This is a genomic window from Rhizobium sp. Root1334, assembly GCF_001426665.1.
In the GTDB taxonomy this organism is placed as follows: domain Bacteria; phylum Pseudomonadota; class Alphaproteobacteria; order Rhizobiales; family Rhizobiaceae; genus Pararhizobium.
The window spans coordinates 55310-111744 of sequence record NZ_LMEY01000032.1 but is presented as its reverse complement, the minus strand read 5'-3'; the positions used below and the strand labels follow the sequence as shown (position 1 = coordinate 111744).

Sequence of the window (56435 nt, the reverse complement as noted above, 5' to 3'; positions counted from 1 at the left end):
CCACCCTTCTTCAGGACCGAGCGCAGGCCCGGTTCGAAGTAGGTGAGGGCCTTCGAGATGCCGTGACGAACGGCACCGGCCTGGCCGGAAAGACCGCCGCCTGCAACCGTTGCATCGATGTCGAACTGGCCGTCACGGGCAGCAGCAACGATCGGCTGGCGCAGGATCATCTGCAGAACCGGACGTGCGAAGTAGTGAGCGAACTCCTTGCCGTTGACGGTGATCTTGCCGGAGCCCGGCTTGACCCAGACGCGGGCGACGGCGTTCTTGCGCTTGCCGGTCGCATAGGAGCGGCCCTGAGCGTCAACTTTCTTGACATGAACCGGAGCCGAAGCTTCCGAAGCCGTGCCGAGGTCTTTCAGAGAAGAGAGATCAGCCACGATTAGGCGCTCCTTACGTTCTTGCTGTTCAGCTTGGCGACGTCGAGGACGGTCGGCTGCTGTGCTTCATGCGGATGGTTTGTGCCTGCGTAGACGCGCAGGTTCTTCATCTGGCGACGGCCAAGCGGACCACGCGGAACCATACGCTCGACAGCCTTCTCGAGAACGCGCTCCGGGAAGCGGCCTTCGATGATCTGGCGCGCGGTGCGCTCCTTGATGCCGCCCGGGTAACCGGTGTGCCAGTAGTACTTCTTGTCGGTGTACTTCTTGCCGGTCAGGACTGCCTTCTCGGCGTTGATCACGATGACATTGTCACCATCGTCAACGTGAGGAGTGTAAGTTGCCTTGTGCTTGCCACGCAGGATGTTGGCGATGATAGTGGCGACGCGGCCAACAACGAGGCCTTCGGCGTCGATGATGATCCACTTCTTCTCCACCTCTGCAGGCTTCTGAACGAAGGTTGACATGTTAAAACTCTTTCGTTGGAACCCGATACGTTGCCGCCGGGCGTTTCTTGTTGCTTGAATTTGGCAGGCTTTCAGCCAGCCAAAAATGAAAGCGGCCCCAAGGGACCGCGATCTGGTTCGGCTTATACGCAAACCGTGAAATGCGGTCAAGATTGCCGTTTGGGCCAGTTTGAAAAAATGTCTTTATAAAACAAATGGTTATGATTGTGGTATTTTTATACCACAAATTATCTCGGTGGAATCGAATAGGTGGCAGTAGCGTGAGCGACTAATTCAACGCCATCAAGTTCTGAAATTGCGGCATCGAGCACCGCCAGCCGTTTGCCGAGCTTCAGGATGCGGCAGGTGCATTGTAGCGGCCCGAGCCTGGGTTTTCTGAGGAAATTGATATTGAGATTGGTGGTGACAGCGAGCGCCACCGGGCCGATATGGGCAAGCAGCGTAATGTAGGCTGTGACATCGGCTAGAGCGAAAAGCGTCGGTCCGGAGACGGTGCCGCCGGGGCGCAGGTGCTTTTCCTGCGGATCGAGTCGCATCGTCGCGAAACCGGAGCCGGTAGCGATGACCTCGAAGATCTTGCCATCGGTATGCACCTCGGAAAAATCCGTTTCGAGAAAACGGTTGAGATCGGCAACGGTGAGGATGGGTTCCAGCGGCATGGTCACTCCTGATATATAAACGTTTTAGAAGGCGAGGGATCGTGGGAGCAAGCCGGACGAAAGTCCTATCGAGTTCAGGGTGCTTGAAACGGCGCCTGCGGCAGCGTACCAGACGCTGACCCGGCAAGCGCAATGGCAGAGCTTACAAAGGAGAAGAGAGATGGCGGATATCGTTCCCCTGCACAAGGAAGAACCCAAAGGCCCGGTGCTGCGCGAGCTTTCTGGCAATGTGCTCCGGCTGACACTCAACAATCCTCCTGCCAACGTCCTGTCGATTGCGCTCCTCGAAGCGCTGAGCGCGGAACTGGACGCTGCCTCTCAATCCGATGACGTTAGCGTTGTGATCCTTGCCGCCTCTGGCTTACTCTTTTCGGCCGGTCACGACCTGAAGGAATTGACCGCGCATCGCACTGACGCAGACGAGGGCAGGGCCTTCTTTGAAAAGTCGCTGCGGCTCTGCGCCGATCTGATGCTGAAGATCAACCGGCTGCCGCAGCCGGTGATCGCCGAGATCGATGGCCTGGCAACGGCGGCCGGCTGCCAGCTCGTTGCAAGCTGCGACCTGGCGATCTGCACCGACAGTTCGACCTTCTGCACGCCCGGCGTCAATATCGGCCTGTTCTGCTCGACGCCGATGGTGGCGGTCTCACGTGCGGCTCATCCCAAGCAGGCGATGGAAATGCTCCTGACCGGTGAAACCATCGACGCCTCGACCGCCAAGGATTTCGGCCTCGTCAACCGCATCGTGCCAAAACAGTACCTGCAGCAGGTGGTCAACAAATACGCCGCCGTCATCGCCTCGAAATCACCGCAGGCTCTGCGGATCGGCAAGCGGGCGTTCTACCGGCAGGCCGAGATGAGCATCACCGAGGCCTATGACTTTGCCACCGGGGTGATGGTGGAGAATATGCTGAAGTCAGATGCGAAGGAGGGGATCGAGGCGGTTCTCGGCAAGCGGACGCCGGAGTGGAAGGGAGATCAGGAATAGTGGCTTCGGCAAGCCGCGATTTCAAGCGTCTGGTTTTCGGTGGGGCCTGAAACCCGGTAGACAATCCGATGTTCCTGCGTCATCCGGCGAGACCACCAGCCCTTAAGCTCATTTCGTAGAGGTTCAGGCTTTCCTGTGCCGGAAAATGGGGTCCGCTGGCACTCTTTCAGTAGGTTCAGAATCTTCTGCAGGGTTTTGCTGTCAGTCGCGATCCAGTATTGCAGGTCTTCCCACGCATCCTGCGAGAACTGGATTTTCATTTGCCGGACAAAAGTGCGTCGAAATCGACTTCGATGCCTTTGCCCTCGTCAAGCTCGGCAATGGATCGCAGTAGCCGTTCTTTGTTGACGGGGTTCGATGTGAGATACATCGTTTCCTTCCAGCTTTCGAAATCGCTGAGCGACATGACGACCATCGGCTCGCGGTTTTGCCGCGTCACGATCAGTTCGTCATGATCTTCTTCGACGCGGTCGAAGTGCTTGGCCATGTTGGCGCGGAGTTCGGAAAAGCTGATGACTTTCATGACCGGTCCTCTGTACGTGATCTTGTACATATGCCGTTTCGACGTTTTTCAAGCCAGCTTCAGCATAAGCGCGCCCAGCGCGATCAGGCAAGCAGCGGTGATGCGGAAGATGCTGACACGCTCCTTCAGGAACACGATCGAGATGACGATGGCAAACAGGATCGAAGTCTCGCGCAGCGCTGCGACCGTCGCGACTGGCGCCTTCGTCATCGCCCAAAGCGCCAGGCCATAGGCGCCGATCGAGCCGCCGCCGCCGATCAGCCCCCGCCACCATTGATGGCGGACGTGGAACAGCACCGGCGCAAAGCCACGTTTGGCAAAAGCCCAGGAAAACAACAGCACTGGGGGCAAAAGCGCCATCCACAGCGTGTAGGAAATCGGGTTGAGAGCCAGCCGCGCGCCGATGCCGTCGACATAGGTATAGCTGGCGATGACGACGGCATTGGCGAGGGCCAGCAGGATGGCGCGTGTGCCGCCTTTGCGGGCTTCGAAGGCGAGGGTGAGCACACCGGTCGAGATCGTCAGTACGCCGGCGAGCGCGCCGCTGGAGAGGTTTTCGCCGATGATCGCGCCGCTGCTTGCCGCGACCAGCAACGGAGCAACGCCGCGCATCAGCGGATAGACGAGACCGATATCACCAGCGCGATAGGCTGCGGCGACAAGCTGGAAATAGGCAAACTGGAACAGCGCCGAGACGAGAATGAACGGCCATGCATCCGGATGCGGCAAGGGCATGAAAGGCAGGAACGGCAGGGCAACGACGGCTGCTCCCAGCGCGATCATCGCGGCATCGAGCGATTTCTCCGTTCCGGCCTTGACCAGTGCATTCCAGGTTGCATGCAGGAGCGCTCCGAACAGAACGAGAGCGATGACGTCGAGAGGCACGGGAAACCTTCAGAAATGCGAGAAGACGGAGACAGACGAGAGAAAGGTGTAGTCGCCGAGTTTTGCGGCGGCGAACCTTGAAAAGCAATGTGATTTTGACCACACAGCCAGATTTGGCCACCCGGCAGCCGTTGCCTCCCGCGCATTTACGTGCAATCGCGAATGTGATCGGTTGACACCGTGAAATGCTGTTCCAATTATCGACCCAAAGATTGCAACCGCGGAATTCGACGATGAATCATGACGTGTATCCGGACTACTATCTGACCGACATTCTGCGCTCGACGAAAACCATCGCCCTGGTTGGCGCGTCGCCTAATGCCGAGCGGCCAAGCTATCGCGTCATGGCATTCTTGCTGCGCAAGGGCTACACGGTGTTTCCGGTCAATCCGGGGCAGGCGGACAAGGAAATCCACGGCCAAAGGGTCTATGCCCGGCTCGCGGATATTCCTCAGCCGGTCGATATGATCGACGTTTTTCGTGCTGCAGATGCACTTCCGGCCCTGGTTGACGAAATTCTTGCCCTGGAAAACCGGCCCAAATTCATCTGGACGCAGCTGGCCGTGCGTGATGACCAAGCTGCCGCAAAAGCTGAAGAAAATGGCATTCAGGTGGTGATGGACCGTTGCCCGGCGATCGAATATCCACGGCTGGTCGGGTGATTTTCGAGGCATCACAACGCCGTTTTGGAATTCCTTGGTCGCCCGGCGTGCAAATCGGGCAAAACAGTCTTTGACCGCACGGTATCGCCTCTGAAATAGTGCGCCGAACTTGATTCAAGGGAGGACACATCCATGACGAATAAACCCGGTTTCAACACGCTTGCGGTTCACGCGGGCGCCGCACCGGACCCGACCACGGGCGCGCGGGCAACGCCGATCTACCAGACGACCAGCTTCGTCTTCAATGATACCGATCATGCCGCCTCGCTGTTTGGCCTGCAGGCTTTCGGTAATATCTACACGCGAATCATGAACCCGACTCAGGCCGTGCTTGAAGAGCGCGTGGCGGCCCTTGAAGGCGGCACGGCAGCGCTGGCTGTCGCCTCCGGCCACGCGGCGCAGCTTCTGGTGTTTCATGCGATCATGAGCCCCGGGGACAATTTCCTGGCGGCCCGCCAGCTCTACGGTGGTTCGGTCAACCAGTTCGGCAATGCCTTCAAGTCGTTCGACTGGCAGGTGCGTTGGGTCGATACCAACAATATCGCCTCGTTTGAAAGCCAGATCGATGATCGCACCAAGGCGATTTTCATCGAGAGCCTTGCCAATCCGGGCGGTACCTTCGTCGATATCGCGGCCATCTCCGCTGTTGCCAAGAAACACGGCCTGCCGCTGATCGTCGACAATACGATGGCCACGCCTTACCTGATCCAGCCGATCGAGCACGGCGCCGATATCGTCGTGCATTCGCTGACGAAGTTCATGGGCGGGCACGGCAATTCGATGGGCGGCGTCATCGTCGATGGCGGCACGTTTGACTGGTCGAAATCCGGCAAATACCCGATCCTGTCGGAACCGCGTCCGGAATATGCCGGCATGGTGCTGCATGCGACCTTTGGTAACTTCGCCTTTGCCATCGCCTGCCGGGTGCTCGGCCTGCGCGACTTCGGACCGGCGATTTCGCCGTTCAACGCCTTCCTGCTGTTGACCGGCATCGAGACGCTGCCGCTCAGAATGCAGCGCCATTGCGACAATGCGCTGGCCGTCGCCAAATGGCTGAGCAGCCATGACAAGGTTGCGTGGGTGAAATATGCGGGCCTTGAGAGCGACGCCAATTACGCGCTGCAGCAGAAATATTCCAAGCGCGGTGCCGGCGCCGTCTTCACCTTCGGCCTGAAGGACGGTTACGAGGCCGGCAAGCGTTTTGTCGAAGGCCTGGAAATGGTCTCGCATCTTGCCAATATCGGCGACACCCGCTCGCTGGTCATCCATCCTGCCTCGACCACGCACCGGCAGTTGACGCCGGAGCAGCAGACGGCAGCCGGCGCTGGCCCGGAAGTCGTTCGCCTGTCGGTCGGTATCGAGGATGTCGCCGATATCATCGCCGATCTCGAGCAGTCGCTGGCGAAAGCCTGATCCATCCGGAGGTGGCCGGTTCGCCGGCCACCTCTTTGTCCATTGCGGAGCATTCATGACCCACGCACTGACATTCGACCCGGCGTCCATTGAACCCGAAGCAGGCGCCCCGGCACCGGACAGGCTGATCTCCGGCACGCCCACGTTTCGCACCTGGAATTTCGAGGAAGCCGAAGGCGGCATCTATGCCGGTATCTGGGAAGCGACCCCCGGAAAGTGGCGGATCGCCTATGACGAATGGGAGTATTTCCACATCCTGTCCGGGGTTTCGATCGTGACCGAAGACGGCGGTGCCGCAACGCATCTGAAGGCCGGCGACAGCATGATTCTCCGACCCGGCTTCAAGGGAACCTGGGAAGTGATTGAAACGACTCGCAAGGACTATGTCATTCGGATTTAGCTCTCCTATATCCGATGGAGGTTATCCCGGGACGGTGCTCACCGTCTCTTCCATCGTCAGGAGAAAATCCAATGCCTCAAGCCGACAAACCTGTCTGGTTCATCACCGGATGCTCAACCGGTTTTGGCCGGGAACTCGCCCAGCAAACGCTGTCACTGGGCTATCCGACGGTTGTGACTGCGCGCAATCCGGCGCAGGTTGAAGACCTCGTCAAAGGCCATGAAGACAAGGCGCTTGCCTTGAAGCTCGATGTCACCAAGCCTGAAGAAGTCGAAGCCGCGACGAAGGCGGCGCTTGCCCGTTTCGGCCGCATCGACGTGCTCGTCAACAATGCCGGGATCGGCTATTTTGGGTCGATCGAGGAAAGTGAGCTGGACGAAGTCCGCCGCATGTTCGAGATCAATGTCTGGGGCCTCGCTGCAATGACGAGAGCGGTCTTGCCCGCCATGCGCAAGCAGCGCTCCGGCACCGTCGTCAACATATCGTCCATCGGCGGCATTCGAGGTGGCCCCGCCGTCGGTTTCTACAATGCTACGAAGTTTGCCGTCGAAGGCCTGTCCGAAGCCTTGTCCCTTGAGGTGGCACCACTCGGCATCAAGGTTCTTCTGGTCGAGCCCAGCGGTTTTCGAACCGACTGGGCCGGGCGCTCGGCCAATGAGGCGCCGCAATCGATTGATGATTACCGCGATACCGCGGGCAGGAATGCCTCGGTCATCCGTGAACGCAGTGGCAAGCAGGCAGGCGATCCCGAGCGCGCCGTCAAAGCCATCATCAGGGCCGTGGAGGCAAAAGATCCACCGCTGCGCCTGCTCTTGGGCAAGGGGGCGCTGGCCGGTGGCCGGGCCAAGATCGAGACGTTGCGCCGCGATTTTGAAGCGTGGGCCGATGTGACCGAAGGGGCTGATTTTCCGGAGTAGAGAGAGGGAATGGCGCGGCGTGACAGCCGCGCCCTATCGTCTACCATTCCAGATGCAGCTTTTCCAAGCCGTGGAAATGATAGCTGTCCTTGATCTGCGCTTCGCCTGTCATTCGAAGGCCGGGCAGCCGTTCGAACAGGATCGGCAGCGATAGCTTCAACTCCAGCCGTGCCAATGGCGCACCGATGCAGAAATGCAGGCCGGCGCCGAACGATACATGGGCGCCCTCGTTCCTGTCAGGACGGAAGGCGAGGGGATCGGTAAATTTCTGCGGGTCGACGTTTGCGGCACCCAAAAGCAGACCGATCTTGTCGCCCTTTTTCAGGCTGATGCCGTCTTCGAGTTCGATATCGGAGAGCGCATAGCGCTGAAAAATGTGCAGGGGGGCAGCATAGCGCATTGTTTCTTCGATGGTGCGTTCGGTGGCCGTATCGCTGGAAAACACGTCTTTTGCTGATGTTCCTGTCTCAAGCAGGGTCCGCACCGCGTTGCCAAGCTGGTGCACGGTGGCCTCGTGCCCGGCATTGAGCAGCAGCACCGCCGTTGAGATCAGCTCGTCGTCAGACAGCCGTTCGCCGTCCTTCTCCGTGGTGATCATATGGGTCAGGAGATCGTCGGCCGGGTTCTGGCGCTTCCAGTCGATGATGCCCTTCAGGTAATCGGCAAACTCGGCCGAAGCGGCGTTGGCATCGTGTTCGGTCTCCAATGATGGATTGAACACATACATCTTCACCATCCGGTGCGACCAGTCGAGCAGTTTTGGCGCCATCTCCACCGGCACGCCGAGCATGCGGGCAATCACCGTGACCGGCACGATCTCGGCATAGGCTTTCAAAAGCTCGACCTGACCGTCCTTCTCGAACCCGTCGATGAGGGAATGGGAAAGGGCTGCGATTTCAGGCTTCAGCTGCTCGATCTGGCGCGAGACGAAGGCGCGGTTGATCAGCGTGCGCAGCCGCGTATGGGCCGGCGGCTCAAGCTCAAGCAGGGAGTTGGCCTCCAGCCGGTCGAAATCCGCCAGATGCGGCTTGGGTTCCGGCAGGCCCAGTTCCTCGCGCGTTGCCACATGCAGGATCTGCCGGCCGAAACGGCGGTCACGCAACAGGCTGTTCACCTGGTCGTAGCCCGCAAAATACCATTGTTGCTGCTCTTCCCAGAAGAACGACGGACATTGCGCATGCAGCTGCGCATACGCTGCGAGCGGGTTCTTGTAAAATTGCGGATCGCGGACGTCGATGCTAGCGGAGCGGGTCGAGGGCGTGATGGAAATGGCGGAAGGTGTGGGCATTTGCATTCTCACTGGATGTCATGGCGTGCTACGCTCTGATCTATGGCCAGGATGGTGGGGCGACAAGGAGATTGTCACGCCACTGCCAGATTTCCCCACGCGGAAAATCACCGGCCGGATGGCGAAAAACGCGCTCGCGCCGGATATCGTCTTGCCTTGCTGAGCGACATGTCTATGTCTTGGATGATGAACGGCAACGACCAGAGAGAGACTATGGCTTCGTCGCATACCAGCCTTTCAGGGGGCATTCTGGCCGCCATCCGCGGAAAGCGCGTGTCGCTGGCGGGCAGGGATCCGGCAGGCGAGCGTGGCGATACGGTGATCGCCTCCTACAACATCCATAAATGCGTTGGCACCGACAATCGCTTCGACCCCGGCCGCACCACCGACGTGATCAGCGAAATCGGCGCCGATATCATTGCGCTTCAGGAAGCCGATCAGCGGTTTGGCGAGCGGGCAGGGCTGCTTGATCTGGAGCGGCTGCATCGCGATTGCCACCTGATTGCGGTGCCGATTGCCGCTTTCTCCGCCAAGGGGCACGGCTGGCACGGTAATGTGCTGCTGCTTCGGGAGGGTGCCGTTGCCAAGGTCAATCAGTTGAAGCTGCCCGGCGTCGAGCCGCGCGGTGCGCTGGTTGTCGATCTTGATCTGAAGGCCGGTCCGCTGCGCATCGTTGCTGCCCATTTCGGTCTGCTGCGGCATTCCCGCGCCCGCCAAGCGGAAGCGATCATTGCCGCGATCAGCGAGGCGGACGAGCGGCCGACGCTGTTGATCGGCGATCTCAACGAGTGGCGCATGGGCCGCCGCTCGGCGCTGAGTTCGCTCAGCCCAATCTTCGATCATGCGGCAACGGCGGTGCCGAGTTTCCCGTCACGCTTTCCTCTCTTGGCGCTCGACCGGGTGATGGGCAGCCCGCACAATCTGGTCACCGCTGTCGAGGTCCACAACACGCCGCTGTCACGCGTCGCCTCCGATCATCTGCCGATCAAGGCCTATATCGATCTCAAGGCGGCGCTGGGCAAGGGAAATCGGGCCGAAGCGGTTTCCGCCGCTCAGCCATGATCGACAGGCCGTAGTCACATGCGCGCCCATATCGTCGCTCTGTCCGCTTCTGTGTTCGGTTTTTTGGCGCTGGTTGCCGTCTATACTTATGGCCGTTTCGGGCGGCGGCTCCAGGGACCGGCTTCGTCCGCGCTGCAGCCGCAAGGCGTTGAAACGGAACTCGATCGGCTGGCAGAGCCTCTTTTGGAGGAACATGCCGGCCTTAACGGAATTGCGCTGATCTCTGACAATGTCGCTGCCTTTGCATTGAGGGCCGCCTCGGCGCGCCGGGCCGGGCGCAGCCTGGACCTGCAATATTATTACTGGAAGAACGATCTGACCGGGCGGATGCTGATCCGCGAAGTTTTGGCCGCTGCCGATCGGGGCGTCCGAGTGCGGCTCTTGCTTGATGATATCAATGCCGGCCTGCATGACCGCATGTGCCTGGCGCTGGATGGTCACGACAATATCGAGGTGCGGCTCTTCAATCCAAGCCGTGCGCGCACCGATCGCTTCAAGCGCGGGCTCGAAATGATGATGCGGCCTTTTCGCGCCACGCGGCGGATGCACAACAAGCAATGGATTGCCGATGGGCGGCTGGTGATCGCTGGTGGCCGCAATATCGGCGACGCTTATTTCGACGCGGACGAACAGTCGAATTTCCGCGATCTCGATGTCTGGATGCTGGGGCCGGTCGCCGACGATGCGGCTGTGGTCTTCGACCGCTACTGGAACAGTCCCGTGGTCGTGCCGATCGGCTCGCTGCGCACCCCGCGCGCGCACTATCTGCCAGCCTTCAGAACCAAGCTGGAAACAGTCGCGGCGACGCCGGGCGGCCGGCATTATCTCGCCCATGTCGAGGCCGTGATACCGGACGGGGTCTTGTTGCCTGGCAATACGGCGCTGCATTGGACGAGCGCTGCCATGCTGGTATCGGACCCGCCGGAAAAGGCATTTCTGCAGAAGCGCAACAACTGGGTCATGCGGGAGCTGATGCCGGTCCTGACATCGGCGCAGCATGGGGTCCGGGTGATTTCGCCCTATTTCATTCCCGGCGTGCAGGGGATCGCCGAAATCACGCGGATGGTTGCGCGGCAGGTCCGGGTCGAGGTTCTGACCAATTCGCTGGCCGCCACCGATGTCGCTGCAGTTCATGGTGCCTATGCCAATTACCGCAAGGCCCTCCTGAGGAGCGGGGCGGTCCTGTTCGAATTGAAAGCCACGCACGAATTCGGCGATCCGCAGCGGATGTCGCTGTTCGGGTCGCGCGGCGCCAGCCTTCATACCAAGGCGTTTACCGTCGATGGAAAGTCCGGGTTCGTCGGGTCAATGAATTTCGATCCGCGTTCGGCGTCGCTGAACACGGAAATGGGAGTGCTCTTTACCCACCCTGCTTTGGTCAAGGAGGTCGAGGCAATTTTCGATGCCGAAACCAGCCCGGAAAACAGCTTTCGTCTGTCGCTTGAAAAGGGACGTCTGCGCTGGCACGATCGCGAAGGCGATGAGGTGCGTGTCCTTCGCCGCGAGCCGGAAGCTGGCTTCTGGCGGCGCCTGATTGCCGGCGTCATTGGCATTCTGCCGATCGAATCGCAACTTTGATCCGCATTTACCGATTTTTCACTCAGAATGCGCCAAAGCCTGTGTGGAAAAGCGGAAATGGCGGCCTGCACTCTATCCTGATCGTTAGAACTCGCTAAACCATCCTCTAGGCGCTTGGCGTGCAACGTTGCGGTTCGGGGCGTGTATTAACGTTATGAAGACTTCGCGACTTGAAGTCGGGTACTTGGACACTCTATGTATGGACAAGAGATATTCCCGATGATTCCCGGCGTGCAAAAGGGTTTGCGCGCCAGATTGACAAAGGTTTGACATGAGAAATCCCGTTGATACCGCTATGGCTCTGGTGCCGATGGTCGTTGAACAGACCAATCGCGGCGAGCGCTCCTACGATATCTTTTCGCGTCTCCTGAAAGAACGCATCATCTTTTTGACGGGGCCTGTCGAAGATCACATGGCGACGCTGATCTGCGCCCAGCTGCTGTTCCTCGAGGCGGAAAACCCGAAGAAGGAAATCGCCCTTTACATCAATTCGCCGGGTGGCGTCGTTACCGCCGGCATGGCGATCTACGACACGATGCAGTTCATCAAACCGGCTGTTTCGACGCTGTGCATTGGCCAGGCCGCATCGATGGGCTCGCTGCTTCTGGCCGCCGGCCACAAGGACATGCGTTTTGCCACGCCGAACGCCCGCATCATGGTTCACCAGCCGTCCGGCGGCTTCCAGGGGCAGGCTTCCGACATCGAACGGCATGCCCGCGATATCCTGAAGATGAAGCGCCGCCTCAACGAAGTCTACGTCAAGCACACGGGCCGGACCTATGAAGAGGTTGAACAGACGCTTGATCGTGACCACTTCATGACGGCGGACGAAGCCCTGAGCTGGGGTGTTGTCGACAAGGTCATCACGTCGCGTGAGGCCATGGAATCAACGCCGGACGCATAAATTCAAGCTTTTGTGTGCGGATAGATGCATTTGTGACACAATTGTAACTCTCATAGGGCTTTATCCGCAGGCCAAAGCCGTTAATATCGACCGTTAATGCTATGTTGAAGTTTGAAGTCCTAGCATTCGGTATTCGGTGGGAGATTCGTTGCTGCCGGACATCAAACATGGTTGTTTGAAGCCGGTTCGTACTCCCGAAAGCGCCGTCATTTTGCGCATGAAGGCGGAAAATGTGCGGAGCGGGTTGAGTAGTCCGTTTCACCTTGCCAGAGGTGTCCGGCGTGCTGGAAGGAAAGTGATATGAGCAAAGTCAGCGGTAGCAACGGCGGTGACTCCAAGAATACCCTATACTGCTCCTTCTGCGGAAAGAGCCAGCACGAGGTCCGCAAGCTGATTGCTGGACCGACGGTGTTCATCTGCGATGAATGCGTCGAACTCTGCATGGACATCATCCGCGAAGAGAACAAGACTTCGATGGTCAAGTCCCGCGATGGCGTTCCGACGCCGCAGGAGATCATCAAGGTTCTCGACGAATACGTCATCGGCCAGCAGCAGGCCAAGCGCATCCTGTCGGTTGCCGTCCACAATCATTACAAGCGTCTGGCGCATTCCGCGAAGGGAAGCGACATCGAGCTTGCAAAGTCGAACATCATGCTCGTTGGCCCGACCGGTTGCGGCAAGACCTACCTTGCCCAGACACTGGCCCGCATCATCGATGTCCCGTTCACGATGGCTGACGCCACGACACTGACCGAAGCCGGTTATGTCGGCGAAGACGTCGAGAACATCATCCTGAAGCTGCTCCAGGCTGCTGACTACAATGTCGAGCGGGCGCAGCGCGGTATCGTCTATATCGACGAAGTCGACAAGATTTCGCGCAAGTCCGACAATCCATCGATCACCCGTGACGTTTCGGGCGAAGGCGTGCAGCAGGCACTGTTGAAGATCATGGAAGGCACGGTCGCTTCCGTTCCGCCGCAGGGTGGCCGCAAGCATCCGCAGCAGGAATTCCTGCAGGTTGACACGACCAACATCCTGTTCATCTGCGGTGGCGCTTTTGCTGGTCTCGACAAGATCATCTCGGCGCGTGGCGAAAAGACCTCGATCGGCTTTGGCGCTTCGGTGAAGTCTCCGGAAGACCGCCGCGTCGGCGAAGTCTTGCGCGAACTGGAGCCGGAAGATCTGGTCAAGTTCGGCCTCATCCCGGAATTCATCGGCCGTCTGCCGGTTCTGGCAACGCTCGAGGATCTCGACGAGCCGGCACTGATCCAGATCCTGTCTGAGCCGAAGAACGCCCTGATCAAGCAGTACCAGCGCCTGTTCGAAATGGAAGACGTCGAACTGACCTTCCACGAGGATGCCCTGCGCGAAATCGCCCGCAAGGCGATCATCCGCAAGACCGGTGCGCGCGGCCTGCGCTCGATCATGGAAAAGATCCTGCTCGATACGATGTTCGAACTGCCGACCCTGGAAGGCGTTCGCGAAGTGGTCATCTCCGACGAGGTGGTCAAGGGATCTGCCCGTCCGCTCTACATCTACTCGGAGCGTTCCGAGGAAAAGGCCAACGTTTCGGCCTGACCGGATCGGAAGTTTTTTTAAAAGGCCCGCCATGTGCGGGCCTTTTTCATGCGTAGAGTTTCCGGTACGGCGTACACCGTGCCTGCCGGTCAGCGCGCCTAAGCAATAAGTGCAGGTCAGCCCTGCATATTCTGCGGATATCCATCGGTCGAAAGCTTGACCGCTGGATGTCACTGCGGGAGGAATATTCGCGAGAATCAGCGATTGCTAAAAGCGGATAACAACGCGATTATGTAACGATTCTGTGTCGATGTGTCCGGCACGAAGCGTGTGCGTTAACTCCTGCGGCAAGGCCCGCAACAGTCAGATGCCGTTTACTATCCGGCTACGCCGCCTCCCAGGTCGGTAGTCGGCGAAAGGGTTGAAAACAGACGTCACACACTCCACTTGACAGTGGAAAGAATGAGGACCGGAAGCGCCCTTGAACGCTTCGGGTAACGGGCCCGGAAACGGGACGGAAAGGAAATGACATGACGAGCAAAACGTCTCCGGCAATCGAGAGCGCGACCTATCCGGTGCTGCCGCTGCGCGACATCGTGGTATTCCCGCACATGATCGTGCCGCTGTTTGTTGGCCGTGAAAAATCGATCCGTGCGCTGGAAGAAGTCATGGGCACGGACAAGCAGATCATGCTTGCCACCCAGATCAACGCCAGCGACGACGATCCGGAACCAGGTGCGATCTATCAGATCGGCACTATCGCCAATGTGCTGCAGTTGTTGAAGCTGCCTGACGGCACCGTCAAGGTTCTGGTCGAAGGTCGCGCGCGCGCCGAGATCGACGGCTATACAGGCCGTGAAGAATTCTATGAGGCAATGGCACATCCGCTTTCCGAGCCGGAAGAAGATCCGGTCGAGATCGAAGCGCTGAGCCGTTCCGTGGTGTCGGAATTCGAGAGCTATGTGAAGCTCAACAAGAAGATTTCCCCGGAAGTCGTCGGTGCCGCCAGTCAGATCGAGGACTATTCGAAGCTGGCCGATACCGTCGCATCGCATCTCTCCATCAAGATCGTCGAAAAGCAGGAAATGCTTGAGACGACCAGCGTCAAGCTGCGCCTTGAAAAGGCGCTCGGCTTCATGGAAGGTGAGATTTCGGTTCTGCAGGTCGAAAAGCGCATCCGCTCGCGCGTCAAGCGCCAGATGGAAAAGACCCAACGCGAATACTACCTGAACGAACAGATGAAGGCGATCCAGAAGGAGCTTGGCGACGGCGAGGAAGGCCGCGACGAGATGGCCGAACTGGAAGACCGTATCTCCAAGACCAAGCTGTCCAAGGAGGCCCGTGAAAAGGCCGATGCGGAAGTCAAGAAGCTGCGCCAGATGAGCCCGATGTCGGCGGAAGCCACCGTCGTGCGCAACTATCTGGATTGGTTGCTGGGCATTCCGTGGTCGAAGAAGTCCAAGGTCAAGACCGATCTCAACCATGCTGAGCAGGTTCTCGATCTCGATCACTTCGGTCTCGACAAGGTCAAGGAACGGATCGTCGAGTATCTGGCGGTGCAGGCGCGCTCGCAGAAGATCAAGGGGCCGATCCTGTGCCTCGTCGGTCCTCCGGGTGTCGGCAAGACCTCGCTTGCCAAGTCGATCGCCAAGGCGACCGGCCGCGAATATATCCGCATGGCACTCGGTGGCGTTCGTGACGAAGCCGAAATCCGCGGTCATCGCCGCACCTATATCGGTTCGATGCCCGGCAAGGTCATCCAGTCGATGAAGAAGGCCAAGAAGTCCAACCCGCTCTTCCTGCTCGATGAAATCGACAAGATGGGCCAGGATTTCCGCGGCGATCCGTCGTCGGCGCTCCTGGAGGTGCTGGATCCGGAACAGAACTCGACGTTCATGGACCACTATCTGGAGGTCGAATATGACCTCTCGAACGTGATGTTCATCACCACGGCGAACACGCTGAACATTCCGGCGCCCCTGATGGACCGCATGGAAGTGATCCGGATTGCCGGTTACACGGAAGAGGAAAAGCTGGAGATCGCCAAGCGGCACCTGTTGCCCAAGGCAATCGCCGACCACGCTCTGCAGCCGAAGGAATTCTCGGTGACGGATGGTGCGTTGTCTGCGGTGATCCAGACCTATACCCGCGAAGCTGGCGTTCGCAGCCTGGAGCGTGAGCTGATGAAGCTCGCCCGCAAGGCTGTGACCGAGATCCTCAAGGGCAAGACCAGCAAGGTCGAAGTCACTGCCGAGAACATCAACGACTATCTCGGTGTTCCGCGCTATCGTCACGGCGAAGCCGAGCGTACCGATCAGGTCGGTGTCGTCACCGGTCTCGCCTGGACGGAAGTCGGCGGCGAGCTTCTGACGATCGAAGGCGTGATGATGCCCGGCAAGGGCCGCATGACGGTGACCGGCAACCTGCGCGACGTGATGAAGGAATCGATTTCGGCGGCGGCATCCTATGTCCGCTCGCGTGCGATCGACTTCGGCATCGAGCCGCCATTGTTCGACAAGAGCGACATCCATGTGCACGTGCCGGAAGGTGCTACACCGAAGGACGGTCCGTCCGCCGGTGTGGCCATGGCAACGGCGATCGTGTCGATCATGACCGGGATTGCCGTTAACAAGGACGTGGCGATGACGGGTGAAATCACCCTGCGCGGCCGTGTCCTGCCGATCGGCGGCCTGAAGGAAAAGCTGCTTGCAGCGCTTCGCGGCGGCATCAAGAAGGTGCTGATCCCGGAAGAAAACGCCAAGGATTTGGCGGATATTCCGGACAACGTGAAGAACCTCATGGAGATCATTCCGGTCTCCCATATCGGCGAGGTGTTGAGCCACGCGCTGGTACGGGTTCCGGTTGCGATCGAATGGGATCCTTCCAAGCAGGCGGCACCGATTGCAACGGCCGATCCGGCCGATGACGCCGGCGTGTCGATTGCCCACTAAGGGCTTGACTTGAACTTCAAGCAGTGCCTGCCGCAGGTTGCGTACTGATTTGGAGCAGAAACAGTGGAAGACCGGCATTTTTGCCGGTCTTTTTTATGTAAAACTCCGCGCAAAGCCTTGCATTCCATGGGATTCGGAGCGATTGGGTTTGCCAAGGCGGGGGGCGCGCGTATGCTTCCCTCGGCTTGAAAATTGAGTCGTTTCGAACCAGTATTGAAAGGGGTGGAAACATGAACAAGAATGAGCTCGTGTCCGCAGTTGCCGAGAAGGCCGGACTCTCGAAGACAGATGCATCTTCTGCAGTTGATGCAATCTTCGACGTTATCCAGGCAGAACTGAAGAACGGCGGCGACGTTCGCCTCGTTGGCTTCGGCAACTTCTCGGTCAGCCGCCGCGAAGCATCGAAGGGTCGCAACCCGTCCACCGGCGCAGAAGTCGATATCCCTGCCCGCAACGTGCCGAAGTTCTCGGCCGGCAAGGGTCTCAAGGACGCCGTGAACTAAGTTTCATGTTTCGTCTGCAGCACCGTGGTGAAAACGCCAACGGTTCGATAGCAGGTTGATTTGAGGCCCGGGTTTTTCCTGGGCCTCTTTTCATTTGCGGACGCGTTTCGCCATCGGTTCGTGCCCAATGTCTAATCTGTTCATCCTGTCATGCGCCTGTTACAGAGCGCGATCAAAACCCCCCGGTATCCGATTTACCAAGGGGGTTTATCATGAAGAGATTTTCGTTGACTGCGGCACTCGCCGCAGCGCTGGCCGCCTCGACGGCATCCGTGGCTCTCGCCGAGCCGGTCTTCAACCGTATCGCGTCCTTCGCGGTCGCCGACAACCTGCCTGAGGGCAAGGACAAGGCGACGCCGACTTCGGCCGAAATCATCGCCGCTTCCGAAGACGGCAATACGCTTGTTTACTCCGACAGCCCGAACAAGGCGATCGGCATCATCGACATCACCGACGCCAAGGCTCCGAAGGCAGCCGGTTCTGTCACCTTCGAAGGCGAGCCGACGTCAGTCGCGGTTGCCTCGGGCAAGGCGCTTGTCGCCGTCAACACGCGCGAAAGCTTCGTCAAGCCGTCGGGCCTCATCGCCCAGGTCGACCTCGCTTCGAAAAAGATCGACACGACCTGCGATCTCGGTGGTCAGCCGGACTCGATCGCGCTGAACAAGGACAGGACGATCGCTGCCATCGCCATCGAGAACGAGCGCGATGAAGAGGTCAATGACGGCGACCTGCCGCAGATGCCGGCCGGTGATCTTGTTCTCCTGTCGCTCAAGGATGGCATGGTCGATTGCGGTTCGATCAAGCATGTCACGCTGACCGGTCTCGCCGACGTGGCTGGCGAAGATCCGGAACCGGAATTCGTTTCCTTCAACAACCTCGACGAAGTTGCCCTCACGCTGCAGGAAAACAACTATGTCGTCATCATCGACGGCAAGACCGGTACGGTGAAGTCGCACTTCTCCGCCGGAACCGTCAGCCTCGAAGGTGTCGACACCAAGAAGGACGGTGCGCTGAAGTTCACCGGCGAGATGAAGGACGTTGCCCGCGAGCCTGACGCCGTGAAGTGGCTGGATGACAACCGCCTCGTCGTTGCCAATGAAGGTGACTGGAAGGGTGGCGCGCGCGGCTTCACCATTTTCAGCAAGGACGGCAAGGTTCTCTATGAGAACGGCGCGGGCTTTGAGCGCGAGATCGCCAAGATCGGCCATTACCCGGACAAGCGCAACAAGAAGGGTGTCGAGCCGGAGGGCTTGGAAGTCGCCAAGTTCGGTGACGACAACCTGTTCTTCGTTCTGGCAGAGCGCGCCTCCATCGTCGGGGTCTACAAGGACACCGGCGCAGAGCCTGAACTTCTCCAGCTTCTGCCGTCCGGCGTAAGCCCGGAAGGTGCCGTGGCCATCCCGGGCCGCAATCTTCTGGCGACCGCCAACGAAGTTGACCTCGTCGAAGACGGCGGCGCACGCTCGCATGTGATGCTTTATGAGCGCGCGGAAGGCGAGGCGGCCTATCCGCAGATCGTCTCCACCGAAAAGGACGGAGAGCTGATCGGTTTTGGCGCGCTTTCGGGCCTCGCACCGGTCAAGGACAAGCCGGGCATGCTCCTTGCCGTCAACGATTCTTTCTACGCTTCGCAGCCGACCATCTTCACGATCGACGCGACCGCCAAGCCGGCGAAGATCGTCGATGCACTGCGCATCACCCGCAACGGTGCTGCAGCTCAGAAGCTCGATAGCGAAGGTGTGACGCCCGATGGCGAAGGCGGCTATTGGCTGGCCAACGAAGGCGATGCCGACAAGCTCTACTCGCATGCCATCATTCATGTGACGGCGAAGGGCGAGATCGATAAGGAAATCGCCATTCCTGCCGAACTGCGCGCTCACGAAAAGCGCTTTGGCTTCGAAGGCATCACCAGCGTCGGTGAAGGCGACGACATGACGCTGTGGATGGCCGTGCAGCGCGAATGGGGCGATGACGAGAAGGGTTTTGTGAAGCTGGTTTCCTACAAGCCTTCGTCGAAGGAATGGGGCGCTGTGCGCTACCCGCTCGAAAAGACGGAAAGCGGTTGGGTCGGCCTGTCCGAAATCACGGCTCATGGCGACTATGCCTATATCATCGAGCGCGACAACCTGATCGGCCAGGCTGCCAAGCTGAAGAAGCTGTACCGCGTGGCTCTTGCAGATCTGAAGCCAGCCAAGCTCGGCGGCGACCTGCCGGTCGTCAAGAAGGAAGAGGTTCGCGACTTCATCCCTGACCTGAAGGCCACCAACGGTTACGTCGTCGACAAGGTCGAAGGCTTTACCGTCGATGCGGCCGGCAACGGTTTCGTGGTCACCGACAATGACGGTGTCGATGATTCCTCGGGCGAAACCCTGTTCTTCTCGATCGGTACGATGAACGCGATGTAATCGCTTAAGTCCTGGAAACGGAAAAGGCCGGAGCATGATGCTCCGGCCTTTTCTATTTGGTCTGTTCGCAGGCAAAAGGCTGTGGCGAGCGGGACGTTTATTCGGCGGCCTTGCTGCCAGCCTCTTCGGTTTCCTTGCGTTTGCGAATCTCTTCCGCCTTGACCACAAGCCGGCTGACGATGTCGTGCATCTGGTCGAGCTGCTGATCGTCAAGCGCCGAGAAGATTTCCTCGATCAGTTGCTTGCGCGGATGTTCGGCGGCTTCCAGAACGACGCGTCCGACATCGGTGATCGACACGATCTTTGCCCGGCGGTCTTCCGGATCCGGTTTGCGCACCACCAGCTTGTCGCGTTCCAACCCGTCGATGGCTTCCGTCACCGTCCGCGGCGCAAAATTCAGCGCGCCGGCGATATCAGTCGACCGGCAGGGACCAAGCTTGCTGAGGAAAAACAGGAATTTGCTGCGCGCCAACGACACGCCTTCCTCCGTCATCGATTCGTTGATGAGGCGGTGAACGCGATGGTAAAGCTCAAAGAGCTTGTCGGAGACTTCGAATGTGGATTTCATGATGTTTCATATGGATATTGTGAGGGGCCATGTCAAATGACGGTATTGTTAGCGTTATAGTCAAGTCTAATTCGGGACCCTTGCGCCAAGGTCCCGCATTTCCCCAATAATGTTGCTGTGTTGAAAGCGCTGAATAGACCCTGCGGCGAGGCATGTGTGGCATTGACGCAAGGCCGGACGGCAGGCCATGGTCCGCCATGCCCTTTCGTTTTGTCCATACCGCCGATCTTCATCTCGATTCACCCTTGCGCAGTCTTGCGTTGAAAAATCCGGAACTTGCGGCACTGGTACGCGGTGCGACCCGCACCGCCCTTGCAAGGATCGTAGACCTGTGCCTGGCAGAGAGTGTCGATGCCCTGCTGATCGCTGGCGATCTCTACGACGGATCCCAGACATCGATGAACACGGCGCTCTATTTGTCGAGCGAACTGCGCCGGTTGGAGGCGGCGGGGATCAGCGTGTTCCTCATTCGCGGCAACCACGATTCGCAGTCGGCAATGACCCGCGAGCTGACCTTTCCGTCCAATGTGCATGTGTTCGCTGGCCGGGCAAAGCCGGTGCTTGCCAAATCTCTCGGCGATGGCCGTGGCGTCCATATCCACGGCATCAGTTTTGCCAATCCGCATGCGCCTGACAGCCTCTTGCCATCCTTCCAGCCGCCGGTTGCCGATGCCGTCAATATCGGCATGCTGCACACCAGCCTTGCCGGTACGCCGGGCCATGATCCCTATGCGCCGACAAACGTGGCCGAACTGGCGCGACACGGTTTTGATTATTGGGCGCTCGGCCATGTCCACATGCGGCAGGTTCACTGTGAGAACCCGTTGGTCGTCATGCCTGGCATGCCGCAGGGGCGTGACATCAACGAGGCGGGGCCGAAGACAGTGACACTGGTTACCATCGGTGATGATGGTGTACTGGGGTACCGCGAGCATCCAATCGGACAGGCGGTATTCGAGCGTGTTGCGATCGACCTGACCGGCGTACAGGACTGGCGGCAAATGCTGGAGAGGGTAGGCGAAACTCTGCCGTCGCTCCGGAACGGGGCCGATGCTGACCATCTCATCCTCAGAATCTCACTGACCGGTACAACGCCGCTGGTCTGGAAGCTCAGGCGTGATCCCGATTTCCTCTTGGCCGAAATCACCAATCTTGGCGCCGGTCTCAATGGGTGCTGGATTGAGAAAGTCGATATCGATTGCCGGGGCATGGACGCAGAAACGACCTTGACCGGCCCTGACCCGGTGGAGGAACTGGCCAGCCTGATCCGCACCGACGTACTGACGTCCCACGCCTTTCGCCAGGAAGCCAGCGCAGTGCTCGATGAACTGTTGCTGCAGTTGCCGCGCGAATTGCGCGAAAGCCTGGCCGGGGACGAGAAGGCGGCCGTGCGGTTGGCCGAAACTGTCGCTCTTGCCGGCAGTGATGATGTGCTTGCCTATCTGCATGGCAGTGATGCGGGGGCCGATCTCTGATGCGTCTTAACCGTCTCGATCTGCTTCGCTATGGAAAATTCACCGGCCGCAGTCTGAATTTCGGCGACGCACGCCCCGGACATGCAGATTTTCATCTCGTCTACGGCCCGAACGAGGCGGGAAAATCAACGCTGTTTTCCGCTTTCCTCGATCTGCTGTTCGGCATCGAGCGGCTGAGCGGCTACGGTTTTCTGCATCCCTATGCGACCATGCGGGTCGGCGGCGTCATCGAGACCGGGGGCAGGGTGCATTCCGTCTCGCGGGTAAAGCGCAATCAGAACTCTCTGTTGGGGCCTGACGACCAGCCGCTGCCGGACAACCTGTTTTCAGCGGCCCTGGGTTCGATCGACCGGGCGACCTATCAGATGATGTTTTCGCTCGATGACGACAGCATCGAAAAGGGCGGCGAAAGTATCCTGAAAAGTGAAGGGGAGCTTGGCGCCCTGTTGTTTTCGGCCAGCTCCGGCTTGCCGGACAGCAGCGCCATCTTATCCGGGTTGAAAGCTCAGGCGGATGCTTTCTACAAGCCGCAGGGCCGGAAACATAAGCTGGCGGAGTTGAAAGCTGAGCTTGAGGCACTGAAGGACGAGAAAGCCGCCATCGATATCAACGCCCGCGAATTTGCCGCTTTGCGCAAGGTGCGCGACGCAGCTGCCGAGCGGCATGATGCCTCCGCAAAGGCACGGGCTGAACTGCGCGTGTCTCTCGATCACGCCCGCGACCGCATCGAAGCGCTGCCGATTCTCGCCCGATTGCGCGGCCAGCGTTCCGAGCTTGCTGCTTTCGCCGACCTGCCGGAGCCACCAGCCGCCTGGCATGCCCTTTTGCCGCAATTGCAGCGTGAGGAAACCACAATCGACGCCCGGTTGGTGCAGCTGGACGCCGATATCGACCGCAGAGCCGCTGAAGTCATTGCCATCGAGCGGGATGAGGCGGTGCTGGCGCTGGCTGGGGATATCCGCGATCTGGAAAATTCAGGTCTGGAAGCCCGCCACCGGACGGCTGCCAGCGATATGCCGAATCGGCTTGACGAGCGTGCCAAGATCGCCGCCGACATTGCTGTCCGTGTCGGTCGCCTCGAGCGGGCTGACATGCCTGATGCCGCTGCACTCATCCTGCCCGCCGCGATCGCCGGCCGGCTGCAAGATCTGGCACAGAAGCATGCCGCGCTGAACGAGCGGCTGGATGCTGCCCTGCGGGAAAAGACGCTTTCCGAGGCGGAAAATGCGGAAGCGCTCAAGGTTCAGGCGGCACTTGTGTCCGGCGGCTCTTCGCAGGGCGGGGAACCCGCTGCTTTGACTGACATGTTACGGACTCTGCGTCAGAATGATTGCCTGCTGCGGCAGCAGACGGCCAACCGTCAGATCGCAGCGCTGGAAGACCTCCTGGCTGACAAGCTTGCAACGCTGTCGCCCGCTTCGTTCGACGCTGATAGCCTGACGGTCATTTCCGTCCCCGAGGAAACCGACCTTGCCGAATGGACGGAGCGGCGGGCAACGCTGACGGAACAGCTGAAGCGGCTTGACGACCGTATTGCCGAAGAGGCGGCGCTGACGGCTGGCGATGAAGCCAAGCTTCACGAATTGACACGGACAGGCGGCTTTACTGCCGACGATGCCGCCTTGACGCTGCGCCAGGAGCGCGACCGTGCCTGGCAGGCGCATGCGGCACAACTGGACGCTGACAGCGCCCGCGTTTTCGAAAACGTGCTCAAGAAGGACGACGAGGCAGCGGCCCTCAGGCTGGCGCATTCGCAGGACCTTGCGCAGGCAAGGGGACTTTCGCTCTCCGTCGCCGAGCGTAACGGCAAGCTTTTGGCGTTCCGTCAGCAACATGAGGCGGCGCATGCCGCGATTGCCGCGCTAAGGTCGGAGATTTCGGCTGCAGCTGTTGAATGTGGATTGCCCGAGAATACCAAGCTGAACCAGCTGGTGGCGTGGCTTGGGCGGCGGGTGGCGGCGCTTGAGGTGCGTAACCAGCTGCGCACAGCCCAGCAGGACGCGCGGCTTGCCGTGGCGGATGAAGCCAAGGCCATGCAGCGACTGACAGAGGTGCTGGAGCACGGCGGTGTGGTGAAGGGCATGCCGGCGCGGTTGGAGGATGCGATTGCTTTTGCCGAGCATATTATCCACGATCTGCAATCCGCCCACCGGGCGCATGTCACGGCTGCGGAAACGGTGGAGCGGGCCGGGGCTGCGCTGCGCTTGCGCACGGCCGCATGGTCGGCCGCTTCCGAGGACATGGCGGAGTGGAGCACGCGTTGGCAGGAGGCTATTGGTGCCACGTGGCTCGCCGAGGCAACAACGCCCTTGTCGCCACAGGAGATTACGCCTGTCCTGACAATCCTTCAGGATCTGGACAAACTGATCCAGCGCAAGGCTGATCTCGATCATCGAATCGATGGCATGCGAAAAGATCAACTGGCCTTCGCAACCATTGTCCGGACGCTGGCTGAAAAACTTGCCATCGCAGTATCGGATGAACCGCTCCTCGTTGTTCAGACGATTCGCGACCGGTTGGCCGGTGCCGAGCGGCAGGAAACGTTGTTCCGGCGTCTTTCGGACGAGAATGATGCTCGCATCGCGGAAAGGCGGGCGCTGGGCGAATCGCGCGAACGCCACGACGCACAGAAGCGCGGCATGCTGGATCTGTTCGACAGCAGCTCGCTGCTGGAAGTCGGCGCCCATCTGGAAACGGTCAAGGCGCGTCAGCGACTGCGCGAGCGGATTGCCGAGGCTGAGGCCGATCTGGCCGCCCGGCTTGGTGTTGGACGTGCCGATGAAGCGGAAATGCTGCTGAGTGCCGTCGACGCAGACGGCCTACGGCTGGAAATGGCGGCCTTGCAGGCCCGGTTTGAACAGGCCGAGCGCGACGGTGCCGAATTGCATGCTGAACGGCGCGATGCCGAAAGGGCGCTGGCGGCCATCGGTGGCGGCGATGCAGCGGCCCATATCGAGGAAAAGCGCCGCACGGTGCTGGCGGAGATCGAGGAGCGCGCGACCGCCTATCTGCGGCTGCGCATGGGCATTCTGGCTGGTGAAACGGCGCTCAGGCTCTACCGCGAGCGTCATCGCAGCGCGATGATGCGCCGGGCGTCAACGGCGTTCAGCGTCATCAGCGGCGGTGACTATGTAGGGCTGACGACACAGGCCGAGAAGGGCGAGGAATTCTTGATCGCCAATGCTGCCGGTGGTGGATCGAAACTGGCGCGCGATCTTTCCAAGGGCACCCGCTTCCAGCTCTATCTGGCGCTGCGCATGGCCGGCTATCACGAGATCGCCACGACACGCGAATCGCTGCCTTTCATCGCCGATGACATCATGGAGACCTTCGACGATGGACGTGCCGGGCACGCCTTTTCCTTGATGGCGGAAATGGCAGGGGTTGGGCAGGTGATTTATCTGACCCATCATCAGCATCTCTGCGACATCGCCCGCACGGCCTGCCCGGACGTAACGATCCATACGCTGTGATTGTGGAGTTTGCTGAAGCGTGGTCTCGGATGTGACGGGGAGACATTGGGCCGGAACGCGCTATGTTCCGCCTATTAGTGACGTCCGCCGGATGGCGGCAAATATCAGGGAGCCTATCGCCATGGAGATCAAAGCTTGCGGATCGCGCCCATCCGTTCGCCCACCGGCAGATTATTTTACCGGCAACGTTCGGCAGGACCCGATACATGATGCGCCGGAGCCGGCCCGCATGCGCTGCGTGTCCGTCACCTTCGAGCCGGGAGCAAGAACGGCCTGGCACACTCATCCGCTCGGTCAGACGCTGTTCGTTACATCCGGTAGTGGCCTTGCCCAGACCTGGGGTGAGCCGGTTCGCGCAATCAAGGCGGGGGATACCGTCTGGTTTCCGCCGGGTGAAAAGCACTGGCACGGCGCCACTGCCACGACCGGCATGACCCATATCGCCATCCAGGAAGCGCTTGACGGCAAGGCGGTCGACTGGATGGAACTGGTGAGCGAAGAACAATACCAATCGGCGTGATGCGTCCCGGCACGCGCAGAACAAAACCAGGCCGACGATTCTTGCCGTTTCCGCGTTGCAATAGGCGGGAGAACACAGCTATCTGAAGACGAAGGTTTACGTCGCGGGAGCATGCGCCCGCAGACTGCCGCTGAAGGGTTCCGCCGATGTACAATTTTCATGTTGGGCAAAAGGTCGTCTGCATCGACGACAAGTTCAAGAACGTCTCGATCGATCAGGGCATCCGCAAAGGCCAAATCTATACGATTCGCTGGGTCGGGCCTTACAAGCATTACATCGATGGGGAATTCATCGGTGTGAAACTGGCCGAAATCCACCGGGGCAATGACGACGGGCCGGAAGGGTATGGCGCCGCCGACATGCCCTATCGCGCGACGCGGTTTCGGCCCTTGCTCAGGGACCGTCTGTCGGCGCTGAAAAACCTCCTGGCGCCGACGCCGAAGGGCGAAAAGCCCTATTTGCCGGACGCTCCGGAAGAACCCAAGCGCAAGGCGCCGGTCCGGAAAAAGGAAGAGGTTTAGCCAGCGACAGCGTCGCGCCTTGGATTTCAGGCCGTGAAATTCGTCCGCGAAGGCGGGCGGATTTAGTTGGGGTCGACGATTTGCTCCCTGCGCACGAGCCTCAGAGAGCGGTCAGGCTGGATGATGTAGGTTTCCTCGGCGCGCTTGCCATATTGGTCGTTCAGCTGGTGATGAAGGACGCTGCCGACCGGGGCTTTGGTCAACTTGGTTGCCGGCTGGCCGCCATAGGTGATGCTGCCAGGGATAGGGCTTATTTCGGGCATGGCGTTACAGGCAGTAAGGCCTGCAGCAAGCGTCGCTGCCAGAATTGCTTTCCTCATGTGATATTTCCCTCTTAACGCCTCGATACCCAGTCCCGGCTGTCCAGTCCGTGGAGGGGCAGGCTCCTTAATTTTGCTCGCCACAGATGGCAACGCCTCTGCCATATGGCAAGAGGCTCTGATGCTGCTGTTTAAGGAAACGCGCAAAAACACCCGGATGGAGGGATGCTGTCAAATTTAGATGAAAAGAAAATGGTGGGCGATGAGAGACTCGAACTCCCGACATCCTCGGTGTAAACGAGGCGCTCTACCAACTGAGCTAATCGCCCTTCGCGAAGCAGAAGCAGTGTCTGCCGCGTCGGTGGCCGTGATCTATGCGTATCGGCGGAAAACCGCAAGAGCGGATTGGAAGATTTTTTCGTTTTTTTTTCAAAGTCCCGGTATCGCTGGCTGTCGCCTGACAAATCGGATGTGGAAAACCGGCATTGCTACTGTGGAGACAAAAAGGGGAAGGGCGGCGGGACAAATTATGATCGAAACGGAGGTGCGTTGGTTGCTCCTGTGAAATTTTGAAGGACGCTTTTTCGAGCCTGTGGAAACAATTCGATGGCTGTCACTGTTTTGTCTCCAAACCTGCTTGACACCCAAAGACGAACCTCGTAGTTAGCCGCTCATCGAAACGGCCTAGCCGCTTCGAGCGGATGCAAAAGCATCTGGACGACTTGAAATGAAATGCGCGGGTGTAGCTCAGTTGGTTAGAGTGCCGGCCTGTCACGCCGGAGGTCGCGGGTTCGAGCCCCGTCACTCGCGCCATTTCAAGAATAGCAGTTTCTGCTTATGTCCGGGTGGTTTGTACTATAATGCGCGGGTGTAGCTCAGTTGGTTAGAGTGCCGGCCTGTCACGCCGGAGGTCGCGGGTTCGAGCCCCGTCACTCGCGCCATTTTCCGCTAAGATTTCAAATGCAAGTGTGATTTGAAAGCCGACGGGACCTCAGGTCCCGGTCGGTTCTTGCCGTCTTTTGACATGCGCGGGCGGCCGCATGAAGCTCGCATTTCCGCATGACGGCGGGGGAAGGGGCAGCCCACGATTCCTTCACGGTACGCAAATCTTCCGCTGCACCTTTGCGGGTAATGACGAAATTTGCGGCGGATGCCTATCGGGCAGGCCGGCCTCCCGCTATGCTAATGACGGGCCATCGTGATCAGGTGTTGATAGAGCGCGGCTTCACATAGATATGCGCTTCGATCGCCGCGGCGATCAGATCCTGCCGGACAAGTTCGGGCGGTTGTTTCCCTCGAAACGAATCGAGGCAGGTCATAACCGCCAGCTTGTAGCTGGGTCCACGCTTCTTCGGCCACTTGTTGAGCAGAAGGTCTGCGGCTTCCAGCGAGCTGGAGACGGTGATCACGTCTTGACGGTCGTTCAATTCGAATAAAACACTCTCATGCCAGGGAATATCGTCCATGAGCCGTCCCTCTATTAGGGTGATGTTGCCTATACAAGCTTGCGTGAAGGTTGTGTTTGTTCTTCAGGGTTGCGAAATGCGCTAAAGACAGCCTTCGGTGTTGCGCGGTCAGCCGTGGATTTTCGGGCGGAAGTGGGGCGGGCTCCATCGCCACCCATGCAAAACGCGGATAGGGGCCATGCAGTCTTGTTGCAGCTCCCGTTGGTCCGCCAGGTACGCTTTCATTGCTCCCGTCCGGGGTTTCTGCCTTCTGATTTCAATCGATTTTAGCGAGCGCGACCATATGTCCCCGGCGTTGCGGCGCAAGGGCTTGGCGCTCTGTCTTGCAAAGGGCTGCCGCGATTCCCCGGTATTTGCGCCTGCCCACCGGAGATGCTAGCTTTTGGCCGGTCTTCATTCCCGCGACACAAGGGGGTGAAAACCGTTCTCAAGGCTTGCACAGCGGCGCTGGCTGCGCTAACCACTTTGGCGTTGCAACATATTTTTCGGCCTGTGAGCCTTTGTTTTGCGCTTCTCCAGCGCGCCTCGCAGGCAGGGACGGATACAATGACAGATCTTCTCGGCTCCTACATTCCGATCGCGATTTTCATCGGTATATCGCTGGTTATCGGGCTGGCGCTGCTGATCGCGCCGTTCGCCGTCGCCTACAAGGCGCCTGACGACGAAAAGCTTTCGGCCTACGAATGCGGCTTTAATGCCTTCGATGACGCCCGCATGAAATTCGATATCCGATTCTATCTCGTGTCGATTCTCTTCATCATCTTCGATCTTGAAGTGGCGTTCCTGTTTCCCTGGGCGGTATCGTTCAAGGATATGGGCTGGTTCGGCTTCTTCTCGATGATGTCGTTCCTCGGGGTGCTGACCATCGGCTTTATCTATGAATGGAAGAAGGGAGCGCTGGAATGGAACTGACATCCAGCACGACGCTCGTTGCGCCAAAGCCGAAGGGGATCGTGGATCCCTCAACCGGCCAGCTGATCGGTAGCAACGACAAGTATTTCGGCGAGATCAACAATGAGCTTGCCGACAAGGGCTTTCTGGTCACGTCGACCGACGAACTGATCAACTGGGCCCGGACCGGCTCGCTGATGTGGATGACCTTCGGTCTGGCCTGCTGCGCTGTCGAAATGATGCAGATGTCGATGCCGCGTTACGATGCGGAGCGCTTTGGCTTTGCACCGCGCGCTTCACCGCGTCAGTCTGACGTGATGATCGTCGCCGGTACGCTGACCAACAAGATGGCTCCGGCTCTGCGCAAGGTCTATGACCAGATGCCTGAGCCGCGTTACGTCATCTCGATGGGGTCCTGCGCCAACGGTGGCGGGTACTATCACTATTCCTATTCGGTAGTGCGCGGCTGTGACCGCGTTGTGCCGGTCGATATTTATGTGCCGGGCTGTCCTCCCACGGCAGAAGCGCTCCTTTATGGTGTGCTCCTGCTGCAGAAGAAGATCCGCCGCACAGGCACGATCGAACGGTAAGGGCAGGGGACTTGAACATGAGTGAAGCCCTGAATGGACTTGCTACTTACATTCGCGAAACACGCGGTGCGTTGATTTCGGATGCCGTCATCAGCTATGGCGAACTGACGCTGACATCCACGGCCGACAACCTGATCGCGCTTCTGACGTTCCTGCGTGACGATGCCCGCTGTGGCTTCGTTAACTTTACGGATATTTGCGGCGTCGATTGGCCGCAGCGTCCGGACCGGTTCGACGTTGTCTATCACATGCTGTCGCCGAAGCAGAACCTGCGCATCCGCGTCAAGGTTGCGACCGGAGAAGATCAGCCGGTGCCCTCGGCCTGCGCCGTTTACCCCGGCGCTGACTGGTTCGAGCGGGAAGCCTACGATATGTACGGCATCCTCTTTACCGGCCATCCGGACCTGCGCCGTATCCTGACCGACTACGGTTTTGAAGGCTATCCGCTGCGCAAGGACTTCCCGACGACCGGTTTCGTCGAGGTTCGTTATAATGATGAAGTCAAGCGCGTCGTCTATGAGCCCGTCGAACTGAAGCAGGAATTCCGCAATTTCGATTTCATGTCGCCCTGGGAGGGAACGGATTACGTTCTGCCTGGCGATGAAAAAGCAAACGCGAAGTGAAATGAAGGCCGAGGGCTCGCGAACATGCGGGCTTGTCAGGCTTGGAGCAAGCGGCAATGAACGAACATAACGTCCGCAATTTTAACATCAATTTCGGACCACAGCACCCTGCGGCGCACGGCGTTTTGCGGCTTGTTCTCGAGCTTGACGGCGAAATCGTCGAGCGTGTCGATCCGCATATCGGTCTTCTGCATCGCGGTACCGAAAAGCTGATCGAGACCAAGACCTATCTGCAGGCTGTGCCCTATTTCGACCGACTCGACTATGTCGCGCCGATGAACCAGGAACACGCCTATGCGCTGGCGGTCGAGAAGCTGACGGCGACGGAAGTGCCGATCCGCGGCCAGCTGATCCGTGTTCTCTACTCGGAAATCGGCCGTATCCTGTCGCATCTCTTGAACGTTACGACACAGGCCATGGACGTCGGCGCGTTGACGCCGCCGCTCTGGGGCTTTGAAGAGCGTGAAAAGCTGATGGTGTTTTACGAGCGTGCCTGCGGCGCACGCATGCACTCGGCCTATTTCCGTCCGGGCGGCGTCCACCAGGACCTGCCGCACGAGCTGGTCGAAGATATCGGCAAGTGGATCGATCCGTTCCTGAAGACCGTTGACGATATCGACGAACTTCTGACGGGCAACCGCATCTTCAAGCAGCGCAACGTCGATATCGGCGTCGTGACGTTGGATGATGCCTGGGCCTGGGGTTTTTCCGGCGTTATGGTTCGTGGATCCGGCGCCGCTTGGGACCTGCGTAAGTCGCAGCCCTATGAATGCTACGCTGACATGGATTTCGACATTCCGATCGGCAAGAATGGCGACTGCTTCGACCGCTACCTGATCCGCATGATCGAAATGCGCGAATCGGCCAAGATCATGCGCCAGTGCGTCAACCGTCTTCTGGGCGATGCCAAGGTCGGACCGGTGTCGTCGCTTGACGGCAAGATCGTGCCGCCGAAGCGTGGCGAGATGAAGCGGTCGATGGAAGCGTTGATCCACCATTTCAAGCTCTACACCGAAGGCTATCACGTGCCGGAGGGCGAGGTTTATGCGGCCGTCGAAGCGCCGAAGGGCGAATTCGGCGTCTACCTGATCTCCGACGGCACCAACAAGCCGTATCGCTGCAAGATCCGCGCCCCGGGCTACGCCCATCTTCAGGCCATGGATTACATCTGTCGCGGCCACCAGCTGGCGGACGTTTCCGCCATTCTCGGCTCGCTCGATATCGTGTTCGGCGAGGTTGATCGTTGATGCGCAGGATGGTCCTGACAGTTTTGGCCTCGATGCTTGCTGCGGCGCCTGCATTTGCGCAGGAAACCGCGCCGAAGTCCGGCGAACCTGCGATGAGCGGTTCGTCGGGTAGCGGCATGGGCAGGCTTCTGAGCCAGGGCTACGAGATCAGGGCCGCAGTGCCGAACGGCACGCGCTACATCGTATTTTTACAAAAAGACCAGTCAGCCTATGCCTGCGAATTCGTCACCCTGACGACATCGCGGTGCGGTTCGATTAACTGATAAGGTGCGGGAAGAATGTCCGTTCGTCGACTAGCCGAAGAAAACGTCCAGCCAGCGGCCTTTGCGTTCAGCAAGGAAAACGCGGTCTGGGCCAAGGCCACGATCAAGAAATATCCGAAGGGCCGCGAGCAATCTGCGGTCATTCCGCTTTTGATGCGGGCGCAGGAGCAGGATGGCTGGGTCACCAAGGCGGCGATCGAAAGCATCGCCGACATGCTGACCATGCCCTATATCCGTGTACTTGAAGTCGCGACCTTCTACACCCAGTTCCAGCTGAAGCCGGTCGGCACGCGCGCGCACGTCCAGGTGTGCGGAACGACGCCGTGCATGCTGCGCGGCTCGGAAGACCTGATCAGCCTGTGCAAGAAGCGCATTCACCCCAATCCGCTGACGCCGAACGAATCCGGCACGCTGTCCTGGGAAGAAGTCGAATGTCAGGGGACCTGCGTCAACGCCCCGATGGTGATGATCTTCAAGGACACCTATGAAGACCTGACGGTTCCGCAGCTGGAATACATCATCGACCGTTTCGACGCAGGCAAGGGCGCCGACGTCAAGCCGGGCCCGCAGATCGACCGTATCTTCTCGGCTCCCGTCGGTGGACTGACCACGTTGCTCACCCCGGAAAAGAAGCCGGCAGCGCCGCGCGCCAAGAAGGCCAGCGATGACGCCGCCGTCAGCGTGCCGCCATCGAACGCCGCCCGCCCGAAAACGGATGCTCCGGAAACCGATCCAGCATTGAAGACGCCGGCGACGGCAAAGTCCGAATCCGCTGCGAATGACAAGGTTTCCGGCGAGACCAAGGCTGAAGGCGGCGCTTCTGCAAAGCCGTCGCTCGAGGACAAGAATCGTCCTGCAGGCATTGCCAAGCCGGATGCTCCGGATGACCTGAAACTGATCTCCGGCGTTGGCCCGAAGATCGAAGGTACGCTCCACGAACTCGGCATCTTCACCTTCACGCAGGTTGCGGGCTGGAAGAAGGCCGAACGCGAATGGGTGGACGGCTATCTGAATTTTAAGGGCCGTATCGAACGGGACGATTGGGTCAAGCAGGCCGAGGCGCTGGCCAAGGGCGGCGAAGCCGAATACATCAAAGTTTTCGGCAAGAAGCCGCGATAAGTTAGGTGAACCATGCTCGACGATAAAGATCGCATTTTTACCAATATCTACGGCCTTCATGACAAATCGCTCAAGGGCGCCATGAGCCGTGGCCACTGGGATGGCACCAAGCAGATCCTGGAAAAGGGACGTGACTGGATCATCAACGAGATGAAGGCTTCCGGCCTTCGTGGCCGTGGTGGTGCTGGCTTCCCGACAGGCCTGAAGTGGTCCTTCATGCCGAAGGAAAGCGACGGCCGCCCGCATTATCTCGTCGTCAACGCCGACGAATCCGAGCCCGGTACCTGCAAGGACCGTGACATCATGCGCCACGATCCGCATACGCTGATCGAAGGCTGCGTGATCGCGAGCTTCGCCATGGGTGCGCATGTCGCCTATATCTATGTGCGCGGCGAATATATCCGCGAGCGTGAAGCGCTGCAGGCGGCGATCGACGAATGCTATGATGCCGGTCTTCTCGGCATCAACAACAAGCTTGGCTGGGACATGGACATCTACGTCCATCACGGCGCCGGCGCCTATATCTGCGGCGAGGAAACGGCACTGCTCGAAAGCCTCGAAGGCAAGAAGGGGCAGCCGCGCCTGAAGCCGCCGTTCCCGGCCAACATGGGCCTCTATGGCTGCCCGACGACGGTCAACAACGTCGAGTCGATCGCCGTTGCCCCGACCATCCTGCGCCGTGGTGCGTCGTGGTTCTCGGCGATCGGCCGTCCGAACAATGTCGGCACCAAGCTGTTCATGGTGTCGGGCCACGTCAACAAGCCTTGCACGTTCGAAGACGCGATGGGCACGCCGTTCCGCGAAATGATCGAGCGTCATTGTGGCGGTATCCGTGGCGGCTGGGACAATCTTCTCGGCGTCATCCCGGGCGGCTCGTCCTGTCCGGTGGTCAAGGGCGAGGACATCATCGACGCGCCGATGGATTTCGACGGTATGCGCGATGTGAAATCGTCGTTCGGGACCGCCGCCATCATCGTGATGGATCGCTCTACCGACATCATCAAGGCTATCTGGCGTCTCGCTGCCTTCTACAAGCATGAGAGCTGCGGCCAGTGCACGCCGTGCCGTGAAGGTACCGGCTGGATGATGCGCGTCATGGAACGCATGGTTCAGGGCCGCGCCCAGAAGCGTGAAATCGACATGCTGTTCGACGTGACCAAGCAGGTCGAAGGTCACACCATCTGCGCGCTCGGCGATGCGGCCGCATGGCCGATCCAGGGTCTGATCCGCAACTTCCGTCCCGAGATGGAAGCGCGCATCGACGAATACACCCGCAACGCCTCGTCGCATGGCGCGGTGCTGGCGGCAGCGGAGTAAGCGGCATGGCCGGGCCGGGGAACGAAACGGGGAGGGGGACGCAGACAGGTTCTGCCGCAACCTCATCCGGCTCTCCGGTTGGCAACGAGCCATTTGGCATGGCTGAGTGGCTGAAGAACGTGCCGATGGGGCAGCTGCATCCGCTGATGCAGCACCCGGCGGCGGCAATGGCGGCGGTAACGGCGATCGGCTTCGGTATGACCAGCCAGATTGCCGGCTTCATGCTGGGTGCGATGCAGGGGCTGGCCGAAACGGCGCAGAAGACCGGCGTTGCGGCGGATGAAATGCCGGTAGCAAAGGTGGCCAAGCTAGCGGAAGCGCCGGTGGTTGCCGTGAAGGCTGCGCCGGTTGTGAAGCCGAAGGTGGTTGCCAAGGCTCCGGGCAAGGCTCGGCCGGTAAAGGCCAAGCCCGTTGCTGCGGAGCCGGTTGCGGTTGTTGCGGCCAAGGCCGAGAAGCCGAAGCGGCAGACGGTTGCCCGCGTTGCCGAAACGCAGACGGACGACTTGAAGCGGATTTCCGGCATCGGTCCGAAGCTGGAGCAGGTTTTGAATGGAATGGGCGTGCGGCGTTATGCCGATGTCGCTTTGTGGAGTGATAAGGACGTGCAGCGCATCGACGACCAGCTTGGTTTTGCTGGCCGGATCGCGCGGGACGGCTGGGTCACGCAGGCAAAGGCCCTGATAAAGGGTTGAGATTGAGTTTCGGGCGGAAACCGGTGGTTTTAGCTCAAAGATTGGCGTGCCTAATAATATCTGTTCGCCGCTGACGCTGGTGAACGAAAGACAGGATTGAGACTAAGATGGCAAAGCTGAAAGTCGACGGAAAAGAGATCGAGGTCCCGGATCATTTCACGCTGCTGCAGGCGTGCGAAGAGGCGGGCGCTGAAGTTCCGCGCTTCTGTTTCCACGAGCGGCTGTCGGTCGCCGGAAACTGCCGCATGTGTCTGATCGAGGTGAAGGGAGGGCCGCCGAAACCGGCAGCCTCCTGCGCCATGGGCGTGCGCGACCTGCGTCCCGGCCCGAATGGCGAAGCGCCGGAAGTCTTCACGACCACGCCGATGGTCAAGAAGGCCCGCGAAGGCGTGATGGAATTCCTGCTCATCAACCATCCGCTCGATTGCCCGATCTGCGATCAGGGCGGTGAATGCGACCTGCAGGACCAGGCTATGGCCTTCGGCGTCGATTCGACCCGCTACAACGAAAACAAGCGCGCCGTCGAAGACAAGTATATCGGTCCGCTGGTCAAGACTGTGATGAACCGCTGCATTCACTGCACGCGCTGCGTCCGCTTCACCACGGAAGTCGCTGGCATTGCAGAGCTTGGCCTGATCGGCCGCGGCGAAGATGCCGAGATCACCACCTATCTGGAACAGGCGATGACGTCCGAATTGCAGGGCAACGTCGTTGATCTCTGCCCTGTCGGCGCTCTGACCTCCAAGCCCTACGCCTTCAACGCCCGCCCGTGGGAACTCGGCAAGACCGAATCGATCGACGTCATGGACGCTGTCGGCTCCGCGATCCGCGTCGATACCCGTGGCCGCGAAGTCATGCGCGTCATGCCGCGTGTCAACGAAGAGATCAACGAAGAGTGGATTTCCGACAAGACCCGCTTCATCTGGGATGGCCTGAAGACGCAGCGTCTTGACCGCCCTTACGTGAAGAAGGATGGCCGCCTGCAGCCCGCCAGCTGGAACGAAGCCTTCGCCGCCATTAAGGGCGCGGTTGCCAAGACCAGCGGCGACAAGATCGGCGCGATTGCCGGCGATCTGGCGTCTGTTGAAGAAATGTATGCGCTGAAGGCGCTTATCACCTCGCTCGGTTCGGAGAATATTGACTGCCGCCAGGATGGTGCTGCGCTCGATCCTTCGTTTGGCCGCGCAAGCTACCTGTTCAACCCGACGATCCAGGGCATCGAAAGCGCCGACGCGCTCCTGATCATCGGATCGAACCCACGCTTTGAAGCCTCGGTTCTCAATGCCCGTATCCGCAAGCGGTTCCGGATGGCCAATTTCCCGATCGGCGTGATCGGCGAGCCGGCCGAGCTGCGTTACTCCTATGAGTATCTCGGCGCGGGCACGGAATCGCTGGCCGAACTGGTGAGCGGCAAGGGCAAGTTCCTGAGCGTGCTGAAGAAGGCAGAGCGTCCGATGATCATCATCGGTCAGGGCGCTATCTCCGGCGGTAATGGGGCTTCGGTTCTGGCCGCAGCCGCCAAGCTCGCAGGCGCCGTTGGCGCCGTCACTGCAGACTGGAACGGTTTTGCCGTTCTGCACACCGCCGCCTCGCGCGTCGGTGGTCTCGATCTCGGCTTCGTGCCGGGTGAGGGGGGCAAGAGCGCCGCCGAGATGCTTGATGGCACGGACGTTCTGTTCCTGCTTGGCGCCGACGAAATGGATTTCTCCGGCAAGACCGCAGGCTTCACCGTCTATATCGGCTCGCATGGCGACGAAGGTGCTCATGGCGCCGACGTCATCCTGCCGGGTGCGACCTATACCGAAAAGTCCGGCCTCTGGGTCAACACCGAAGGCCGCGTTCAGATGGGCAACCGCGCCGGTTTCGCACCGGGCGACGCCCGCGAAGACTGGGCGATCATTCGGGCGCTGTCCGACGTGCTCGGCAAGAAGCTTCCGTTTGATTCGCTTGGCGAATTGCGCGGGAAACTCTATGCGGCGCACCCGCATTTCGCTGCGATCGACATGATCGAGACGGGTGCAAGCGGTGAAATTGCCGCACTTGCACAAAAAGCCGGTGAGATGGGCAAATCGGTGTTTGCGTCTCCGGTCAAAGACTTCTATTTGACGAACCCAATAGCACGAGCTTCCGCCGTCATGGCCGAATGCTCGGCTTTGGCACGCAACAACTTCAAAGCTGCGGCGGAATGAGCGCGAAGGAATAAGACGAAAATGGACGCTTTCATTTCGACCTATGTCTGGCCAACGGCCATCATGATCGGCCAGTCGCTGCTGCTTCTGGTCGCGCTTCTGGTCTTTATCGCCTACATCCTTTTGGCTGACCGCAAGATCTGGGCGGCGGTGCAGATGCGCCGTGGACCGAATGTGGTAGGCCCGTGGGGACTTTTCCAGTCCTTCGCCGATCTTTTGAAGTTCGTCTTCAAGGAGCCGGTCATCCCGGCCGGCTCGAACAAAATCCTGTTCCTGCTGGCGCCGCTGGTTTCCGTGACCCTGGCGCTCGCTGCCTGGGCGGTCATTCCGCTGAATGACAACTGGGTGATGGCCAATATCAATGTCGGCATCCTCTATGTTTTCGCCATTTCCTCGCTTGAGGTTTACGGCGTCATCATCGGCGGCTGGGCATCGAACTCCAAGTATCCGTTCCTTTCGGCGCTGCGCTCGGCCGCCCAGATGGTGTCCTACGAAGTCTCGATCGGCTTCGTCATCGTTACCGTTCTTTTGTGCGCCGGTTCGCTGAACCTGACGGATATCGTTGATTCACAGCGTGATGGTCTGGGCACGATGATGGGTCTGCCGGGATCCTTCCTGGATTGGTACTGGCTGCCGCTGTTCCCGATGTTCATCATCTTCTTCATCTCGGCGCTCGCTGAAACCAACCGTCCTCCCTTCGATCTGGTCGAAGCGGAATCGGAACTGGTTGCCGGCTTCATGGTCGAATACGGCTCGACCCCGTACATGATGTTCATGCTCGGCGAATATGCCGCCATCTGCCTGATGTGCGCGCTGACGACGATCCTTTTCCTCGGCGGCTGGCTGCCTCCGGTCGATGTATGGTTCCTCAACTGGGTTCCGGGCATCGTCTGGTTCATCCTGAAGTCCTCGATGGTGTTCTTCATGTTCGCCATGGTGAAAGCCTTCGTGCCGCGTTATCGCTACGACCAGCTGATGCGTCTCGGCTGGAAGGTCTTCCTTCCACTGTCACTCGCCATGGTCTTCATTGTTGCAGTTGTGCTGAAACTGGTGGTGTGGGCCTGATGTTTACTCACCGTTTCGCAAAATCAGCCGGCGCCTCCCAGGCCGGCACGTTTGGAGGTTGATGATGGCAAGTTTGTCGCAAGCCGTCAGTTCGCTGTTCCTCAAGGAATTCGTCAACGCGTTTTTCCTGTCGATGCGCTATTTCTTCGCACCGAAGTCGACGCTGAACTATCCGTTTGAAAAAGGCCCGGTCAGCCCGCGCTTCCGTGGTGAACATGCGCTGCGCCGTTATCCGAACGGCGAAGAACGCTGCATCGCCTGCAAGCTGTGCGAAGCGATCTGTCCTGCCCAGGCGATCACCATCGAGGCTGGCCCGCGCCGCAACGATGGCACGCGCCGCACGGTCCGTTACGACATCGACATGGTGAAGTGCATCTATTGCGGTTTCTGCCAGGAAGCCTGTCCAGTCGACGCGATCGTCGAAGGCCCGAACTTCGAGTTCGCCACCGAGACGCGCGAAGAGCTTTACTATGACAAGGACCGGCTGCTTTCCAACGGCGACCGTTGGGAGCGTGAAATCGCCCGCAACATTGCAATAGACTCGCCGTACCGCTGAGACTTTGCATAGGGACTGCGCCAGCCGGTTGAGGCTGGCGTTACACTGATCTTGGGCGTGGCCGGCATGAACCGGTGCGCCAGTGGGAAGGATGGCCTGGTTGCCATGCCTGCCCGGGGAAGACGAAAAAGGCACCGATCATGGGTCTGCAGGCTCTTTTTTTCTATCTTTTTTCATTCGTCGCGGTTGCGTCGGCGTTCATGGTGATTTCTTCGCGGAACCCTGTTTATTCCGTGCTGTTCCTGATCCTGACGTTCTTCAACGCCGCCGGCCTGTTTCTTTTGACGGGCGCCGAGTTCCTGGCGATGATCCTGCTGGTTGTTTATATCGGCGCCGTCGCGGTTCTCTTCCTCTTCGTGGTGATGATGCTCGACATCGACTTCACCCAGCTGAGGTCGGGCGTGCTTGAATATGCGCCGGTCGGCGCGCTGATCGGCCTGGTGCTGGCAGCCGAGCTGATCATCGTGGTCGGCGGCAGCTCGTTCTCGCCGGAAATCGCCAAGTCGATCTCGATGCCGATCCCGGCGGTTGCCGATCGAACCAACACCGCTGCTCTCGGCGACGTGCTCTATACGCACTATGTCTACTTCTTCCAGATTGCCGGCCTGGTTCTTCTGGTCGCCATGATCGGCGCCATCGTCCTGACGCTGCGCCATCGCGACAACATCAAACGCCAGGATATTCCCACACAGGTTGCCCGTTCGCCCAAGACCGCTGTTGAAGTGGTCAAGGTGAAGTCGGGGCAGGGCCTTTAAGACGGACGCGAGGTCAAGGAACTCATCATGGAAATCGGTATTTCCCACTATCTGACCGTCAGCGCCATCCTGTTCACGCTGGGCGTCTTCGGCATCTTCCTCAACCGGAAGAACGTCATCATCATCCTGATGTCGGTGGAACTCATTCTGCTGGCGGTCAACATCAACATGGTTGCGTTCTCGTCGTTCCTCAACGACATCACCGGCCAGGTGTTCGCCCTGTTCATTCTGACCGTCGCGGCCGCGGAAGCCGCCATCGGTCTTGCAATTCTCGTCGTCTTCTACCGCAACCGCGGCTCCATCGCCGTGGAAGACGTCAACATGATGAAGGGCTGAGCGGCCAATGAATACGATTATTCAAGCCATCGTCTTCCTGCCGCTGATCGGCTTCCTGATCGCGGGTCTGTTCGGCACCTCGATCGGCGCCAAGGCTTCGGAATACGTTACCACCGGCTTCATGGTTATTGTCGCAGTCCTGTCCTGGGTCGTGTTCTTCCACGTCGCGCTCGGCGAGGCGGAAATGATCAAGGTCACCGTGATGCGCTGGATCCAGTCCGGCAGCTTCGATACCGAATGGGCTTTCCGCGTCGATACGTTGACGGCCGTGATGTTCGTTGTCGTCAACACTGTGTCCTGCCTGGTCCATCTCTATTCGATCGGCTACATGCATCACGACCCGCATCGGCCGCGCTTCTTTGCCTATCTGTCGCTGTTCACCTTCGCCATGCTGATGCTGGTGACCTCGGACAACCTGCTGCAGATGTTCTTCGGCTGGGAAGGCGTTGGTCTGGCGTCCTATCTGCTGATCGGCTTCTGGTACAAGAAGCCGTCCGCCTCGGCGGCCGCGATGAAGGCGTTCATCGTCAACCGCGTCGGTGACTTCGGTTTCGCGCTCGGCATTTTCGGCGTCTTCTACCTGTTCGGCTCGATCAGCTTCGAAACCGTGTTTGCCGCTGCTGCCAGCTATCTGCCGGCCGAAGGCGCTGCTGAAGGTGGCGAAGCCGTCATCAATCTGTTCGGCATGCATCTCGACAAGGCCCATGCGATCACCGCCGTCTGCCTGCTGCTCTTCATGGGCGCTATGGGCAAGTCGGCGCAGTTCCTGCTGCACACCTGGCTGCCGGACGCCATGGAAGGCCCGACACCGGTGTCGGCGTTGATCCATGCCGCAACCATGGTGACCGCCGGCGTCTTCCTCGTCGCCCGCATGTCGCCGCTGTTCGAACTGTCGCATACGGCTCTGGTCGTCGTTACCGTCATCGGCGCGATCACCGCGTTCTTTGCGGCGACCGTCGGTCTGGTTCAGAACGATATCAAGCGCGTTATCGCCTATTCGACCTGCTCGCAGCTCGGCTACATGTTCGTCGCACTGGGAACTGGTGCCTATGGCGCTGCTATCTTCCACCTGTTCACGCATGCGTTCTTCAAGGCGCTGCTGTTCCTATGCGCTGGTTCGGTCATCCATGCCGTCGATGGCGAGCAGGACATGCGCCACATGGGCGGGCTTCGTCCGCACATCAAGTGGACCTTCTGGATGATGATGATCGGCACGCTGGCCATTACCGGTGTCGGTATCCCGTTCTCGGGGATTGGCTTTGCAGGCTTCATTTCCAAGGATATCATCATCGAGGCCGCCTACGCATCGCATTCCCCGGTTTCCGGTTTTGCATTCACGATGCTGGTTATCGCTGCCTGCTTCACGAGCTTCTATTCGTGGCGCCTGATATTCATGACCTTCTATGGCAAGCCGCGCGCTTCGCACGAAGTCATGCATCACGTGCACGAATCGCCGATGGTCATGCTGCTGCCGCTGTTCATTCTGGCTATCGGCGCGATCGCCGCCGGCATGGTGTTCGGAGGCTATTTCTACGGTCACGACTATGCCGAATTCTGGCAAGGGGCGCTGTTCACGTCGCCTGAGAACGAACTGCTGGAGCATTTCCACCACGTTCCGGCTCTCGTTGCACTGAGCCCGTTCATCGCGATGATCCTCGGCTTTGTCACTGCCTGGTACATGTATATCCGCTCGCCGGAGACGCCAAAGTACCTGGCCGAGCAGCATCGTGGTCTTTACCAGTTCCTGCTCAACAAGTGGTATTTCGACGAACTCTACGACTTCCTGTTCGTTCGTCCTGCCAAACGCATCGGCACCTTCCTGTGGAAGGAAGGCGATGGCCGGATCATCGACGGCTACGGCCCGAACGGCATCGCCGCTCGCGTCATGGACGTGACTGACCGCGTCGTTCGCCTGCAGACCGGTTACCTCTATCACTACGCATTCGTGATGCTCATCGGCATTGCGGCGCTCGTTACCTGGATGATGCTCGGGAGCTCCTTCTGATGACCGATTGGCCCATTCTCTCCGCGGTCACCTTCCTGCCGCTGGTCGGTGTTGCTCTTCTGCTTCTGACGCGTGAAGACAGCGCTTCCGGCCGCCGTAATATCCTGAACATCTCGTTGTTGACGACGATCGTTACCTTCCTGCTATCCTGCTGGATCTGGTGGAGCTTCGATAATTCGAACCCCGGCTTCCAGATGGTCGAGAAGCATGCCTGGCTTGGTACTGGCATTTCCTACCATCTCGGCATCGACGGCATTTCGATGCTGTTCGTGGTGTTGTCCGCCTTCCTGATGCCGTTCTGCGTCGTGGCCAGCTGGCTTTCGGTCGAAAAGCGCCTGAAGCAGTACATGATCGCCTTCCTCTTGTTGGAAGTGTTCATGATCGGCGTCTTCGTGTCGCTCGATATCGTACTGTTCTACGTGTTCTTCGAAGCCGGCCTGATCCCGATGTTCATCATCATCGGCGTCTGGGGCGGCAAGGAGCGCGTCTACGCGGCCTACAAATTCTTCCTCTACACGCTGCTCGGTTCGGTGCTGATGCTGCTCGCCATCATGGCGATGTACTGGCAGGCCGGTACGACAGACATTGCCGAACTGCTTGCCTATCAGTTCCCGGCGCAGATGCAGACATGGCTATGGCTGGCCTTCTTCGCCTCGTTCGCGGTGAAGATGCCGATGTGGCCCGTCCATACCTGGCTTCCCGACGCGCACGTTCAGGCGCCGACGGCGGGCTCGGTCATCCTGGCTGGTGTTCTGCTGAAGCTCGGCGGTTACGGCTTCTTGCGCTTCTCGCTGCCGATGTTCCCCTTGGCATCCGACTATTTCGCCCCCTTCGTCTTCACGCTGTCGGTCGTCGCGATCATGTACACCTCGCTGGTGGCGATGATGCAGTCCGACATCAAGAAGCTGATCGCCTATTCGTCGGTCGCCCACATGGGCTACGTGACCATGGGTATCTTTGCCGCCAATACGCAAGGCGTGCAGGGTGCGATCTTCCAGATGCTGTCGCACGGCCTGGTGTCCGGCGCGCTCTTCCTCTGTGTCGGCGTCGTCTACGACCGTACCCACACCCGCGAGATCAGCGCCTATGGCGGTCTCGTCAACAACATGCCGAAATACGCAGTGGCCTTCATGATCTTCACCATGGCCAATGTCGGCTTGCCTGGTACGTCCGGGTTCGTCGGTGAAATCACCGTGCTGCTCGGCACATTCCGGGCCAATACCTGGGTTGCGTTCTTCGCCACCACCGGCGTTATCCTGTCGGCGTGCTATGCTCTTTGGCTCTATCGCCGGGTGATCTTCGGTACACTCGACAAGGACAGCCTGAAATCGCTGCTGGATCTCTCCGGCCGTGAAAAGGCGCTGCTCTATCCGCTGATCGTGCTCACCATCTTCTTCGGCGTCTATCCGGCTCCGGTGTTCGATGCGACGGCAGCCTCCGTGGACGTGCTTATCAACAACTACACTGCGGCCGTGCAGGCAGCGCATGACGTTGCGCTTTCGGCGAATTGACGACAGGACGGGATTGAAATGACGACTGAAACATTCCTTCTGAGCCTGCACCTGTCGACCCCCGAGCTGATCCTTGCGGTCGGTGCCATGGTGTTGTTGATGATCGGCGTCTTCTCCGGCGAGAAATCGTCGGGCATGGTGACGTGGCTGGCGGTTGGCCTGCTGGCCGTTTCCGGCGCCTGGCTGGTCTGGCAGACGGGCGACGGTCAGGGTTATAACGGCGCTTTCCTCTCCGATCCGTTCGGCAAGTTCATGAAGGTGCTGACGCTGTTCGGCTCCATCGTGGCGCTGATCATGTCGGCAGGCGAGGCGCGTTCGAGCGGTATCGACCGGTTCGAATTCCCGGTGCTGATCGTGCTGGCAACGCTCGGCATGCTTCTGATGATTTCCGCCAACGACCTGATCTCGGTGTACCTGGCGCTCGAACTGCAGTCGCTGGCGCTCTACGTCGTTGCCGCGATGAACCGCGACAACCTGCGTTCGACTGAAGCTGGCCTCAAGTATTTCGTGCTTGGCGCGCTGTCTTCCGGCATGCTGCTCTATGGCATGTCGCTGGTCTACGGCTTCACTGGTCATACCGGTTTTGAAGGCATTGCCGCTGCCCTGTCGGCAGAGGGCCGCTCGCTTGGCCTGGTCTTCGGTCTCGTCTTCATTCTGGCCGGTGTTGCCTTCAAGATTTCCGCCGTTCCGTTCCATATGTGGACGCCGGACGTTTACGAAGGCGCTCCGACACCGGTGACCGCGTTCTTTGCGGCTGCTCCGAAGGTTGCCGCGATGGCGATGCTGATCCGTCTGGTGATCATGCCGTTCGAGCCGATCGTCACCGACTGGCAGCAGATCGTTGTGTTCATCTCGATTGCCTCGATGCTGCTCGGCTCGTTTGCCGCCATCGGTCAGAAGAACATCAAGCGACTGATGGCTTATTCGTCGATCGGCCACATGGGTTATGCGCTCGTTGGCCTGTCCAGCGGTTCGATGGCCGGTGTACGCGGCGTGCTGATCTACATGCTGGTCTATGTGGTCATGACGCTCGGTACCTTTGCCATCATCATGGCGATGAAGCGCAAGGACGGCAATCACGTCGAAAGCGTCGATGACCTGGCTGGCCTGTCGCAGACCAATCCCTGGATGGCGACGGTTTTGACCATCATGATGTTCTCGCTGGCTGGCATTCCGCCGCTCGCAGGCTTCTTTGCCAAGTATTTCGTGTTCATGGCGGCGATCGAAGCGCATCTCTATGCTCTGGCGATCATCGGTGTGCTCGCCTCCGTCGTCGGTGCTTACTATTATCTGCGTGTCATCAAGGTGATGTGGTTCGACGAAGCCAAAGGCGAGTTTGCCCGTCCCTCCGGCATGCTGCGTTTGGTTTACACGCTCTCGGGTCTGTTCGTTCTCGCCTATGTGTTGATCGGTGGACCGATCGGTACGGCGGCTGAAGTTGCAGCGCGGACATTCTTTTGACAGGACAGGACCGGATCGGCAGGGTTTCGATCGATCAATTCCGGCATACGGCCCTTGGCGATGTCGGATCGACGAACACGGAATGCCTGATCCGGGCGCGTGCGGGTGATCCGGGGTTTCACTGGATCACCGCCGCACGGCAGATTTCCGGTCGCGGCCGCCGCGGCCGTAGCTGGGCTTCGGAGCCGGGCAATCTCTATGCGTCGCTGCTGCTGATCGATCCGGCACCGATGGATAAGCTCCAATCACTGCCGCTCGCGGTCGCCGTGGCGGTGCACCGCGCGATACAGGCCGTGATGCCGGCAGGCTCCAACCCGGTCTCGATCAAATGGCCGAACGATATTCTGATTGCAGGCAAGAAGTGCTGCGGTATCCTCTTGGAAGGCGAGGGGCTGCCGGATGGGCACCATGCGCTGGTGATCGGCTGCGGCATCAATGTCGCGCTGGCGCCGGATCACGGGCTCTATCCGGTGACCAGTTTGCAGGCGGAAGGCGCCGGCGTTTCGCCGGACGAGCTTTTTGCCCATCTGTTCCGTAGCATGAGTGATGTGCTGAACACCTGGAATCGCGGCGAAGGCATTGCAGAGATTATTGCACAATGGCGGTCCGCAGCAGGCGGCATCGGCCAGAAGATTACAGTCAACCTGCCGGATCGCTCGCTTTCCGGCAGGTTTGAAGGCATAGATGAAGACGGCCGGTTGATGCTCGATATTGGAGCAGGCACGGTTCAGCGCATCGCCGCGGGCGATGTATTTTTTGGATAGAACCCATTTCGGGTGACATAAGGCGCAATCAATCAATGAGCAAACAAGACGAACTCGTCTTCCTGCCGCTGGGCGGAGTGGGGGAAATCGGCATGAACCTGGCCCTTTACGGCTACGGTTCGCCCTCCCATCGCCAGTGGATCATGGTCGATTGCGGCGTGACTTTCCCGGGCCTTGATCTGCCCGGCGTTGATCTCGTGCTTCCGGATATCCGCTTCCTTGCCGAAGAGCGCAAGAACCTCAAGGGCATCATCATCACCCATGCCCATGAAGACCATTATGGCGCGCTGGCCGACCTGTGGCCGGGGCTCAACGTACCGGTCTATGCCTCGCCGTTTACCGCAGGCATGCTGGAAGCCAAGCGCTCCTACGAGCGCAGCCGCGCCCAGGTGCCGATCACCATCTTCAAGGAAGGTGACCGTATCAATGTCGGTCCGTTCGAGATCGAAGCCGTCGGCGTCAACCACTCGATCCCCGAGCCGATGTCGCTGGTGATCCGCACGCCGCTCGGCAATGTCGTTCATACCGGCGACTGGAAGATCGACCATAAGCCGTCGCTCGGCCCGTTGACCGACGAGGCGCGGTTCCGCGCCATCGGCGATGAGGGCGTGCTGGCGCTGATGTGCGACAGCACCAACGCGATGCGCGATGGCGTATCGCCCCAGGAAGAGGAGGTTTCGGCCAGCCTCACCAAGATCATCCAGAATGCCAAGGGACGGGTGGCAATCACCACCTTCTCGTCCAATGTCGGCCGCATCCGCTCGATCGCCAAGGCTTCGGCCGAAGCCGGCCGCGATGTGCTGCTGCTCGGCAGTTCGATGAAGCGCGTCTGCGATGTCGCCCGCGATGTCGGTCTGATGGAAGGATTGAACCCGTTCATCGCCGAAGACGAGTTCGGTTACATCCCGCGCGACAAGGTCGTGGTGATCCTGACCGGCAGCCAGGGCGAATCCCGCGCGGCACTCGCCAAGATCTCGCGTGACGAGATGCGCAACGTCGCGCTGACGGCCGGCGATACCGTGGTGTTTTCCTCGCGGGCCATTCCCGGCAACGAGAAGGCCATCAACGACATCAAGAATGGTTTGATTGAACAAGGCATCCACATCGTCACCGATAACGAAGCCTTGGTGCATGTCTCCGGCCATCCCCGCCGCAACGAGTTGCAGCAGATGTACCAGTGGACGCGTCCGCAGATGCTGGTGCCGGTTCATGGTGAAGCCGCACATCTGACGGCACAGGCCGAGCTTGGCCTTCAGTCCGGCATCAAGACTGTCCCGCGTGTTCGCAACGGCGATATTCTCCGCCTTGCACCGGGACCGGCGTCCGTCATCGGCGAAGCGCCGCACGGCCGGATCTACAAGGACGGCAGCCTGATCGGTGACTTCGAGGAGATGGGGATCGGCGAGCGCCGCAAGCTGTCCTTCGCCGGCCATGTCGCGGTGAACGTTCAGCTTGACGCGCGCTACGATTTCGCCGCCGATCCGATCGTCGTTCCGATCGGCTTGCCCGAGTTTGACGATGAGGGCGAAGACATGAACGATACGCTCTATGACGCGGTGCTGGGTGCCGTCGAAAGCATCCCGCGCGGCAAGCGCAAGGATATCGCCATGGTGACGGAAGCGGTACGCCGGGCCATCCGTGGCACGGCTAATGACGTCTGGGGCAAGAAGCCAGTCGTCACCGTGTTTATCAATAAACTCTGATAGCGAGGAGCCGGCGTACGATGCTTGGACGTGTCAACCATATCGCGCTTGCTGTTCCGGATCTTGCCGAAGCGGTCGAGCGATACCGCTCGGTGCTCGGCGCCTCGGTGACCGAACCGGAAGCGCTGCCGGAACACGGCGTCAACGTCGTGTTCGTCACGCTTGAAAATACCAAGGTCGAACTGCTGGAGCCGCTTGGCACAGACTCGCCGATCGCAGCCTTTCTCGCGAAAAATCCGGCCGGCGGCATGCATCATATCTGCTACGAGGTTGAAGACATCCTCAGCGCGCGCGATAGCCTGATTGCTGCCGGGGGAAGGGTGCTTGGCGACGGCAATCCGAAGACCGGCGCGCATGGCAAGCCGGTGCTGTTTCTTCATCCGAAGGATTTCTTCGGCACGCTGATCGAACTCGAGCAGGTGTGACAGAAGACCGCGTGCCTGTATTTATCGGGCGCAGTATTTGTCGCGCAGAGGCGAAAGCGTTATAACGGCGCTTACACGCGCGATGCCAAGAGGTGAGACATCCATCTCCCTTCGTAACGAGAGACCCCAATGCCGATCTTTTCCACCTTCGCGATTTACTTCATCATCTGGTGGTTGTCGCTGTTCATCGTCTTGCCGATCGGCTTGCGGACGCAGGCGGAGGAGAATGAGGTGGTTCCTGGCAGCATCGAAAGTGCGCCCGCCCGTTTTCGCGCACTGCGGGTCTTTTTGATGACCTCGGTGCTTGCTGCTGTCATCCATGCCATATGGTACGTCCTGTCGGTCCGAATGGGCTACGGCCTGGACTCTATTCCGCAATTTGCACCGAAGTTCTATTGAGGCGATAACCGGCGTTGCCGCGGCTGTGATAGCGGCGGCTTACCGCCTGCATGGCCGGTGACCCGATATGCGCGCCACAGAATTGCCGCGATTCAGGCGGCATCAATTTTTTCTTCTGATGTCTTCAGTATAAAAGTCAAAAAAAAACAAGGCCAGAAGCCTTGTTCTTTAAAGTATCGCGTGATCCTTATCCGTTACCGGTGGCTGCGTGTAACCGCGCCTAAGATCTTATCCTCCCAAGACTTGACCGCGAAATCGACAAGAATTTAATCTCCCTGCCTCTTTTGTGGGCCAAAACTAGCCCAAACATTATGCGTTGTCATCCGATTTTTTTGCATTTTTGCTACACTCTAGTAAAATTTTTCCGTTGACAACTTCTGTCAAAATCCTGTTACTACCGTGCCTTTTTGACGCAGGTATTTTTGTTTTTCCGGACCTTGAAATCCTCCGTCCCTTCACCTGTTACGCCAAACAAGATGACGGGTTTTCTTCCTGCCGCGAAGCGTCTATGAACGCTTGAGCGCGGTGCATCCCCTTCTGGAATCAGCTGGCCGGATCGTCGCGGCAAACAGTCAAACGGCAGTGTCCGGTTTGCGCGCTTGACGCGTGCGCGGCCTGCAGGCTCAACGTTATTTCGCCCGATTCCAAAGATAGTGCGAAGTGCTTTTAATTTCTGGAACCTGTTCATGCGCCTGTCCCGCTTTTTCATGCCCATTCTGAAGGAAACCCCGAAGGAAGCGGAAATTGTTTCGCACCGGCTGATGCTGCGTGCGGGCATGGTGCGCCAGCAGTCGGCCGGCATCTATACATGGCTGCCGCTCGGCAAGCGGGTTCTCGACAAGGTGACCAGGATCATCCGGGAAGAGCAGAACCGCGCCGGCGCCGTCGAACTCCTGATGCCGACGCTGCAATCGGCCGAACTCTGGCAGGAAAGCGGCCGCTACGACGCTTACGGCGACGAGATGCTGCGGATCAAGGACCGCAACAAGCGCGACATGCTCTACGGTCCGACCAACGAGGAAATGATCACGGACGTCTTCCGTTCCTACGTAAAGTCCTACAAGGATCTGCCGCTCAATCTCTATCATATCCAGTTGAAGTTCCGCGACGAGCGCCGTCCGCGTTTCGGCACCATGCGCTCGCGCGAATTCCTGATGAAGGACGCCTATTCCTTCGACCTCAATCGTGAAGGCGCCGTGGACAGCTACAATCGCATGTTCGCGGCATACCTGCGCACCTTCGCACGGCTTGGCCTGCGCGCCATTCCGATGCGGGCCGATACCGGCCCGATCGGCGGCGATCTCAGCCACGAGTTCATCATCCTTGCCGATACCGGTGAATCGGAGGTCTTCTGCCACAAGCACTTCCTCGATTTCGACATTCCGGCCGACGATACCGATTTCTGGGACGCAGCCGCGATGAAGGCGATCTTCGACAAGTGGACGTCGCTCTACGCCGCCACCTCGGAGATGCACGACGAAGCCGCCTTTAACGCCATCGACGATTCCCAGAAGGTCTCGGCCCGCGGCATCGAAGTTGGCCACATCTTCTATTTCGGCACCAAATATTCCGAAGCCATGGGCGCCAAGGTTCAAGGCCCCGACGGCAAGGAGCACACGGTGCACATGGGCTCCTACGGCATCGGCCCGACCCGGCTGGTTCCAGCCATCATCGAAGCCTCGCATGACGAGAACGGTATCATCTGGCCGGCCTCGATCGCACCGTTCGACGCGGTTGTGATCAACATGAAGTCCGGTGACGAAGCCTGCGACGCGGCGTGCGAAACCATCTATGCTTCGCTCAACAAGGCAGGATTCGACACGCTGTACGACGACAAGGATGATCGCGCCGGCACCAAGTTTGCGACCGCCGACCTGATCGGCGTTCCCACGCAGATCATTGCCGGTCCACGTTCGGTGGCGAACGGCGAGGTCGAGCTCAAGGACCGCAAGACCGGCGCCCGCGAAACATTGACGATCGAGGCTGCCATCAACAAGCTGACTGCCTCGAAATAAGGGACCAGGGAATGAGCGCCGCGACGCTAGAACAGGAAAAGGCAGCGACCGCGCAGGCGCCGTCGAGCCGTCCGTTTTCCACATTCGAGCGCATGGTGGCCTGGCGCTATCTGCGCTCGCGCCGCAAGGAAGCGTTCATTTCGGTGATTGCCGGGTTTTCCTTCATCGGCATCATGCTCGGTGTGGCGACGCTGATCATCGTCATGGCTGTCATGAACGGTTTTCGCACGGAGCTGATCTCGCGTATTCTCGGCATCAACGGCCACATGATCGTCCAGCCACTGGATGGGCCGCTCGATAATTATGCCGACCTCGCGACCAAGTTTTCCGGCGTCAAGGGTGTCACCATGGCGATCCCGATGATCGAAGGCCAGATATTAGCCTCAGGCCAGGGAGGCGCCAGTACCGGTGCGCTGGTTCGTGGCGTGCGGGCTGACGATCTTGCCAAGATGAAGTCGATTTCCGAGCACATTCAGGCGGGCGATCTCGTCGGGTATGCCGCGGGAACTGGCGTCGCGATCGGCTCGCGCATGGCTCAACAGCTCGGCGTCACCGTTGGTGGTACGATCTCGCTGGTGTCGCCGGAAGGCGACATCACGCCGATGGGCGTCAATCCACGCATCAAGGCCTATACTGTCTCGGCGATCTTCGAGATCGGCATGTCGGAATATGATGCCTCGATCATCTTCATGCCGCTGGAAGAAGCACAGCTCTATTTCAATGCCGAAGGGATAGCGCAGTCGATCGAGCTGTTCGTCACCAACCCGGACCTGGTCGATGAGTTGCGCCAGCCGATCGAGGATGCGGCCGGCCGCCAGGTATTGATCAGCGACTGGCGTGATCGCAACAAGACCTTCTTCTCAGCCCTTCAGGTCGAACGCAACGTCATGTTCATGATCCTGACGCTGATCATTCTGGTGGCGGCGCTCAATATCGTCTCCGGCCTGATCATGCTGGTGAAGGACAAGGGCAGCGACATCGCGATCCTGCGCACCATGGGCGCATCGTCGGGCTCCATCATGCGGATATTCTTCATGACGGGGGCAGCGATCGGCATTGTCGGAACCATTGCAGGCGTCCTTCTAGGCGTTGTGGTTTGTCTCAATATCGAGTCCATCCGCCAGTTCTTTTCCTGGATTTCGGGAACGACGCTGTTCAATCCCGAGCTCTATTTCCTGAGTCAGCTTCCGGCCGATATGAACCTGGGTGAGACCACGTCGGTTGTCCTCATGGCCATTGGCCTTTCCTTCCTTGCCACGATCTTTCCGGCCTGGCGCGCCTCGCGCCTCGATCCGGTTCAGGCTCTGCGCTACGAATAATTGGGGATTTCAGACACGATGAATGCGCGCGTGGCATTGCAGCTTTCCGGCGTCGAACGCCATTACAGCCAGGGCGACGAAACCCTGTCGATCCTCAAGGGGGCGGACTTTTCGCTTTATGGCGGGCAGACTGTGGCGCTTGTTGCCCCGTCCGGCACCGGTAAATCGACGCTGTTGCATCTGGCTGGGCTGCTGGAACGTCCCGACGGCGGCGAAGTCCTGATCAACGGCCAATCCTGCGGCGCGCTTGGCGACGAGAAGCGCACGGCAATCCGCCGCAACGACATCGGCTTCGTCTACCAGTTCCATCATCTGCTGCCGGAATTCACGGCGATCGAAAACATCATGATGCCGCAGCTGATTGCCGGTCTTAACAAGGCCGAGGCGCGTGAACGCGCGGCCGCATTGCTGGATTACATGCGCATCGGCCACCGTGCCGAACACCGTCCCTCGGAGCTGTCCGGCGGCGAGCAGCAGCGCGTCGCCATTGCCCGCGCCGTTGCCAATGCGCCGCTGGTTCTCCTAGCTGACGAGCCGACCGGTAACCTCGATCCGGAAACCGCCGGCTATGTCTTCGAGGCATTGGAAGCATTGGTGCGCCAGTCGGGCCTGGCGGCAATGATCGCCACGCACAATTATGAACTGGCCTCCCGCATGGACCGCCGCGTCACAATCGAGGACGGCAAGGTCGTCGAGCTTTAATCTAGCCGCTGCCCGCTTTGACAGGCACCGGGCTGGCTCTATTCAAGCCCGCACATGCTTTGACCTCGATCATCCGTCCAGTCCTTGAGGAAGATCAGCTCGCCGGTGATCGCGACCGGCTTGCCGTTACGCATACCCTTGCCGGTCAATACGTTGAAATCGCAGTCCGTGGTATCATCCGGGTTGAGCGTGTCATAGGACGCATAGGTATATCCGGCGACGGCGAAATCGAAGTTGCGATAGGCAATCGTCAGCTTCTGTTCCCAGCGGTCGCGGCCGACGGAATCGTTGTGGGTGGTGATCAGGATCGAGCCGTTCGCAAGCGCAGTGATCGATGGCGCCCGTCCGACCATGGTCAGGTCTCCCCAGACCTTGTTCGGTACAACGCTCTTCAGTTTCAGCCGGCCGGTGTCGCCGTCATTGAGATAGATGTAGACTGCGTGGTCCTCGTCGCTCCCTTCGGCCGGGGCCACCAGCATGGCGAGGTCGGAGCTGCCGTCCTTGTCCCAATCGCCCGTCGCAGCGAAAGCGATCCGATCCGGGTCGATGGTTTCCGCAGCCTGCGCCGTCGTGGCAGATAGGCCGAGCAGTGCCGTCATGACGGCCAGTGACATCTTCATCAATCATCCCCCGATTTGCATTGCCGGCCAGACTAGTTGGCCTGCCTGCTGACGTCCAGATGCCGGGTTACCTTGCCGCAAAGGCGGTCAGAAAGTGTTTACCATCTCTGTTTCCTGGCAGCAGAAGATTTGCTGTTGCTGCTTGACGCATGAACAAATATGGAACAATATAAGAACATAAAGGAAAGGGAGCCAACCAATGACTGACTTCATTCGTGATCTCGCCGCTTTGACCTCCATCGCCATGTTCATCGCCAGCTTTTCGATCATTGTCATCGGGATGTAGAACGGTGCCAGGCACCGGCCATTTTCACGCATTCGCTGCCGTGTGGAAATGAAGAGGGCTAGGACTGTGGACAAGCCAAGCCCGGTTCGAAAATACTGCCGCATAGTGGATGAAAACTAGACTTCTGTGGATGGAAACGGGATATCCTGAAGCCTTCACAGGAATCGGGGTGTGCCATGGCAGATGCGGTAAACGACAAGCGGCAGGATGGTGCCGCCCCCGGTGGCGCTTCACCCCAGTTCGTGCATCTTCGCGTTCATTCCGCCTTTTCGCTTCTCGAAGGCGCTTTGCCGGTCAAGAAGATCATCGGCAAGGCCGTCGCTGATGGCCAGCCGGCCATCGGCATTGCCGATACCAACAACCTGTTTGCCGCGCTCGAATTCTCGCAGAAATGTATGGACGATGGTCTGCAGCCGCTGATCGGCTGCCAGCTTGCGATTGACATGGAAGATGAAGGCGAGGGCGAGAAGCGTGGTCATGCCCAGCATCTGGCCAAGCTGCCGGCCATCGTTCTGATCGCAGCGACGGATGCCGGTTATGTCCGGCTCGTCGATATCGTCAGCCGGGCCTATCTCGGCGGCGAAGGCAACCAGTCGGTTCGCATCGCTCTGTCCTGGCTGCAGGAAGGCGGAGCGGAAGGACTGATCGCGCTGACCGGTGCTTCGGGCGGGCCGGTCGACATGGCCTTGAAATCGGGACACCATGCGCTGGCGGAAACGCGGCTGGTGGCGCTTGCCGCGGTTTTTGGTGACCGTCTCTATGTCGAACTGCAGCGTCACGGCAAATATGATCGCCGTCAGGAAAACCGGGTCATCGATCTCGCCTACAAGCTCGAACTGCCGATCGTGGCGACCAATGAGCCGTTTTTCCCGTCGCCGGCCGAATTCGAGGCCCATGACGCGCTGATGGCTGTCGCCCACAATGCGATGGTCTCGGACGATAGCCGCTTCCGCCTGACGCCGGATCATTACCTGAAGAGCCGCAAGGACATGGCGGCGTTGTTTGCCGACCTGCCGGAGGCGCTGGACAACACCATCGAGATCGCCAGACGCTGCTCCTTCGTCTTGAAGACCCGCGGACCAATCCTGCCGCGCTTCACCGGCGCGACCGATGATCCGAAGGAAGCCGAGCGCGCCGAGGAACTTGAACTGCGTCGTCAGGCCATCGAAGGCCTGGAAGACCGGATGCAGAAGCTCGGCCTTTCGGCCGGTTATACCGAGACGGATTATCGCGAGCGGCTGGATTTCGAGCTCTCCGTCATCGAGAAGATGAAGTTTCCCGGCTACTTCCTGATCGTTGCCGACTTCATCAAGTGGGCGAAGCTTCAGGATATTCCGGTCGGGCCGGGCCGTGGCTCGGGTGCCGGCTCGCTGGTTGCCTATGCCCTGACCATCACCGACGTCGATCCCTTGCGCTTCTCGCTGCTGTTCGAGCGCTTCCTCAATCCGGACCGCGTCTCGATGCCCGACTTCGACATCGACTTCTGCCAGGACCGGCGCGAAGAAGTCATTCGCTACGTGCAGCGCAAGTATGGGCGCGAACAGGTGGCTCAGATCATCACCTTCGGATCGCTGCAGGCGCGCGCGGCGCTCCGTGACGTCGGCCGTGTGCTTGAAATGCCCTATGGCCAGGTCGATAAGATCTGCAAGCTGGTGCCGAACAACCCGGCAAACCCGACGCCTCTGTCGAAGGCCATCGAGGAAGAGCCGCGTTTCCAGGAAGAAGTCGACAAGGAGCCGGTGATCGGCCGTCTGCTCGATATCGCTCAGAAGATCGAAGGTCTTTACCGCCACGCGTCCACCCACGCCGCCGGTATCGTCATCGGTGACCGGCCGCTGTCGCAGCTGGTGCCGATGTACCGCGATCCGCGATCCGACATGCCGGTCACCCAGTTCAACATGAAATGGGTCGAGCAGGCCGGCCTCGTCAAGTTCGACTTCCTCGGCCTGAAGACGCTGACCGTGCTGAAGGTCGCCGTCGATTTCATCAGGAAGCGCAATATCGAGGTCAATCTCGAAGCATTGCCGCTTGATGACCAGAAAACCTACGAGATGCTGTCCAAGGGCGATACGGTCGGCGTGTTCCAGGTGGAAAGTGCCGGCATGCGCAAGGCGCTGATCGGCATGCGGCCCGACTGCATCGAGGACATCATCGCGCTGGTGGCGCTCTACCGTCCCGGCCCGATGGAAAACATCCCGGTCTACAATGCCCGCAAGCACGGCGAGGAAGAGATCGAATCGATCCACCCGAAGATCGATTATCTGCTGAAGGAAACCCAGGGCGTTATCGTCTATCAGGAGCAGGTGATGCAGATCGCCCAGGTCCTGTCGGGCTATTCGCTCGGTGAAGCCGACCTTCTGCGCCGCGCCATGGGTAAGAAGATCAAGGAGGAGATGGACAAGCAGCGCGCCCGTTTCGTCACAGGTGCCGTCGACAACGGTGTGTCGAAGCCGCAGTCCGATCTGATCTTCGATCTGCTCGCCAAGTTCGCCAACTACGGCTTCAACAAATCGCACGCCGCCGCCTATGCCATCGTCTCCTACCAGACGGCCTACCTGAAGGCGCATTTCCCGGTCGAGTTCCTCGCCGCGTCGATGACGCTGGATATGTCGAACACCGACAAGATCAACGACTTCCGCCAGGATGCCAGCCGGCTCGATATCGAGGTGATCCCGCCATCGGTACAGACCTCATTCCGCCGCTTCGAAACCGGCGACAACCGCATCTACTATTCGCTCGCCGCCATCAAGGGTGTCGGCGAAGCGGCCGTCGATCATATCGTTGACGTGCGCGGTGATGAGCCTTTCGCTAATCTTGAGGATTTCTGCCTGAGGATCGACCCGAAGCTTTTGAACCGGCGGGTGTTCGATAGCCTGATCTGCGCTGGTGCCTTCGATTGCTTCGGCTACGATCGGGCGGAACTGGTGGGCGGCCTCGATCGCATTCTCGGCTTCGCCCAGATCGCCCAGGCCAACAAGATCAGCGGCCAGAGCGATATGTTCGGCGCGGGTGCGGCGACTGGTCCGGAAAAGATCAACCTGCCGCCTTATTCGCCATGGCTGGCGTCTGAAAAGCTGCACCGCGAATTTCAGGTTCTGGGCTTTTATCAATCGGCCCATCCGCTCGATACCTATAACGACCTGTTGTCGAAGATCCGTGTTCAGACATTTTCGGATTTTGCTGCGTCCGTAAAAAAAGGCGCAACGGCGGGCCGTTTGGCCGGAACGGTCACGTCGAAGCAGGAGCGCAAGACCCGCACCGGCAACAAGATGGGCATCATTGCCTTCTCCGATTCAACCGGACAGTTCGAAGCTGTGCTGTTTTCGGAGGCGCTCAATCAGTACCGCGACCTGTTGGAGCCCGGAAAATCGCTGGTCATGACGGTGCAGGCCGAGGAGCGGCCGGAAGGCATCGGCATGCGCATCCAGACGCTGCAGTCGCTGGAAGAGCGGTCGCTGCAGATGCAGAAGGCGCTGCGCGTCTATGTCCGTGATAGCGGTCCGTTGCGCTCGGTCGCCACGCATCTGAATGCGCGCGGCGAGGGGCTGGTGTCGTTCATCGTCATCAAGGACAACGGCCAGCGCGAGATCGAGGTGGAATTGAACGAGCGATATCGCATCTCGCCTGAGATTGCGGCGGCGCTGAGGACCGCGCCGGGCGTCATCGATGTCGAACTGGTCTAGCGCTGGACCATCAAGATTTTGATCGGGTTCGGGTGACGGTCACGAAGTCCGTACCGGCGCCTGTTTCCTGGCCAAGGCCCATGTCGGAAATGGTGAGGGACGAACCCTCGGCG

General features: G+C 59.4%; 53 protein-coding genes and 3 tRNA genes (2 of these 56 running past the window's edge). 42 read left to right on the top strand and 14 right to left on the bottom strand.

Features of this window, described 5'->3' with window-relative positions; translation table 11 throughout:
• From rpsI to ASD36_RS29590, 3 genes are all read right to left on the bottom strand, one after another.
• On the bottom strand, positions 1–380 hold the 5' portion of the coding sequence (gene rpsI / locus ASD36_RS29600; protein WP_060502158.1) for a 30S ribosomal protein S9. 88 nt of this gene lie to the left of the window's left edge; only the first 380 of its 468 coding nucleotides appear in the window; its start codon is at positions 378–380; its stop codon lies beyond the left edge, outside the window.
• Positions 381–382: 2 nt separating this feature from the next.
• Positions 383–847: a 50S ribosomal protein L13 gene (rplM, locus tag ASD36_RS29595; RefSeq protein WP_060502157.1), complete on the bottom strand. Its 465-nt coding sequence runs from the start codon at positions 845–847 to the stop codon at positions 383–385.
• Positions 848–1074: 227 nt separating this feature from the next.
• Positions 1075–1506 (bottom strand): PaaI family thioesterase, encoded by a 432-nt coding sequence (locus tag ASD36_RS29590; protein WP_060502156.1) that lies wholly within the window; start codon positions 1504–1506, stop codon positions 1075–1077.
• Positions 1507–1666: 160 nt separating this feature from the next.
• Here ASD36_RS29590 and ASD36_RS29585 point away from each other — a divergent pair, with 160 nt between their 5' ends.
• Positions 1667–2494, top strand: coding sequence for an enoyl-CoA hydratase (locus ASD36_RS29585; RefSeq protein WP_060502155.1), 828 nt, complete (start codon positions 1667–1669; stop codon positions 2492–2494).
• Here ASD36_RS29585 and ASD36_RS29580 read toward each other — a convergent pair.
• Genes ASD36_RS29580 through ASD36_RS29570 form a run of 3 tightly spaced genes read right to left on the bottom strand, consistent with a single transcriptional unit; the run spans position 2485 to position 3902 of the window.
• Entirely contained in the window at positions 2485–2754 is a 270-nt protein-coding gene (locus ASD36_RS29580) for a Txe/YoeB family addiction module toxin (RefSeq protein WP_060502154.1), read from the bottom strand. The two genes, ASD36_RS29585 and ASD36_RS29580, sit on opposite strands and share 10 nt — an antisense overlap.
• Positions 2751–3017 carry a type II toxin-antitoxin system prevent-host-death family antitoxin gene (locus tag ASD36_RS29575; protein ID WP_060502227.1) on the bottom strand — a complete coding sequence of 89 codons (267 nt, stop codon included), beginning with the start codon at positions 3015–3017 and terminating at the stop codon, positions 2751–2753. The genes ASD36_RS29580 and ASD36_RS29575 overlap by 4 nt, the downstream gene beginning before the upstream one ends.
• 48 nt (positions 3018–3065) lie before the next feature.
• Positions 3066–3902 (bottom strand): EamA family transporter, encoded by an 837-nt coding sequence (locus ASD36_RS29570; protein WP_060502153.1) that lies wholly within the window; start codon positions 3900–3902, stop codon positions 3066–3068.
• Between the two features lie 233 nt (positions 3903–4135).
• Here ASD36_RS29570 and ASD36_RS29565 point away from each other — a divergent pair, with 233 nt between their 5' ends.
• The 4 genes from ASD36_RS29565 (at position 4136) to ASD36_RS29550 (ending at position 7294) form a co-directional block, all read left to right on the top strand.
• Positions 4136–4564 carry a CoA-binding protein gene (locus ASD36_RS29565; RefSeq protein WP_060509968.1) on the top strand — a complete coding sequence of 143 codons (429 nt, stop codon included), beginning with the start codon at positions 4136–4138 and terminating at the stop codon, positions 4562–4564.
• Between the two features lie 132 nt (positions 4565–4696).
• Positions 4697–5977: an O-acetylhomoserine aminocarboxypropyltransferase gene (locus ASD36_RS29560; RefSeq protein ID WP_060509966.1), complete on the top strand. Its 1281-nt coding sequence runs from the start codon at positions 4697–4699 to the stop codon at positions 5975–5977.
• A gap of 55 nt (positions 5978–6032) precedes the next feature.
• On the top strand, positions 6033–6377 hold the full coding sequence (locus tag ASD36_RS29555) for a cupin domain-containing protein (RefSeq protein WP_060509965.1): 345 nt from the start codon (positions 6033–6035) through the stop codon (positions 6375–6377).
• 71 nt (positions 6378–6448) lie between these two features.
• Positions 6449–7294, top strand: coding sequence for an oxidoreductase (locus tag ASD36_RS29550; RefSeq protein ID WP_060509963.1), 846 nt, complete (start codon positions 6449–6451; stop codon positions 7292–7294).
• 40 nt (positions 7295–7334) lie between these two features.
• On the opposite strand, the gene ASD36_RS29545 is transcribed toward ASD36_RS29550, so the two are convergent.
• Positions 7335–8582 carry a cytochrome P450 gene (locus ASD36_RS29545; RefSeq protein WP_060509961.1) on the bottom strand — a complete coding sequence of 416 codons (1248 nt, stop codon included), beginning with the start codon at positions 8580–8582 and terminating at the stop codon, positions 7335–7337.
• A 213-nt stretch (positions 8583–8795) separates the two neighbouring features.
• Here ASD36_RS29545 and ASD36_RS29540 point away from each other — a divergent pair, with 213 nt between their 5' ends.
• From ASD36_RS29540 to ASD36_RS29510, 7 genes are all read left to right on the top strand, one after another.
• Complete coding sequence (locus ASD36_RS29540; RefSeq protein WP_060509958.1) at positions 8796–9644, top strand: endonuclease/exonuclease/phosphatase family protein; 849 nt, start codon at positions 8796–8798, stop codon at positions 9642–9644.
• 18 nt (positions 9645–9662) lie between these two features.
• A complete protein-coding gene (locus tag ASD36_RS29535; protein WP_060509956.1) occupies positions 9663–11222 on the top strand; it encodes a phospholipase D family protein in 1560 nt (519 codons plus the stop codon).
• A gap of 271 nt (positions 11223–11493) precedes the next feature.
• Positions 11494–12126 (top strand): ATP-dependent Clp endopeptidase proteolytic subunit ClpP, encoded by a 633-nt coding sequence (gene clpP, locus ASD36_RS29530; protein WP_060502145.1) that lies wholly within the window; start codon positions 11494–11496, stop codon positions 12124–12126.
• Between the two features lie 300 nt (positions 12127–12426).
• Positions 12427–13704 (top strand): ATP-dependent Clp protease ATP-binding subunit ClpX, encoded by a 1278-nt coding sequence (clpX, locus tag ASD36_RS29525; RefSeq protein ID WP_060502144.1) that lies wholly within the window; start codon positions 12427–12429, stop codon positions 13702–13704.
• 470 nt (positions 13705–14174) lie between these two features.
• Positions 14175–16595 (top strand): endopeptidase La, encoded by a 2421-nt coding sequence (lon, locus tag ASD36_RS29520; RefSeq protein ID WP_060502143.1) that lies wholly within the window; start codon positions 14175–14177, stop codon positions 16593–16595.
• A 230-nt stretch (positions 16596–16825) separates the two neighbouring features.
• Positions 16826–17098, top strand: coding sequence for a DNA-binding protein HupB (gene hupB / locus ASD36_RS29515; RefSeq protein ID WP_037107702.1), 273 nt, complete (start codon positions 16826–16828; stop codon positions 17096–17098).
• A gap of 212 nt (positions 17099–17310) precedes the next feature.
• Complete coding sequence (locus tag ASD36_RS29510) at positions 17311–19503, top strand: esterase-like activity of phytase family protein (RefSeq protein WP_060502142.1); 2193 nt, start codon at positions 17311–17313, stop codon at positions 19501–19503.
• Positions 19504–19600: 97 nt separating this feature from the next.
• Here ASD36_RS29510 and ASD36_RS29505 read toward each other — a convergent pair whose 3' ends face one another.
• Positions 19601–20071 carry a MarR family winged helix-turn-helix transcriptional regulator gene (locus ASD36_RS29505; protein ID WP_060502141.1) on the bottom strand — a complete coding sequence of 157 codons (471 nt, stop codon included), beginning with the start codon at positions 20069–20071 and terminating at the stop codon, positions 19601–19603.
• Positions 20072–20268: 197 nt separating this feature from the next.
• Between ASD36_RS29505 and ASD36_RS29500 the strand changes: the two genes are divergently transcribed.
• From ASD36_RS29500 to ASD36_RS29485, 4 genes are all read left to right on the top strand, one after another.
• Entirely contained in the window at positions 20269–21546 is a 1278-nt protein-coding gene (locus tag ASD36_RS29500; protein WP_060502226.1) for an exonuclease SbcCD subunit D, read from the top strand.
• Positions 21546–25019: an AAA family ATPase gene (locus ASD36_RS29495; protein WP_060502140.1), complete on the top strand. Its 3474-nt coding sequence runs from the start codon at positions 21546–21548 to the stop codon at positions 25017–25019. Before ASD36_RS29500 ends, ASD36_RS29495 begins: the two co-directional genes overlap by 1 nt.
• A 121-nt stretch (positions 25020–25140) precedes the next feature.
• Entirely contained in the window at positions 25141–25539 is a 399-nt protein-coding gene (locus tag ASD36_RS29490) for a cupin domain-containing protein (RefSeq protein ID WP_060502139.1), read from the top strand.
• A 146-nt stretch (positions 25540–25685) separates the two neighbouring features.
• On the top strand, positions 25686–26060 hold the full coding sequence (locus tag ASD36_RS29485; RefSeq protein WP_060502138.1) for a hypothetical protein: 375 nt from the start codon (positions 25686–25688) through the stop codon (positions 26058–26060).
• A gap of 62 nt (positions 26061–26122) precedes the next feature.
• Here the strand turns inward: ASD36_RS29485 and ASD36_RS29480 are convergent, their stop codons facing one another.
• Both ASD36_RS29480 and ASD36_RS29475 read right to left on the bottom strand, forming a co-directional pair.
• Positions 26123–26380, bottom strand: coding sequence for a lipoprotein (locus ASD36_RS29480; RefSeq protein WP_060502137.1), 258 nt, complete (start codon positions 26378–26380; stop codon positions 26123–26125).
• A gap of 193 nt (positions 26381–26573) precedes the next feature.
• Positions 26574–26649, bottom strand: a tRNA-Val gene (locus tag ASD36_RS29475).
• Between the two features lie 407 nt (positions 26650–27056).
• On the opposite strand from ASD36_RS29475, the gene ASD36_RS29470 reads away from it, so the two are divergent.
• A tRNA-Asp gene (locus tag ASD36_RS29470) sits at positions 27057–27133 on the top strand.
• A 51-nt stretch (positions 27134–27184) separates the two neighbouring features.
• A tRNA-Asp gene (locus tag ASD36_RS29465) sits at positions 27185–27261 on the top strand.
• Positions 27262–27522: 261 nt separating this feature from the next.
• On the opposite strand, the gene ASD36_RS29460 is transcribed toward ASD36_RS29465, so the two are convergent.
• Entirely contained in the window at positions 27523–27786 is a 264-nt protein-coding gene (locus tag ASD36_RS29460) for a DUF982 domain-containing protein (RefSeq protein WP_060502136.1), read from the bottom strand.
• 546 nt (positions 27787–28332) lie between these two features.
• Between ASD36_RS29460 and ASD36_RS29455 the strand changes: the two genes are divergently transcribed.
• The 23 genes from ASD36_RS29455 (at position 28333) to ASD36_RS29345 (ending at position 51733) form a co-directional block, all read left to right on the top strand.
• The gene (locus tag ASD36_RS29455) at positions 28333–28698 is read left to right on the top strand and encodes an NADH-quinone oxidoreductase subunit A (RefSeq protein WP_037107729.1); all 366 of its coding nucleotides are present in this window, start codon (positions 28333–28335) and stop codon (positions 28696–28698) included.
• Positions 28689–29267 (top strand): NADH-quinone oxidoreductase subunit B, encoded by a 579-nt coding sequence (locus ASD36_RS29450; protein ID WP_037107732.1) that lies wholly within the window; start codon positions 28689–28691, stop codon positions 29265–29267. Before ASD36_RS29455 ends, ASD36_RS29450 begins: the two co-directional genes overlap by 10 nt.
• A 17-nt stretch (positions 29268–29284) precedes the next feature.
• Complete coding sequence (locus ASD36_RS29445; RefSeq protein ID WP_060502135.1) at positions 29285–29890, top strand: NADH-quinone oxidoreductase subunit C; 606 nt, start codon at positions 29285–29287, stop codon at positions 29888–29890.
• Between the two features lie 56 nt (positions 29891–29946).
• The gene (locus ASD36_RS29440) at positions 29947–31137 is read left to right on the top strand and encodes an NADH-quinone oxidoreductase subunit D (RefSeq protein ID WP_037107744.1); all 1191 of its coding nucleotides are present in this window, start codon (positions 29947–29949) and stop codon (positions 31135–31137) included.
• An 8-nt stretch (positions 31138–31145) separates the two neighbouring features.
• Positions 31146–31400: a hypothetical protein gene (locus tag ASD36_RS29435; protein ID WP_112834607.1), complete on the top strand. Its 255-nt coding sequence runs from the start codon at positions 31146–31148 to the stop codon at positions 31398–31400.
• A 15-nt stretch (positions 31401–31415) separates the two neighbouring features.
• The gene (locus tag ASD36_RS29430; protein WP_060502133.1) at positions 31416–32519 is read left to right on the top strand and encodes an NADH-quinone oxidoreductase subunit E; all 1104 of its coding nucleotides are present in this window, start codon (positions 31416–31418) and stop codon (positions 32517–32519) included.
• Positions 32520–32531: 12 nt separating this feature from the next.
• On the top strand, positions 32532–33836 hold the full coding sequence (gene nuoF, locus ASD36_RS29425; protein ID WP_060502132.1) for an NADH-quinone oxidoreductase subunit NuoF: 1305 nt from the start codon (positions 32532–32534) through the stop codon (positions 33834–33836).
• Between the two features lie 98 nt (positions 33837–33934).
• Positions 33935–34528, top strand: coding sequence for a hypothetical protein (locus ASD36_RS29420; protein ID WP_156393938.1), 594 nt, complete (start codon positions 33935–33937; stop codon positions 34526–34528).
• 107 nt (positions 34529–34635) lie between these two features.
• Complete coding sequence (nuoG, locus tag ASD36_RS29415; protein WP_060502130.1) at positions 34636–36717, top strand: NADH-quinone oxidoreductase subunit NuoG; 2082 nt, start codon at positions 34636–34638, stop codon at positions 36715–36717.
• Between the two features lie 21 nt (positions 36718–36738).
• Positions 36739–37782 carry an NADH-quinone oxidoreductase subunit NuoH gene (nuoH, locus tag ASD36_RS29410; protein WP_060502129.1) on the top strand — a complete coding sequence of 348 codons (1044 nt, stop codon included), beginning with the start codon at positions 36739–36741 and terminating at the stop codon, positions 37780–37782.
• Between the two features lie 64 nt (positions 37783–37846).
• Positions 37847–38338, top strand: a complete 492-nt coding sequence (gene nuoI / locus ASD36_RS29405) for an NADH-quinone oxidoreductase subunit NuoI (protein WP_037107770.1) — start codon at positions 37847–37849, stop codon at positions 38336–38338.
• Positions 38339–38478: 140 nt separating this feature from the next.
• Positions 38479–39093 (top strand): NADH-quinone oxidoreductase subunit J, encoded by a 615-nt coding sequence (locus ASD36_RS29400; RefSeq protein WP_060502128.1) that lies wholly within the window; start codon positions 38479–38481, stop codon positions 39091–39093.
• A gap of 27 nt (positions 39094–39120) precedes the next feature.
• Positions 39121–39429 carry an NADH-quinone oxidoreductase subunit NuoK gene (gene nuoK, locus ASD36_RS29395; RefSeq protein ID WP_037169335.1) on the top strand — a complete coding sequence of 103 codons (309 nt, stop codon included), beginning with the start codon at positions 39121–39123 and terminating at the stop codon, positions 39427–39429.
• 7 nt (positions 39430–39436) lie between these two features.
• Positions 39437–41434 carry an NADH-quinone oxidoreductase subunit L gene (nuoL, locus tag ASD36_RS29390; protein ID WP_060502127.1) on the top strand — a complete coding sequence of 666 codons (1998 nt, stop codon included), beginning with the start codon at positions 39437–39439 and terminating at the stop codon, positions 41432–41434.
• Positions 41434–42945, top strand: a complete 1512-nt coding sequence (locus ASD36_RS29385; protein ID WP_060502126.1) for an NADH-quinone oxidoreductase subunit M — start codon at positions 41434–41436, stop codon at positions 42943–42945. The genes nuoL and ASD36_RS29385 overlap by 1 nt, the downstream gene beginning before the upstream one ends.
• An 18-nt stretch (positions 42946–42963) precedes the next feature.
• The gene (gene nuoN, locus ASD36_RS29380) at positions 42964–44406 is read left to right on the top strand and encodes an NADH-quinone oxidoreductase subunit NuoN (RefSeq protein ID WP_060502125.1); all 1443 of its coding nucleotides are present in this window, start codon (positions 42964–42966) and stop codon (positions 44404–44406) included.
• The gene (locus ASD36_RS29375; RefSeq protein ID WP_060502124.1) at positions 44403–45170 is read left to right on the top strand and encodes a biotin--[acetyl-CoA-carboxylase] ligase; all 768 of its coding nucleotides are present in this window, start codon (positions 44403–44405) and stop codon (positions 45168–45170) included. The genes nuoN and ASD36_RS29375 overlap by 4 nt, the downstream gene beginning before the upstream one ends.
• A gap of 35 nt (positions 45171–45205) precedes the next feature.
• A complete protein-coding gene (locus tag ASD36_RS29370) occupies positions 45206–46873 on the top strand; it encodes a ribonuclease J (protein ID WP_060502123.1) in 1668 nt (555 codons plus the stop codon).
• A gap of 20 nt (positions 46874–46893) precedes the next feature.
• Positions 46894–47298 carry a methylmalonyl-CoA epimerase gene (gene mce / locus ASD36_RS29365; RefSeq protein ID WP_060502122.1) on the top strand — a complete coding sequence of 135 codons (405 nt, stop codon included), beginning with the start codon at positions 46894–46896 and terminating at the stop codon, positions 47296–47298.
• A gap of 129 nt (positions 47299–47427) precedes the next feature.
• Positions 47428–47697 carry a DUF1467 family protein gene (locus tag ASD36_RS29360; protein ID WP_060502121.1) on the top strand — a complete coding sequence of 90 codons (270 nt, stop codon included), beginning with the start codon at positions 47428–47430 and terminating at the stop codon, positions 47695–47697.
• A gap of 686 nt (positions 47698–48383) precedes the next feature.
• A complete protein-coding gene (gene proS, locus ASD36_RS29355; RefSeq protein WP_060502120.1) occupies positions 48384–49712 on the top strand; it encodes a proline--tRNA ligase in 1329 nt (442 codons plus the stop codon).
• Positions 49713–49723: 11 nt separating this feature from the next.
• Entirely contained in the window at positions 49724–51031 is a 1308-nt protein-coding gene (locus ASD36_RS29350; RefSeq protein WP_060502119.1) for a lipoprotein-releasing ABC transporter permease subunit, read from the top strand.
• Between the two features lie 18 nt (positions 51032–51049).
• Positions 51050–51733 (top strand): ABC transporter ATP-binding protein, encoded by a 684-nt coding sequence (locus ASD36_RS29345; RefSeq protein ID WP_060502118.1) that lies wholly within the window; start codon positions 51050–51052, stop codon positions 51731–51733.
• Positions 51734–51771: 38 nt separating this feature from the next.
• Here ASD36_RS29345 and ASD36_RS29340 read toward each other — a convergent pair whose 3' ends face one another.
• Entirely contained in the window at positions 51772–52353 is a 582-nt protein-coding gene (locus tag ASD36_RS29340; protein WP_112834603.1) for a hypothetical protein, read from the bottom strand.
• A 67-nt stretch (positions 52354–52420) separates the two neighbouring features.
• Positions 52421–52654 carry a hypothetical protein gene (locus ASD36_RS29335; protein ID WP_156393937.1) on the bottom strand — a complete coding sequence of 78 codons (234 nt, stop codon included), beginning with the start codon at positions 52652–52654 and terminating at the stop codon, positions 52421–52423.
• 161 nt (positions 52655–52815) lie between these two features.
• Between ASD36_RS29335 and dnaE the strand changes: the two genes are divergently transcribed.
• Positions 52816–56322 carry a DNA polymerase III subunit alpha gene (gene dnaE / locus ASD36_RS29330; protein ID WP_060502116.1) on the top strand — a complete coding sequence of 1169 codons (3507 nt, stop codon included), beginning with the start codon at positions 52816–52818 and terminating at the stop codon, positions 56320–56322.
• A 10-nt stretch (positions 56323–56332) separates the two neighbouring features.
• Here dnaE and ASD36_RS29325 read toward each other — a convergent pair whose 3' ends face one another.
• Positions 56333–56435: the final stretch of a L,D-transpeptidase family protein gene (locus tag ASD36_RS29325; RefSeq protein ID WP_082511970.1), read on the bottom strand. 1121 nt of this gene lie beyond the right edge of the window; the window shows 103 of its 1224 coding nt (coding positions 1122–1224); its start codon lies off the right edge, out of view — the gene reads right to left on this strand; its stop codon occupies positions 56333–56335.

Excerpts from the sequence above, each read along its gene's own strand:
- ASD36_RS29485 (WP_060502138.1), top strand. The coding sequence starts at position 25,686 with ATGTACAATTTTCATGTTGGGCAAAAGGTCGTCTGCATCGACGACAAG.
- lon (WP_060502143.1), top strand. The coding sequence starts at position 14,175 with ATGACGAGCAAAACGTCTCCGGCAATCGAGAGCGCGACCTATCCGGTG.
- ASD36_RS29575 (WP_060502227.1), bottom strand. The coding sequence starts at position 3,017 with ATGAAAGTCATCAGCTTTTCCGAACTCCGCGCCAACATGGCCAAGCAC.
- ASD36_RS29430 (WP_060502133.1), top strand. The coding sequence starts at position 31,416 with ATGTCCGTTCGTCGACTAGCCGAAGAAAACGTCCAGCCAGCGGCCTTT.
- nuoN (WP_060502125.1), top strand. The coding sequence starts at position 42,964 with ATGACGACTGAAACATTCCTTCTGAGCCTGCACCTGTCGACCCCCGAG.
- ASD36_RS29385 (WP_060502126.1), top strand. The coding sequence starts at position 41,434 with ATGACCGATTGGCCCATTCTCTCCGCGGTCACCTTCCTGCCGCTGGTC.
- ASD36_RS29435 (WP_112834607.1), top strand. The coding sequence starts at position 31,146 with ATGGTCCTGACAGTTTTGGCCTCGATGCTTGCTGCGGCGCCTGCATTT.
- ASD36_RS29585 (WP_060502155.1), top strand. The coding sequence starts at position 1,667 with ATGGCGGATATCGTTCCCCTGCACAAGGAAGAACCCAAAGGCCCGGTG.
- dnaE (WP_060502116.1), top strand. The coding sequence starts at position 52,816 with ATGGCAGATGCGGTAAACGACAAGCGGCAGGATGGTGCCGCCCCCGGT.
- ASD36_RS29545 (WP_060509961.1), bottom strand. The coding sequence starts at position 8,582 with ATGCCCACACCTTCCGCCATTTCCATCACGCCCTCGACCCGCTCCGCT.
- ASD36_RS29420 (WP_156393938.1), top strand. The coding sequence starts at position 33,935 with ATGGCTGAGTGGCTGAAGAACGTGCCGATGGGGCAGCTGCATCCGCTG.
- nuoL (WP_060502127.1), top strand. The coding sequence starts at position 39,437 with ATGAATACGATTATTCAAGCCATCGTCTTCCTGCCGCTGATCGGCTTC.
- clpX (WP_060502144.1), top strand. The coding sequence starts at position 12,427 with ATGAGCAAAGTCAGCGGTAGCAACGGCGGTGACTCCAAGAATACCCTA.
- ASD36_RS29370 (WP_060502123.1), top strand. The coding sequence starts at position 45,206 with ATGAGCAAACAAGACGAACTCGTCTTCCTGCCGCTGGGCGGAGTGGGG.
- ASD36_RS29555 (WP_060509965.1), top strand. The coding sequence starts at position 6,033 with ATGACCCACGCACTGACATTCGACCCGGCGTCCATTGAACCCGAAGCA.
- ASD36_RS29590 (WP_060502156.1), bottom strand. The coding sequence starts at position 1,506 with ATGCCGCTGGAACCCATCCTCACCGTTGCCGATCTCAACCGTTTTCTC.
- proS (WP_060502120.1), top strand. The coding sequence starts at position 48,384 with ATGCGCCTGTCCCGCTTTTTCATGCCCATTCTGAAGGAAACCCCGAAG.
- ASD36_RS29505 (WP_060502141.1), bottom strand. The coding sequence starts at position 20,071 with ATGAAATCCACATTCGAAGTCTCCGACAAGCTCTTTGAGCTTTACCAT.
- ASD36_RS29580 (WP_060502154.1), bottom strand. The coding sequence starts at position 2,754 with ATGAAAATCCAGTTCTCGCAGGATGCGTGGGAAGACCTGCAATACTGG.
- ASD36_RS29455 (WP_037107729.1), top strand. The coding sequence starts at position 28,333 with ATGACAGATCTTCTCGGCTCCTACATTCCGATCGCGATTTTCATCGGT.
- nuoH (WP_060502129.1), top strand. The coding sequence starts at position 36,739 with ATGGACGCTTTCATTTCGACCTATGTCTGGCCAACGGCCATCATGATC.
- ASD36_RS29360 (WP_060502121.1), top strand. The coding sequence starts at position 47,428 with ATGCCGATCTTTTCCACCTTCGCGATTTACTTCATCATCTGGTGGTTG.
- ASD36_RS29350 (WP_060502119.1), top strand. The coding sequence starts at position 49,724 with ATGAGCGCCGCGACGCTAGAACAGGAAAAGGCAGCGACCGCGCAGGCG.
- ASD36_RS29510 (WP_060502142.1), top strand. The coding sequence starts at position 17,311 with ATGAAGAGATTTTCGTTGACTGCGGCACTCGCCGCAGCGCTGGCCGCC.
- ASD36_RS29400 (WP_060502128.1), top strand. The coding sequence starts at position 38,479 with ATGGGTCTGCAGGCTCTTTTTTTCTATCTTTTTTCATTCGTCGCGGTT.
- nuoI (WP_037107770.1), top strand. The coding sequence starts at position 37,847 with ATGGCAAGTTTGTCGCAAGCCGTCAGTTCGCTGTTCCTCAAGGAATTC.
- ASD36_RS29440 (WP_037107744.1), top strand. The coding sequence starts at position 29,947 with ATGAACGAACATAACGTCCGCAATTTTAACATCAATTTCGGACCACAG.
- ASD36_RS29490 (WP_060502139.1), top strand. The coding sequence starts at position 25,141 with ATGGAGATCAAAGCTTGCGGATCGCGCCCATCCGTTCGCCCACCGGCA.
- ASD36_RS29535 (WP_060509956.1), top strand. The coding sequence starts at position 9,663 with ATGCGCGCCCATATCGTCGCTCTGTCCGCTTCTGTGTTCGGTTTTTTG.
- ASD36_RS29560 (WP_060509966.1), top strand. The coding sequence starts at position 4,697 with ATGACGAATAAACCCGGTTTCAACACGCTTGCGGTTCACGCGGGCGCC.
- rplM (WP_060502157.1), bottom strand. The coding sequence starts at position 847 with ATGTCAACCTTCGTTCAGAAGCCTGCAGAGGTGGAGAAGAAGTGGATC.
- clpP (WP_060502145.1), top strand. The coding sequence starts at position 11,494 with ATGAGAAATCCCGTTGATACCGCTATGGCTCTGGTGCCGATGGTCGTT.
- ASD36_RS29345 (WP_060502118.1), top strand. The coding sequence starts at position 51,050 with ATGAATGCGCGCGTGGCATTGCAGCTTTCCGGCGTCGAACGCCATTAC.
- ASD36_RS29450 (WP_037107732.1), top strand. The coding sequence starts at position 28,689 with ATGGAACTGACATCCAGCACGACGCTCGTTGCGCCAAAGCCGAAGGGG.
- nuoF (WP_060502132.1), top strand. The coding sequence starts at position 32,532 with ATGCTCGACGATAAAGATCGCATTTTTACCAATATCTACGGCCTTCAT.
- ASD36_RS29445 (WP_060502135.1), top strand. The coding sequence starts at position 29,285 with ATGAGTGAAGCCCTGAATGGACTTGCTACTTACATTCGCGAAACACGC.
- ASD36_RS29550 (WP_060509963.1), top strand. The coding sequence starts at position 6,449 with ATGCCTCAAGCCGACAAACCTGTCTGGTTCATCACCGGATGCTCAACC.
- nuoG (WP_060502130.1), top strand. The coding sequence starts at position 34,636 with ATGGCAAAGCTGAAAGTCGACGGAAAAGAGATCGAGGTCCCGGATCAT.
- hupB (WP_037107702.1), top strand. The coding sequence starts at position 16,826 with ATGAACAAGAATGAGCTCGTGTCCGCAGTTGCCGAGAAGGCCGGACTC.
- ASD36_RS29500 (WP_060502226.1), top strand. The coding sequence starts at position 20,269 with ATGCCCTTTCGTTTTGTCCATACCGCCGATCTTCATCTCGATTCACCC.
- ASD36_RS29460 (WP_060502136.1), bottom strand. The coding sequence starts at position 27,786 with ATGGACGATATTCCCTGGCATGAGAGTGTTTTATTCGAATTGAACGAC.
- ASD36_RS29565 (WP_060509968.1), top strand. The coding sequence starts at position 4,136 with ATGAATCATGACGTGTATCCGGACTACTATCTGACCGACATTCTGCGC.
- nuoK (WP_037169335.1), top strand. The coding sequence starts at position 39,121 with ATGGAAATCGGTATTTCCCACTATCTGACCGTCAGCGCCATCCTGTTC.
- ASD36_RS29480 (WP_060502137.1), bottom strand. The coding sequence starts at position 26,380 with ATGAGGAAAGCAATTCTGGCAGCGACGCTTGCTGCAGGCCTTACTGCC.
- ASD36_RS29340 (WP_112834603.1), bottom strand. The coding sequence starts at position 52,353 with ATGAAGATGTCACTGGCCGTCATGACGGCACTGCTCGGCCTATCTGCC.
- mce (WP_060502122.1), top strand. The coding sequence starts at position 46,894 with ATGCTTGGACGTGTCAACCATATCGCGCTTGCTGTTCCGGATCTTGCC.
- ASD36_RS29495 (WP_060502140.1), top strand. The coding sequence starts at position 21,546 with ATGCGTCTTAACCGTCTCGATCTGCTTCGCTATGGAAAATTCACCGGC.
- ASD36_RS29540 (WP_060509958.1), top strand. The coding sequence starts at position 8,796 with ATGGCTTCGTCGCATACCAGCCTTTCAGGGGGCATTCTGGCCGCCATC.